General features: G+C 71.4%; 54 protein-coding genes and 2 pseudogenes (2 of these 56 only partly in view). 28 read left to right on the forward strand and 28 right to left on the reverse strand.

The features are described 5' to 3' along the window. The 6 genes from ACZ6I3_RS12010 to ACZ6I3_RS12035 all read right to left on the reverse strand — a co-directional run. Window positions 1-221, reverse strand: the 5' portion of a protein-coding gene (locus ACZ6I3_RS12010) for a hypothetical protein (protein WP_469413918.1). It extends 4 nt beyond the left edge of the window; only the first 221 of its 225 coding nucleotides appear in the window; it begins with the start codon at window positions 219-221; the stop codon falls past the left edge of the window. 73 nt (window positions 222-294) lie between these two features. After that, window positions 295-2688 (reverse strand): ATP-binding cassette domain-containing protein, encoded by a 2394-nt coding sequence (locus tag ACZ6I3_RS12015; protein ID WP_469413920.1) that lies wholly within the window; start codon window positions 2686-2688, stop codon window positions 295-297. A gap of 87 nt (window positions 2689-2775) precedes the next feature. Continuing rightward, window positions 2776-3189, reverse strand: a complete 414-nt coding sequence (locus tag ACZ6I3_RS12020) for a VOC family protein (protein WP_469413921.1) — start codon at window positions 3187-3189, stop codon at window positions 2776-2778. 10 nt (window positions 3190-3199) lie between these two features. Beyond that, window positions 3200-3673, reverse strand: a complete 474-nt coding sequence (locus ACZ6I3_RS12025) for a helix-turn-helix transcriptional regulator (RefSeq protein ID WP_469413923.1) — start codon at window positions 3671-3673, stop codon at window positions 3200-3202. 62 nt (window positions 3674-3735) lie between these two features. Further along, window positions 3736-4191, reverse strand: a complete 456-nt coding sequence (locus ACZ6I3_RS12030; protein ID WP_469413924.1) for a hypothetical protein — start codon at window positions 4189-4191, stop codon at window positions 3736-3738. 113 nt (window positions 4192-4304) lie between these two features. Continuing rightward, on the reverse strand, window positions 4305-5258 hold the full coding sequence (locus ACZ6I3_RS12035) for an ROK family protein (protein WP_469413926.1): 954 nt from the start codon (window positions 5256-5258) through the stop codon (window positions 4305-4307). A 171-nt stretch (window positions 5259-5429) separates the two neighbouring features. On the opposite strand from ACZ6I3_RS12035, the gene ACZ6I3_RS12040 reads away from it, so the two are divergent. Beyond that, entirely contained in the window at window positions 5430-6494 is a 1065-nt protein-coding gene (locus ACZ6I3_RS12040) for a LacI family DNA-binding transcriptional regulator (protein WP_469413927.1), read from the forward strand. 7 nt (window positions 6495-6501) lie between these two features. Beyond that, window positions 6502-7320: a hypothetical protein gene (locus ACZ6I3_RS12045; protein ID WP_469413928.1), complete on the forward strand. Its 819-nt coding sequence runs from the start codon at window positions 6502-6504 to the stop codon at window positions 7318-7320. Here the strand turns inward: ACZ6I3_RS12045 and ACZ6I3_RS12050 are convergent. Both ACZ6I3_RS12050 and ACZ6I3_RS12055 read right to left on the reverse strand, forming a co-directional pair. Further along, window positions 7266-9128 carry a serine/threonine-protein kinase gene (locus tag ACZ6I3_RS12050; RefSeq protein WP_469413929.1) on the reverse strand — a complete coding sequence of 621 codons (1863 nt, stop codon included), beginning with the start codon at window positions 9126-9128 and terminating at the stop codon, window positions 7266-7268. The two genes, ACZ6I3_RS12045 and ACZ6I3_RS12050, sit on opposite strands and share 55 nt — an antisense overlap. 95 nt (window positions 9129-9223) lie before the next feature. After that, complete coding sequence (locus ACZ6I3_RS12055) at window positions 9224-10525, reverse strand: DUF6986 family protein (protein ID WP_469413931.1); 1302 nt, start codon at window positions 10523-10525, stop codon at window positions 9224-9226. 192 nt (window positions 10526-10717) lie between these two features. Here ACZ6I3_RS12055 and ACZ6I3_RS12060 point away from each other — a divergent pair, with 192 nt between their 5' ends. Next, window positions 10718-11623, forward strand: a complete 906-nt coding sequence (locus ACZ6I3_RS12060; protein WP_469413933.1) for an endonuclease/exonuclease/phosphatase family protein — start codon at window positions 10718-10720, stop codon at window positions 11621-11623. Between the two features lie 58 nt (window positions 11624-11681). On the opposite strand, the gene ACZ6I3_RS12065 is transcribed toward ACZ6I3_RS12060, so the two are convergent. The 4 genes from ACZ6I3_RS12065 to ACZ6I3_RS12080 all read right to left on the reverse strand — a co-directional run bounded on the left by ACZ6I3_RS12065 (window position 11682) and on the right by ACZ6I3_RS12080 (window position 14718). Next, entirely contained in the window at window positions 11682-12644 is a 963-nt protein-coding gene (locus tag ACZ6I3_RS12065) for an electron transfer flavoprotein subunit alpha/FixB family protein (RefSeq protein ID WP_184595139.1), read from the reverse strand. A gap of 55 nt (window positions 12645-12699) precedes the next feature. Next, window positions 12700-13497 (reverse strand): electron transfer flavoprotein subunit beta/FixA family protein, encoded by a 798-nt coding sequence (locus ACZ6I3_RS12070; RefSeq protein ID WP_382839789.1) that lies wholly within the window; start codon window positions 13495-13497, stop codon window positions 12700-12702. 220 nt (window positions 13498-13717) lie between these two features. Then, a complete protein-coding gene (locus ACZ6I3_RS12075; RefSeq protein WP_469413935.1) occupies window positions 13718-14209 on the reverse strand; it encodes a flavin reductase family protein in 492 nt (163 codons plus the stop codon). A gap of 95 nt (window positions 14210-14304) precedes the next feature. Next, window positions 14305-14718 carry a thioredoxin family protein gene (locus ACZ6I3_RS12080; protein ID WP_469414086.1) on the reverse strand — a complete coding sequence of 138 codons (414 nt, stop codon included), beginning with the start codon at window positions 14716-14718 and terminating at the stop codon, window positions 14305-14307. Window positions 14719-14795: 77 nt separating this feature from the next. On the opposite strand from ACZ6I3_RS12080, the gene ACZ6I3_RS12085 reads away from it, so the two are divergent. The 3 genes from ACZ6I3_RS12085 to ACZ6I3_RS12095 all read left to right on the forward strand — a co-directional run bounded on the left by ACZ6I3_RS12085 (window position 14796) and on the right by ACZ6I3_RS12095 (window position 17692). Next, a complete protein-coding gene (locus ACZ6I3_RS12085; RefSeq protein ID WP_469413938.1) occupies window positions 14796-15212 on the forward strand; it encodes a DUF4395 domain-containing protein in 417 nt (138 codons plus the stop codon). Window positions 15213-15399: 187 nt separating this feature from the next. Continuing rightward, complete coding sequence (locus ACZ6I3_RS12090; protein ID WP_469413939.1) at window positions 15400-16128, forward strand: lysophospholipid acyltransferase family protein; 729 nt, start codon at window positions 15400-15402, stop codon at window positions 16126-16128. Window positions 16129-16309: 181 nt separating this feature from the next. Further along, entirely contained in the window at window positions 16310-17692 is a 1383-nt protein-coding gene (locus ACZ6I3_RS12095; RefSeq protein ID WP_469413940.1) for a hypothetical protein, read from the forward strand. Between the two features lie 10 nt (window positions 17693-17702). Here ACZ6I3_RS12095 and ACZ6I3_RS12100 read toward each other — a convergent pair whose 3' ends face one another. From ACZ6I3_RS12100 to ACZ6I3_RS12110, 3 genes are read right to left on the reverse strand one after another with little or no spacing between them, the layout of a single operon-like run. Beyond that, window positions 17703-18773 (reverse strand): threonine aldolase family protein, encoded by a 1071-nt coding sequence (locus ACZ6I3_RS12100; protein ID WP_469413942.1) that lies wholly within the window; start codon window positions 18771-18773, stop codon window positions 17703-17705. Next, complete coding sequence (locus ACZ6I3_RS12105; RefSeq protein ID WP_469413944.1) at window positions 18770-19519, reverse strand: SDR family NAD(P)-dependent oxidoreductase; 750 nt, start codon at window positions 19517-19519, stop codon at window positions 18770-18772. The genes ACZ6I3_RS12100 and ACZ6I3_RS12105 overlap by 4 nt, the downstream gene beginning before the upstream one ends. Window positions 19520-19569: 50 nt before the next feature. Beyond that, on the reverse strand, window positions 19570-20967 hold the full coding sequence (locus ACZ6I3_RS12110; protein WP_469413946.1) for a DUF6421 family protein: 1398 nt from the start codon (window positions 20965-20967) through the stop codon (window positions 19570-19572). 250 nt (window positions 20968-21217) lie between these two features. On the opposite strand from ACZ6I3_RS12110, the gene ACZ6I3_RS12115 reads away from it, so the two are divergent. Continuing rightward, window positions 21218-21901 carry a glycerophosphodiester phosphodiesterase gene (locus ACZ6I3_RS12115; protein ID WP_469413948.1) on the forward strand — a complete coding sequence of 228 codons (684 nt, stop codon included), beginning with the start codon at window positions 21218-21220 and terminating at the stop codon, window positions 21899-21901. On the opposite strand, the gene ACZ6I3_RS12120 is transcribed toward ACZ6I3_RS12115, so the two are convergent. Further along, window positions 21898-22446 (reverse strand): GNAT family N-acetyltransferase, encoded by a 549-nt coding sequence (locus ACZ6I3_RS12120; RefSeq protein WP_469413949.1) that lies wholly within the window; start codon window positions 22444-22446, stop codon window positions 21898-21900. The two genes, ACZ6I3_RS12115 and ACZ6I3_RS12120, sit on opposite strands and share 4 nt — an antisense overlap. A 71-nt stretch (window positions 22447-22517) precedes the next feature. Here ACZ6I3_RS12120 and ACZ6I3_RS12125 point away from each other — a divergent pair, with 71 nt between their 5' ends. Beyond that, window positions 22518-22910 (forward strand): VOC family protein, encoded by a 393-nt coding sequence (locus ACZ6I3_RS12125; RefSeq protein ID WP_469413951.1) that lies wholly within the window; start codon window positions 22518-22520, stop codon window positions 22908-22910. 2 nt (window positions 22911-22912) lie between these two features. Here ACZ6I3_RS12125 and ACZ6I3_RS12130 read toward each other — a convergent pair whose 3' ends face one another. The 3 genes from ACZ6I3_RS12130 to ACZ6I3_RS12140 form a co-directional block, all read right to left on the reverse strand. After that, the gene (locus ACZ6I3_RS12130; RefSeq protein ID WP_469413952.1) at window positions 22913-23272 is read right to left on the reverse strand and encodes a hypothetical protein; all 360 of its coding nucleotides are present in this window, start codon (window positions 23270-23272) and stop codon (window positions 22913-22915) included. After that, window positions 23202-23837 (reverse strand): MarR family winged helix-turn-helix transcriptional regulator, encoded by a 636-nt coding sequence (locus ACZ6I3_RS12135; RefSeq protein WP_469413953.1) that lies wholly within the window; start codon window positions 23835-23837, stop codon window positions 23202-23204. The genes ACZ6I3_RS12130 and ACZ6I3_RS12135 overlap by 71 nt, the downstream gene beginning before the upstream one ends. A 239-nt stretch (window positions 23838-24076) precedes the next feature. Continuing rightward, complete coding sequence (locus tag ACZ6I3_RS12140; protein ID WP_469413955.1) at window positions 24077-25741, reverse strand: FUSC family protein; 1665 nt, start codon at window positions 25739-25741, stop codon at window positions 24077-24079. 161 nt (window positions 25742-25902) lie between these two features. On the opposite strand from ACZ6I3_RS12140, the gene ACZ6I3_RS12145 reads away from it, so the two are divergent. The 5 genes from ACZ6I3_RS12145 to ACZ6I3_RS12165 all read left to right on the forward strand — a co-directional run bounded on the left by ACZ6I3_RS12145 (window position 25903) and on the right by ACZ6I3_RS12165 (window position 29807). Beyond that, complete coding sequence (locus ACZ6I3_RS12145) at window positions 25903-26424, forward strand: DUF5134 domain-containing protein (protein ID WP_469413957.1); 522 nt, start codon at window positions 25903-25905, stop codon at window positions 26422-26424. 71 nt (window positions 26425-26495) lie between these two features. Then, on the forward strand, window positions 26496-27431 hold the full coding sequence (locus ACZ6I3_RS12150) for a M56 family metallopeptidase (protein ID WP_469413959.1): 936 nt from the start codon (window positions 26496-26498) through the stop codon (window positions 27429-27431). 115 nt (window positions 27432-27546) lie between these two features. Next, the gene (locus ACZ6I3_RS12155; protein WP_469413961.1) at window positions 27547-28215 is read left to right on the forward strand and encodes a phosphatase PAP2 family protein; all 669 of its coding nucleotides are present in this window, start codon (window positions 27547-27549) and stop codon (window positions 28213-28215) included. A 40-nt stretch (window positions 28216-28255) separates the two neighbouring features. Beyond that, window positions 28256-28945, forward strand: a complete 690-nt coding sequence (locus ACZ6I3_RS12160) for an HAD family hydrolase (RefSeq protein WP_469413962.1) — start codon at window positions 28256-28258, stop codon at window positions 28943-28945. A 175-nt stretch (window positions 28946-29120) separates the two neighbouring features. Further along, window positions 29121-29807, forward strand: coding sequence for a TetR/AcrR family transcriptional regulator (locus ACZ6I3_RS12165; RefSeq protein ID WP_469413964.1), 687 nt, complete (start codon window positions 29121-29123; stop codon window positions 29805-29807). On the opposite strand, the gene ACZ6I3_RS12170 is transcribed toward ACZ6I3_RS12165, so the two are convergent. Further along, window positions 29795-31297, reverse strand: a complete 1503-nt coding sequence (locus ACZ6I3_RS12170) for an LVIVD repeat-containing protein (protein ID WP_469413966.1) — start codon at window positions 31295-31297, stop codon at window positions 29795-29797. The genes ACZ6I3_RS12165 and ACZ6I3_RS12170 overlap by 13 nt on opposite strands. Window positions 31298-31487: 190 nt before the next feature. Here ACZ6I3_RS12170 and ACZ6I3_RS12175 point away from each other — a divergent pair, with 190 nt between their 5' ends. After that, window positions 31488-32141: a DUF305 domain-containing protein gene (locus tag ACZ6I3_RS12175; RefSeq protein ID WP_469413968.1), complete on the forward strand. Its 654-nt coding sequence runs from the start codon at window positions 31488-31490 to the stop codon at window positions 32139-32141. Between the two features lie 37 nt (window positions 32142-32178). Here the strand turns inward: ACZ6I3_RS12175 and ACZ6I3_RS12180 are convergent, their stop codons facing one another. Further along, entirely contained in the window at window positions 32179-32643 is a 465-nt protein-coding gene (locus tag ACZ6I3_RS12180; protein ID WP_469414087.1) for a DUF6214 family protein, read from the reverse strand. Window positions 32644-32853: 210 nt separating this feature from the next. Here ACZ6I3_RS12180 and ACZ6I3_RS12185 point away from each other — a divergent pair, with 210 nt between their 5' ends. Then, window positions 32854-34197: an FAD-dependent oxidoreductase gene (locus tag ACZ6I3_RS12185; protein WP_469413969.1), complete on the forward strand. Its 1344-nt coding sequence runs from the start codon at window positions 32854-32856 to the stop codon at window positions 34195-34197. Between the two features lie 38 nt (window positions 34198-34235). Here ACZ6I3_RS12185 and ACZ6I3_RS12190 read toward each other — a convergent pair whose 3' ends face one another. Continuing rightward, window positions 34236-35471 carry a glycosyltransferase gene (locus ACZ6I3_RS12190; protein ID WP_469413971.1) on the reverse strand — a complete coding sequence of 412 codons (1236 nt, stop codon included), beginning with the start codon at window positions 35469-35471 and terminating at the stop codon, window positions 34236-34238. 349 nt (window positions 35472-35820) lie between these two features. Between ACZ6I3_RS12190 and ACZ6I3_RS12195 the strand changes: the two are divergent. The 3 genes and pseudogenes from ACZ6I3_RS12195 to ACZ6I3_RS12205 all read left to right on the forward strand — a co-directional run. Further along, a pseudogene (locus tag ACZ6I3_RS12195) lies at window positions 35821-36054 on the forward strand (IS5 family transposase); the annotation flags it as partial. 126 nt (window positions 36055-36180) lie between these two features. Beyond that, window positions 36181-37136, forward strand: a pseudogene (locus tag ACZ6I3_RS12200) (IS481 family transposase). Between the two features lie 148 nt (window positions 37137-37284). After that, the gene (locus tag ACZ6I3_RS12205) at window positions 37285-37797 is read left to right on the forward strand and encodes a hypothetical protein (RefSeq protein ID WP_469413973.1); all 513 of its coding nucleotides are present in this window, start codon (window positions 37285-37287) and stop codon (window positions 37795-37797) included. Here the strand turns inward: ACZ6I3_RS12205 and ACZ6I3_RS12210 are convergent. Continuing rightward, window positions 37769-38584: an IS5 family transposase gene (locus ACZ6I3_RS12210; RefSeq protein ID WP_469413975.1), complete on the reverse strand. Its 816-nt coding sequence runs from the start codon at window positions 38582-38584 to the stop codon at window positions 37769-37771. The genes ACZ6I3_RS12205 and ACZ6I3_RS12210 overlap by 29 nt on opposite strands. 598 nt (window positions 38585-39182) lie before the next feature. Here ACZ6I3_RS12210 and ACZ6I3_RS12215 point away from each other — a divergent pair. The 3 genes from ACZ6I3_RS12215 to ACZ6I3_RS12225 all read left to right on the forward strand — a co-directional run bounded on the left by ACZ6I3_RS12215 (window position 39183) and on the right by ACZ6I3_RS12225 (window position 42299). After that, the gene (locus tag ACZ6I3_RS12215) at window positions 39183-41162 is read left to right on the forward strand and encodes a polymorphic toxin-type HINT domain-containing protein (RefSeq protein ID WP_469413976.1); all 1980 of its coding nucleotides are present in this window, start codon (window positions 39183-39185) and stop codon (window positions 41160-41162) included. After that, window positions 41163-41669 carry a hypothetical protein gene (locus ACZ6I3_RS12220; RefSeq protein WP_399015267.1) on the forward strand — a complete coding sequence of 169 codons (507 nt, stop codon included), beginning with the start codon at window positions 41163-41165 and terminating at the stop codon, window positions 41667-41669. Window positions 41670-41801: 132 nt separating this feature from the next. Then, the gene (locus tag ACZ6I3_RS12225) at window positions 41802-42299 is read left to right on the forward strand and encodes a hypothetical protein (RefSeq protein ID WP_469413977.1); all 498 of its coding nucleotides are present in this window, start codon (window positions 41802-41804) and stop codon (window positions 42297-42299) included. Here ACZ6I3_RS12225 and ACZ6I3_RS12230 read toward each other — a convergent pair. Beyond that, window positions 42296-42646, reverse strand: a complete 351-nt coding sequence (locus ACZ6I3_RS12230; protein WP_469413978.1) for an ArsR/SmtB family transcription factor — start codon at window positions 42644-42646, stop codon at window positions 42296-42298. The two genes, ACZ6I3_RS12225 and ACZ6I3_RS12230, sit on opposite strands and share 4 nt — an antisense overlap. Before the next feature lie 118 nt (window positions 42647-42764). Here ACZ6I3_RS12230 and ACZ6I3_RS12235 point away from each other — a divergent pair, with 118 nt between their 5' ends. Continuing rightward, window positions 42765-43844: an NADH:flavin oxidoreductase/NADH oxidase gene (locus ACZ6I3_RS12235; protein WP_469413980.1), complete on the forward strand. Its 1080-nt coding sequence runs from the start codon at window positions 42765-42767 to the stop codon at window positions 43842-43844. A gap of 31 nt (window positions 43845-43875) precedes the next feature. Here ACZ6I3_RS12235 and ACZ6I3_RS12240 read toward each other — a convergent pair whose 3' ends face one another. Beyond that, window positions 43876-45171, reverse strand: coding sequence for an extracellular catalytic domain type 1 short-chain-length polyhydroxyalkanoate depolymerase (locus ACZ6I3_RS12240; protein ID WP_469414089.1), 1296 nt, complete (start codon window positions 45169-45171; stop codon window positions 43876-43878). A gap of 446 nt (window positions 45172-45617) precedes the next feature. Between ACZ6I3_RS12240 and ACZ6I3_RS12245 the strand changes: the two genes are divergently transcribed. Continuing rightward, complete coding sequence (locus ACZ6I3_RS12245) at window positions 45618-46595, forward strand: pectate lyase family protein (RefSeq protein WP_469413981.1); 978 nt, start codon at window positions 45618-45620, stop codon at window positions 46593-46595. A 64-nt stretch (window positions 46596-46659) separates the two neighbouring features. Further along, window positions 46660-47448: a pectate lyase gene (locus ACZ6I3_RS12250; RefSeq protein WP_469413982.1), complete on the forward strand. Its 789-nt coding sequence runs from the start codon at window positions 46660-46662 to the stop codon at window positions 47446-47448. A 63-nt stretch (window positions 47449-47511) separates the two neighbouring features. Here ACZ6I3_RS12250 and ACZ6I3_RS12255 read toward each other — a convergent pair whose 3' ends face one another. Next, window positions 47512-48270 (reverse strand): PaaX family transcriptional regulator C-terminal domain-containing protein, encoded by a 759-nt coding sequence (locus tag ACZ6I3_RS12255; RefSeq protein ID WP_469413984.1) that lies wholly within the window; start codon window positions 48268-48270, stop codon window positions 47512-47514. 75 nt (window positions 48271-48345) lie between these two features. On the opposite strand from ACZ6I3_RS12255, the gene ACZ6I3_RS12260 reads away from it, so the two are divergent. Both ACZ6I3_RS12260 and ACZ6I3_RS12265 read left to right on the forward strand, forming a co-directional pair. After that, entirely contained in the window at window positions 48346-50022 is a 1677-nt protein-coding gene (locus tag ACZ6I3_RS12260; RefSeq protein ID WP_469413986.1) for an acyl-CoA dehydrogenase family protein, read from the forward strand. A 116-nt stretch (window positions 50023-50138) separates the two neighbouring features. After that, a complete protein-coding gene (locus ACZ6I3_RS12265; protein ID WP_469413988.1) occupies window positions 50139-52166 on the forward strand; it encodes a HEAT repeat domain-containing protein in 2028 nt (675 codons plus the stop codon). A 29-nt stretch (window positions 52167-52195) separates the two neighbouring features. Here the strand turns inward: ACZ6I3_RS12265 and ACZ6I3_RS12270 are convergent, their stop codons facing one another. Then, the gene (locus tag ACZ6I3_RS12270) at window positions 52196-52780 is read right to left on the reverse strand and encodes an Rv1733c family protein (RefSeq protein ID WP_469413990.1); all 585 of its coding nucleotides are present in this window, start codon (window positions 52778-52780) and stop codon (window positions 52196-52198) included. Between the two features lie 211 nt (window positions 52781-52991). Between ACZ6I3_RS12270 and ACZ6I3_RS12275 the strand changes: the two genes are divergently transcribed. After that, complete coding sequence (locus tag ACZ6I3_RS12275) at window positions 52992-54149, forward strand: WD40/YVTN/BNR-like repeat-containing protein (protein WP_469413992.1); 1158 nt, start codon at window positions 52992-52994, stop codon at window positions 54147-54149. An 89-nt stretch (window positions 54150-54238) separates the two neighbouring features. On the opposite strand, the gene ACZ6I3_RS12280 is transcribed toward ACZ6I3_RS12275, so the two are convergent. Continuing rightward, on the reverse strand, window positions 54239-54844 hold the full coding sequence (locus ACZ6I3_RS12280) for a TetR/AcrR family transcriptional regulator (RefSeq protein ID WP_469413994.1): 606 nt from the start codon (window positions 54842-54844) through the stop codon (window positions 54239-54241). A 157-nt stretch (window positions 54845-55001) separates the two neighbouring features. Between ACZ6I3_RS12280 and ACZ6I3_RS12285 the strand changes: the two genes are divergently transcribed. Further along, window positions 55002-55056, forward strand: partial view of an FAD-dependent monooxygenase gene (locus ACZ6I3_RS12285; RefSeq protein ID WP_469413996.1) — the start only. It continues 1112 nt past the right edge of the window; the window shows 55 of its 1167 coding nt (coding positions 1-55); it begins with the start codon at window positions 55002-55004; the stop codon falls past the right edge of the window.

Below are 55056 nucleotides of genomic sequence, written 5' to 3' on the forward strand. Positions count from 1 at the left end.
CCGGGACCGCTGTCCCAGGTCCCCGGCCCGCCACCGCGCCATTCGATCAGCCCCGACGACGCCGCGTACGCCTCGTCCGCGTCCTCGATACCCGCCCGGCGCAGGAACTCGGCGACGTCCAGCAGCCCGTACGCGATCCCGAGGAACTGGTCGTCCACACGGACCCGCCGGCCACCGTCCACGGCAGGCGGGTAGACCACGACGGGCTTCACGGACGCCATGGCACCAGGGTGCGCGGGGACGGCGCCGGGCGCGCGCCGGGATGGGCCGTTCAGCCTGCCCTTCGCCTCCGCGTCAGGCGCCCACGTAGGCCGCGAGGTGCTCCCCGGTCAGGGTGGAGCGGGCCTCGACGAGTTCGGCCGGGGTGCCCTCGAAGACGATCCGGCCGCCGTCGTGTCCGGCGCCCGGGCCGAGGTCGATGATCCAGTCGGCGTGCGCCATGACCGCCTGGTGGTGCTCGATGACGATGACCGACTTCCCGGAGTCGACGAGCCGGTCCAGCAGCCCGAGCAGCTGCTCCACGTCGGCGAGGTGGAGGCCGGTGGTCGGCTCGTCGAGTACGTAGACACCGCCCTTGTCGCCCATGTGCGTGGCCAGCTTGAGCCGCTGCCGCTCGCCACCGGAGAGGGTGGTGAGCGGCTGGCCGAGGGTGAGGTAACCGAGTCCGACGTCCGCCATCCGTTCGATGATCCGGTGGGCCGCCGGGGTGCGTGCCTCACCGGCGCCGAAGAACTTCTCGGCCTCGGCCACCGACATCGCCAGCACCTCGCTGATGTCGCGGCCGCCGAAGCGGTACTCCAGCACCGACGCCTCGAACCGCTTGCCCTCGCACACCTCACAGGGGGTGGCGACGCTCTGCATGATCGCCAGGTCGGTGTAGATGACACCGGCGCCGTTGCAGGTGGGGCAGGCGCCCTCGGAGTTGGCGCTGAAGAGCGCCGGCTTCACACCGTTGGCTTTGGCGAAGGCCTTGCGGATCGGGTCGGCAAGACCGGTGTACGTCGCGGGGTTGCTGCGCCGCGAGCCGCGGATCGCGGTCTGGTCGATCGACACCACGCCCTCGGTGGTGGGGATCGAACCGTGCACGAGCGAACTCTTGCCGGAGCCCGCGACGCCGGTGACGACGGTGAGCACGCCGAGCGGGATGTCGACGTCGACGTCGTGCAGGTTGTTCGCGGTCGCGCCGCGGATCGCGAGGGTGCCGGTGGGCTTGCGGACCGTCTCCTTCAGCGCTGCCCGGTCGCCGAGATGACGGCCGGTGACGGTGCCGCTCTTGTGCAGCCCCTCCAGGGTGCCCTCGAAGCAGACGGTGCCGCCCGCCGCGCCGGCGCCGGGGCCGAGGTCCACGACATGGTCGGCGATGGCGATCGTCTCCGGCTTGTGCTCCACCACCAGCACGGTGTTGCCCTTGTCGCGCAGCCGCAGCAGCAGGTTGTTCATCCGCTGGATGTCATGGGGGTGCAGTCCGATGGTCGGCTCGTCGAAGACGTAGGTGACGTCGGTGAGCGAGGAGCCGAGGTGCCGGATCATCTTGGTGCGCTGCGCCTCGCCGCCGGAGAGCGTGCCCGAGGCCCGGTCCAGCGAGAGATAGCCGAGCCCGATCTCCACGAACGAGTCCAGGGTGTGCCGGAGCTTGGCGAGCAGCGGCGCCACCGACGGATCCTCGATCCCGCGGGCCCATTCGGCCAGGTCGCGGATCTCCATCGCGCAGGCGTCGGCGATGTTGACCTTGCCGATCCTGGAGGAGCGGACCAGCTCGCTGAGCCGGGTGCCGTCGCACTCGGGGCACTCGGTGAAGGTGACCGCCCGGTCCACGAAGGCCCGGATGTGCGGCTGCATCGACTCGCGGTCCTTGGCGAGGAAGGTCTTCTGGATCTTCGGGATCAGTCCCTCGTAGGTGAGGTTGACGCCGTTGATCTTCACCTTGGTCGGCTCGCGGTACAGGAAGTCGTGCCGCTCCTTCTTGGTGTACTTGCGGATCGGCTTCTCCTTGTCGAAGAAGCCCGACTCGGCGATGACCCGCACCACCCAGCCGTCACCGGTGTAGGTGGGGATGGTGAACGGGTCCTCGGAGAGCGACTTGGAGTCGTCGAACAGCTGGGTGAGGTCGATGTCCGAGACCTTGCCCCGGCCCTCGCAGTGCGTGCACATGCCGCCGGTACGGCTGAAGGTCACCTTCTGCGTCTTGGTCTTGTCGGCACCCCGGTCGACGGTGATCCCGCCGCTCGCCGAGACCGAGGCGACATTGAAGGAGAACGCGCCGGGCGGGCCGATGTACGGCGCGCCGAGCCGGCTGAAGAGGATGCGCAGCATCGCGTTGGCGTCGGTGGCGGTGCCGACGGTGGAGCGCGGGTCGGATCCCATGCGCTGCTGGTCGACGGTGATCGCGGTGGTCAGCCCGTCCAGCACATCGACCTCGGGCCGGGCCAGGTTCGGCATGAAGCCCTGGAGGAAGGCGCTGTACGTCTCGTTGATCAGCCGCTGTGACTCCGCGGCGATCGTGTCGAACACCAGCGAGCTCTTGCCCGAGCCGGAGACGCCCGTGAACACCGTGAGCCTGCGCTTCGGAATCTCGATGCTGACGTCCTTGAGGTTGTTCTCGCGCGCACCGTGCACGCGGATCACGTCATGGCTGTCGGCAGCGTGCGGCCCGGGCGACCGTCTGTCCGTCGTCGTGGCCTTGCTCATCGTGTCTCCATCTGTCGCTCGGACGTTCCGTCCCCCGCACCGAACCGGGGGTGCGGGGGATGTGGTCTGTGAGGCGCCGCTACGGCGTCACGGCTTCAGCTGCTGGATGCGGATCATGTTGCCCGCGGGGTCGCGGAAGGCACAGTCGCGGACGCCGTACGGCTGGTCCACCGGCTCCTGGACCACCTCGGCGTCGCCCGCCTGCAGCCGCTCGAAAGTGCCGTCGACATCGGTGGTGGCCAGGACGATGCTCGCGTAGGTGCCCTTGGCCATCATCTCGGCGATGGTGCGGCCCTCGTCCTCGGTGATGCCCGGGTCGGCGGCCGGCGGATGCAGGACGATGTTGGTGCCGGGCTGGCCCACGGGGCCGACCGTGATCCAGCGCATGCCCTCGTACCCGACGTCGTTGCGGACTTCGAAGCCGAGGGTGTCGCGGTAGAACGCCAGGGCGGCGTCCGGGTCGTCGTGCGGCAGGAAACTGGCGTGAATGTTGAGGTCCATGGCCACCACGCTAGTTTCGGCTCGAGGCGGGCGCTTCTCGATTCCTGACCGGTCTGGTGACCTGCTTCGCCACGCACGACGGGATCCCCGCGGTCGCGCGCGCCGCCTCGCGCCGGTAGGCGCTGGGCGGCATGCCGACCAGCTCGGTGAAGCGGGTGCTGAAGGTGCCCAGCGACGAGCAGCCGACCTCGAAACACACCTCGGTGACACTGCGGTCGCCCCGGCGCAGCAGGGCCATCGCGCGCTCGATGCGCCGCGTCATGAGGTAGCTGTACGGCGACTCGCCATAGGCCTGCCGGAACTCCCGGCTGAGATGCCCGGCCGACATGTGCACGCCGCGGGCCAGCGCCTCCACGTCCAGCGGCTGTGCGTACTCCCGGTCGATCCGGTCCTTGACCCGGCGCAGGCGCGCGAGGTCACGCAGGCGCTGCGCCGAGGTGGGTCTGCTGGTCACATGCCGGATCGTGCCACATGGCACGGACATTTGGTCGATTTCGGAGGGAGAAGCTGGTATCCCGGGCCGGGCCTGTCAGGTGCCGGGGCCTGTCAGGTGAAGTACGTGTCGAACGTTCCGATCCACCAGGCCGCGAGCGGCAGGAGGCACAGCTGCACACCCGCTGTGATCCAGCAGCGACCGAGCACCGCGATCCCGAAGGTCCACCACGCGATGGAGCGCAGCGCGCTCACGACTGCGGCCTGGTATCCCCGCCCGGTGGAGTCGACCATGCCGGGGTAGCCCATCCAGTCCTCGGTGAAGATGCCGTCCGCGCCGAACACGATGACCACCGACACGAGCCACAGGTCGGCCAGGAGGGCCGTCACGGCGAGCGCCACGTCGAAGCGCAGGAACGCGGGCGCCGGCAGCAGCAGCCGAACCGCGGGGTGTCCTCGGCGGCGCACCCATTCCCGCTGCCGGACACGCACCAGCGTGACGACGGCGAACACCAGCGCCCCGAGGGCCGCCGCCCACCCGCCCATGAAGACCAGCCCGAAGAACGTCATCCCGGCACTCATGCCGGGCCAGATACCGCGACGGGCGGAGTGGTTCCCTCCGGCTCAGGGACGGGTGGGGCCCGGGCGCCCCGACCCCGCCGCCTGAACGTTCCTGCCCGTGCTCACACCCCCGCCGCGGCCGCGTCCGGCCGCTTCGCGAGCGCCGCCGCGGCGGCACCCACCAGGCCCGCGTCGGTGCCCATCTGGGCCGGTGCCACGGTCAGCCCCCGGACGAAGGACAGGGTCGCGTAGGCGCTCAGAGCCTTGCGCAGGGGGGCGAAGAGGACGTCGCCCGCCTTGCCCACTCCCCCGCCGATCACCGCTATGTCGATCTCGACGAGGGTCGCGGTGGCGGCGATCCCGGCGGCCAGGGCCTGGGCGGCCCGCTCGAAGGAGGCGACGGCGACCGGGTCGCCGGACCGGGCCGCGGCGGCCACCGCGGCGGCGGTGGTGTCTCCGTCGGGGCCCGGCTGCCAGCCGTTCTCCAGGGCGCGCCGGGCGATGTTGGGACCGCTCGCGATGCGCTCGACGCAGCCGTGCGAGCCGCACGGGCACAGATCGCCGTCGAGGTCCACGCTGATGTGGCCGATATGGCCGGCGTTGCCGGTGGGCCCGGGGTGCAGCCGCCCGCCGAGCACCAGGCCGCCGCCGACACCGGTGGAGACGACCATGCACAGCGCGTTGTCGTGGCCGCGGGCGGCGCCCTGCCAGTGTTCGGCCGCCGTGATCGCCACACCGTCGCCGATCAGCTCCACGGGCAGGTCGCCGGCCACGGCCCGGACGCGTCCGACGAGCGGGTAGCCGCGCCAGCCGGGCACGTTCACCGGGCTCACCGTGCCCGCCGAGGCGTCCACGGGCCCGGCACTGCCGATGCCCACGGCCGTGGCGCGCTCCCACAGCGGCGACACGGTGAGCTCGCCGAGCACCTCCTCCACGGCCCGCATCACGGTGTCGCCGTCCTCCCGGGCGGGCGTCGGCCGCTGGGCGCGGACCAGGATCCGGCCGTGGCCGTCCACCAGAGCGCCGGCGATCTTGGTGCCGCCGATGTCGAGCGCGGCCACGAGGTCGGTGTGCATCAGTGTCGGATCTCCCCGTCAACCATGAGAAAGAACGCCGAGCGGCACCGGTCCCGCACGGGTGCGCGGGCCGGAGATTGCGGTGGACAGTCTCCCCCGAGCCTGACAACGTTGTCCAGGCTCTATGCTCGACGCCACATCCTCATACAAACCCAGGACCGACGCACTCCCGTGGACGACAGGACAGGACACCGCACCGTGCCCCAGACCCCCCTCCGATCCGCAACGCGCTACGGCACCCGGCCGACCATGAAGGACGTCGCGGCACGCGCCGGAGTCGGGCTCAAGACGGTCTCCCGGGTGGTGAACGGGGAGCCGGGGGTCACCCCGGAGACGGAGCGGCGGGTCCAGGAGGCGATCGACGCCCTCGGTTTCCGCCGCAACGACAGCGCGCGGGTACTGCGCAAGGGCCGTACGGCCAGCATCGGCCTGGTCCTGGAGGACCTCGCGGACCCGTTCTACGGGCCGCTGAGCCGCTCCGTCGAGGAGGTGGCCCGCGCGCACGGCGCCCTGCTGATCAACGGCTCCAGCGCGGAGGACCCGGAGCGCGAGCAGGAGCTGGTGCTGGCCCTGTGCGCGCGGCGGGTGGACGGTCTTGTGGTCATCCCGGCCGGTGACGACCACCGGTATCTGGAGCCGGAGCTCAAGGCGGGTGTCGCCACGGTGTTCGTGGACCGGCCGGCCGGGTACATCGACGCCGACGTGGTCCTGTCGGACAACTTCGGCGGAGCCCGCGGCGGCGTCGCCCATCTCATCGCGCACGGGCACCGCCGGATCGGCTTCATCGGCGACATGCCCCGCATCCACACCGCCGCCGAGCGGCTGCGCGGCTACCGCGCCGCGATGGAGGACGCCGGCATACCGGTGGCGGACTCCTGGATGTCCCTCGGCGTCACCGACCCCGAGCGGGTGCGCAGGGCGGCCGAGGAGATGCTGTCCGGCCCTGACCCGGTCACCGCGATCTTCACGGCCAACAACCGGGTGACGGTCACCGTGGTCCGCGTGCTCGCCGAGCACGCCCGCGGCGTCGCCCTGGTCGGCTTCGACGACATCGAGCTGGCCGACCTGCTCCAGCCGGGCGTCACGGTCGTCGCCCAGGACGCGGCGGACATCGGCCGCACCGCGGCGGAACGTCTCTTCCGGCAGCTCGACGGCACCCAGATCACCCCCGAGCGCATCGAGCTGCCGACCCGGCTGATCACCCGCGGCTCCGGCGAACTGCCCCCGGCGGACTGAGCGGCCCATGGACCACCTCCGCGATCGCACGCTGCGGGCACTCGGCCTGGCCGAGGCGCCGCGCGAGCATCCGCTGCTGTATCCGGGCGCGTGGCCGGCCGGCTCCGGGCTCCTCGACGGGGACTGCTTCCTGCCGCTGGAGCAGCTGGTGCACGAGGACCGCACCCCGGTCCTCGCCATCGGCTCCAACGCCTGCCCGGGACAACTGCGGCACAAGATGGCCGAGTTCGGGATCAGGTCCCCGCTCCCGATGGTGAAGACCCGGGTGCGGGGCGTCGACGCGGGCGTCTCGGCGCATGTGAGCCGCATGGGATACATGTCCGCCTCGCCCGTCAGCGCCCCGGACACCGTGCGGGAGCTGTTCGTCCTCTGGCTCGACGACGAGCAACTCGCGGTGATCGACGCGAGCGAGGGCGCGCCCTTGCCGAACGGCAACTTCAACCGTGCCTGGCTGCCCGCGCCCGATGTGCGGATCGACCTCGCGGACGGCACCCGGCTGCCCGGCGCGTACGCGTACGTCAACCGGCACGGGGTCCTGCACGACGGCAGCGGCGCGCCGCGCACCCACCCGGGCCAGCGGGCGCTGCTCACCGAGCTGCTCTCCGGCCTGCCGCGGTTCAGGGAGCTGTTCGGCGTGGTGCCCGAGGAGTTCAGCGCGCGGGCCCGCGGTGACCGGCGGTTGTGCGAGCGGGGCACACGGCTGTTCATCGAGGAGAAGCTGGTGACCGCCTCCGGCCTGGAGCGGTACGTCGGCTCCCGGCCGACGGGGTTTCAGCAGACCGGGAGCCCGGGGACCGGGCCGTCGTTGTCCCCGCCCTTGACGTAGACGTCGCTGACCCAGACGTTCGTGTTGCCGCTGTCGTCGTCGGTCTTCGCCCACCAGACGTTGGTCCACCGGCCGTCCGTCTCGCGGCGGCCCAGGTTCTGCTGGCAGTAGAAGTAGTTGGTGCCCGCGTTGAGGACACCGACCTCGGTGCCGGAGGCGGTGTAGGAGTCGGCGGTCTTCCAGACCTGGCAGTTGTACTTGCCGCCGCCGATGGCGTGGCAGGCCGGTTCGGGGGCCGGGGTGGTCGGAGTGCCGCCCGTCCCGCCGTCGCCGGAACCGTCTCCGGTGTCGCCGCCGCCGGAGGACTCGGCGGGGGCCGGGGTGTCCTCCCCGCCGGTGGGCTCCGGGGCCTTCTTGCCGCCGGGCTTCTTGGAGGGGGCCTTGCCCTTCTCGTCGCCCTGCTGGGTGGGCCGGGGAGCGTTCGAGCCGTCGTCGGTGCGACCGGGCTCGGAGGAGGCTGCGGCATCCGCACGCGCGGCGTCGGTCCGGGTGCCCCTTTCCTTGTCGCCGGAGTCGCTGAGCACGGCGGCCGTGACACCGGCTGCGGCGAGAGCGACGGTGGCGGCCGCGGCGGCGAGCAGGGCGCGGGACCTACGACGGGGCGGGCGGCCGGAGTCCACCGGGCCCGTGGGAGCGGAGACGCCGGGGGCGGTGCTGCCCGGGTCGGACGGCCCGAAGCCGTGCGGACCGGGTCCCGAGCCGCGCGGGCCGGACCCTGAGGCGGCCGCCACGGCCGCCCCGGCCGCTCCAGAGGCTCCGGAGGCCGCAGACGTCCCGGAGACCGATGACCCCGGGGCCTCGAGAGGGCCGGGGGTGCCCGGCTGTACGTGCGGCGGCGGCCCGAACCCCGGCGGCACCGCCGGAACACTGCGCTCCGTCTCCGCACGCGAAGGCGACGACGAGGGCGATGCCGCAGGCTCTCGCAGCGGAGCTGTCGGCGTGTCCGTACCGCCCGAGTCCGCCACGGACCGCAGCAGCTCTCGGGCCTGGTCGGCCTCCGGGCGGGACTCGGGGCGCTTGTCCAGCAACCGCTGGAGGACGGGGCCGAGCGGGCCGGCCCGCAGGGGCTCCGGCAGCGGCTCGGTGACGATCGCCGTGAGGGTCGAGAACGTGGACGTACGGCGGAAGGGCGAGGCTCCCTCGACGGCCGCGTACAGCGTGGCGCCCAGCGCCCAGATGTCGGAGGCGGGGCCCGGGTCGGCGCCCTGGGCCCGCTCGGGGGCCAGGTAGTCGAGGGAGCCGACGAGTTCGCCGCTGCGGGTGAGGTGGGTGGCCGAACCGTCGCCCGGGTCGTCCATGGTGGCGATGCCGAAGTCGGTGAGGACGACCCGGCCCGAGCGGTCGAGCAGGATGTTGCCGGGCTTCACGTCTCGGTGCAGGACGCCTGCCCGGTGGGCGGCGGACAGCGCGTCCATGACCTCGGCGCCGATCCCGGCCGCCTCGCACGGGTCCAGCGTGCCGCGTTCGCGCAGGACGTCGTCGAGGGACGGCCCGTCGACCAGTTCCATGACGATGAGCGGCCGGCCGTCGACCTCCGCGATGTCGTGCACGGCGATGACGCCGGGGTGGCGCACCCGGGCCGCCGCACGCGCCTCGCGCTGCATCCGCAGTCGCAGAGCGGCCAGTTCGGGGCCGGCCACGTCGGTGTAGGTGCGCAGCTCCTTGACGGCGACCTCGCGGCCGAGGACCTCGTCGACGGCCTTCCAGACGATGCCCATGCCGCCGCGTCCCAGCCGGCCCGCGACGCGATAGCGGCCTGCCAGCAGCCGACCGGCCTCCTCGGTCTGCCCGTACTCCCCCGTTGACACCGCTGCCCCGTTCCTGTGACACCGCTGGATCCATCGACACGTCAGTACGTGGCGTACAGAGTACGGGGCGGCGATGACAACGAAAGCCGACGGTGTCAGGCGGACGCCGTCAGATCCGCCCGCCTGGGCGTCGCGAAGCTCTCCAGGTCGGCGCGGGTCAGGCCGGTCAGCCGGGCGACCTCACCGATGTCGAGGGCGCCGCAGTCCAGGCCCCGGAGCAGGTAGCCGCTGAGGGCCTTGGCGGTGGCGGGCTCGTCCATGACGTCGCCGCCGGTGCGGTTGGCGTAGCGGGCGAGCCGGGCGGCGGCCTGCTCGTAGCCCTCGCGGTAGAAGGCGAAGACGGCCGCGTACCGGGTCGGGATGTGGCCGGGGTGCATGTCCCAGCCCTGGTAGTAGGCACGGGCCAGGGCGCGGCGGGTGAGTCCGTAGTGCAGCCGCCAGGCGGCGTGCACCTTCTCGGTGGGGCCGACGGGCAGCACGTTGGTGGAGCCGTCCGAGACGCGGACGCCGGTGCCGGCCGCCGCGACCTGCATGACGGCCTTGGCGTGGTCGGCTGCGGGGTGGTCGCTGGCCTGGTGGGCGGCGGAGACGCCGAGGCAGGCGCTGTAGTCGAAGGTGCCGTAGTGCAGGCCGGTGGCGCGGCCCTCGGCGGCCTGGATCATGCGGGCGACGGTGGCGGTGCCGTCGGCGGCGAGGATGGACTGGCTGGTCTCGATCTGGATCTCGAAGCCGATCCGGCCGGGCTCCAGGCCGTGGGTCTTCTCGAAGGCGTCCAGCAGCCGCGCCATGGCGGTGACCTGCTCGGCGTAGGTCACCTTGGGCAGGGTGAGCACCAGCCCGCGGGGCAGGCCGCCGGCCTCCATCAGACCGGTGAGGAAGATGTCGAGTGTGCGGATGCCCCGGTCGCGTACGGGCGCCTCCATGCACTTCATCCGGATGCCCATGTAGGGGGCCGCGGTGCGGTCCTCGTACGCCTCCGCGATCAGCCGGGCGGCGCGGGCCGCGGCCTCGTCCTCCTCGGCGTCGGGGCGGTTGCCGTAGCCGTCCTCGAAGTCGACGCGCAGGTCCTCGATCGGCTCGTGCTCCAGCTTGGCACGCACGCGCGCGTGGACGGGCTCGGCGAGTTCCTCGGCGAGGCCGAGGACGGCGGCGAAGGACGCGGCGTCCGGGGCGTGTTCGTCGAGGGCCGCCAGGGCACGGTCGCCCCAGGAGCGAACGGTGTCGGCGGCGAAGACGTCGCCGGGGACATAGACGGTGTGGACGGGCTGACGGGTGCCGGGGTCTCCGGGGTAGCGGCGCTCCAGTTCGGCGTCGACCGCCGCGAGGGAGGCGCTGATCTCCTCGCTGACGGCGCCCGCGAGGCTCGTCGCCACGTTCTCCTGTCGGCCCTGCCCCATTCCAAGCCCTCCATTTTCCGTACAGCGGAATCAATAATCCGTATGACGAAGCTAACTGTCGACCTTCACCCAGGTCAACACCCTCTTGAAGTGGGATTACCCATCCTTCACCCTTGATCGCCGCCGACTCGCCCTCATCTTCCGTATTCAGAAGGCAAGCTTCATCCTGACGTGCAAGGGGAGGGAGACCACGTGCCGAACGAGGTCGGAGTGACGCGCCGCCACGGGCTCAAGGCCGCGGCGGCCGCCGCCGTCGCGGGACCGCTGCTCACCACCGCGGGCCCCACACAGCCCGCTTCCGCCGGCGAGCACCCGGGCGCCCTGGACGTCATGACGTTCAACGTGCGCTTCGGGACCGTCGTCGACAAGACACCGCGCTGGGAAGTGCGCCGACCGGTGATGCGAGAACTGCTGCGTCGCGAGCGACCGCACCTCATCGGCATCCAGGAAGGGCTCTACCGGCAAGTGCGCGCGATCGAGAAGGATCTCGGCGGGCACCACGACTGGATCGGCACCGGACGCGGAGGCGGCAGCAAGGACGAGTTCATGGCGGTCTTCTACGACACGCGCAGACTCGAGCCGATCGAGTTCGATCACTTCTGGCTGTCCGACACCCCGTACACCATCGCCTCGAACACCTGGGGCGCGGACTGGCTGCGCATGGTGACGTGGGTCCGGTTCGCCGATCTGGCCCACGGGCGACGGGAGTTCTACGTCCTCAACACCCACCTGGACAGCGTCAGCCAGTACGCCCGGGAACGCTCGGCGGGGCTCATCGGCGAGACGATCGCCGGGTGGGACCGGTCGTTACCGGTCATCGTCACCGGCGACTTCAACGCGGCCGCACACGACAACCGGGTGTACGACCTCATGCTGGACATCGGGCTGGTGGACGCCTGGGACGCGGCGGCCTCGCGGGGTCCGGCGTACGGGACGCACCACGGCTACAGGGCGCTCAGGCCCGGCGGGCGGCGCATCGACTGGATCCTCACCACGCCCGGGGTGACCACGCACCGGGCCGGGATGAACACCCACTCCGCGGACGGGACGTACCCGAGCGACCATCTGCCGGTGCAGGCCTCGATGACCCTGGGGTGAGAAAAAGGCTCCCGTGACCGTTCGCGCGGTCACGGGAGCCTTCTGCGGCCGGAGCCGATCAGCCCTTGCGGGTCTTGATCTCCTCGGTGAGGGCCGGGACGACGTCGAAGAGGTCGCCGACGATGCCGTAGTCGACGAGGTCGAAGATCGGGGCCTCGGCGTCCTTGTTGATCGCGACGATGGTCTTCGAGGTCTGCATACCGGCGCGGTGCTGGATCGCGCCGGAGATGCCCGAGGCGATGTACAGCTGCGGCGAGACGCTCTTGCCGGTCTGGCCGACCTGGTTGGTGTGCGGGTACCAGCCGGCGTCCACGGCGGCGCGGGAGGCGCCGACAGCGGCACCGAGGGAGTCGGCGAGCGCCTCGATGATCGCGAAGTTCTCCGCGCCGTTGACGCCACGGCCGCCGGAGACCACGATCGCGGCCTCGGTCAGGTCCGGACGGCCCGTCGACTCACGCGGCGTGCGGCCGGTGACCTTGGTGCCGGTGGCCTGGGCGGAGAAGGACACGGACAGCGCCTCGACCGCACCGGCGGCCGGGGCGGCCTCCACGGCCGCGCTGTTGGGCTTGACCGTGATGACCGGGGTGCCCTTGGAGACACGGGACTTGGTGGTGAAGGACGCGGCGAACACCGACTGCGTGGCCACCGGGCCCTCGTCGCCGGCCTCCAGGTCGACGGCGTCGGTGATGATGCCGGAGCCCAGACGCAGCGCCAGACGCGCGGCGATCTCCTTGCCCTCGGCGGAGGACGGGACCAGCACGGCGGCCGGGGACACGGCCTCGTGCGCGGCCTGCAGGGCGTCCACCTTCGGTACGACCAGGTAGTCGGCGTACTCGGCGGCCTCGTGGGTGAGGACCTTGACCGCGCCGTGCTCGGCGAGCGTGGCGGCGGTGTCGGCGGCGCCGTTGCCCAGCGCGACGGCGACCGGCTCGCCGATGCGGCGGGCCAGGGTCAGCAGCTCCAGGGTGGGCTTGCGGACGGCGCCGTCCACGTGGTCGACGTAGACGAGAACTTCAGCCATGGGACTTCTTCTCTCCTGCTTGCGAAAGATGAGGGGCGGTCAGCGAATGCCGGGCTCAGATGAACTTCTGGCCCGCGAGGAACTCAGCGAGCTGCTTGCCGCCCTCGCCCTCGTCCTTGACGATCGTGCCCGCGGTACGGGCCGGGCGCTCGGCCGCGTTGTCGACCGTGGTGTAGGCACCCTCCAGGCCGACCTCCTCGGCCTCCAGGTCCAAGTCGGACAGGTCCCAGGACTCCACCGGCTTCTTCTTGGCCGCCATGATGCCCTTGAAGGAGGGGTAACGCGCCTCGCCCGACTGGTCGGTCACCGACACGACCGCCGGCAGGGAGGCCTCCAGGCTCTCCGTGGCGGCGTCGCCGTCGCGGCGGCCCTTGACGGTTCCGTTGGCGCCACCCTCGACCGACACCTCGGACAGCAGGGTGACCTGCGGGACGCCCAGGCGCTCGGCGAGCAGCGCGGGGACGACGCCCATGGTGCCGTCGGTGGAGGCCATACCGGAGATGACCAGGTCGTAGCCGGCCTTCTCGACGGCCTTGGCCAGGACCAGGGAGGTGCCGATGGCGTCGGTGCCGTGGATGTCGTCGTCCTCGACGTGGATCGCCTTGTCGGCACCCATGGACAGCGCCTTGCGCAGGGCGTCCTTGGCGTCCTCGGGGCCCACCGTCAGAACGGTGATCTCCACGTCGTCGTCGGAGTTCTCGGAGATCTGCAGCGCCTGCTCGACCGCGTACTCGTCGAGCTCGGAGAGCAGACCGTCCACGTCGTCCCGGTCGACGGTCAGGTCATCGGCGAAGTGCCGGTCGCCAGTGGCGTCGGGCACGTACTTCACAGTGACAACGATCCTCAAGCTCACGCCGGCTCTCCTACTGCAATCGTCATTTCTCGGCTGCCTACTTGCACGCAGCATAGGCGCCTCAAGCGGCCGATTCCGGTCGGGGCGACCCACGCTCCGAGCGAAATATTACTCGTCAGTACACCTAGTTCGTTCCCGCTAAGCAAGCGCTTTGAACTGTGACCTTCGCAACGCAGCGTAACCGGAACTCGACGGTCCCGCAGCCCGGGGGGTGCGTCCCTCAGTCGGGCAGTCTCCGGAAACGCCCCTGGTGGTAGAGGAGCGGACGACCGGCGCCCGTGGGGTCCCCGTGCAGGACCTCGGCGAGCACGAGCCGGTGGTCCCCGGCGGGCACGCGGGCGACGACCCGGGCCACCAGCCAGGCCAGCGCCCCGTCGAGCAGGGGCACACCCTCGGGTCCCTCACGCCAGACGGTGGGCGGAGCGAAGCGGTCGGCTCCGTTGCGGGCGAAGGTGGCGGCCAGCTCCTGCTGGTGCTCGCCGAGGATGTGGACGCCGACATGCTCGGCCGTCGCCATCGCGGGCCAGCTGGAGGAGCCGGTGCCGACACCGAAGGACAGCAGGGGCGGTTCGGCGGAGACGGAGGCGAGGGAGGTGGCGGTGAAGCCCACCGGACCGGTGTCGCCCTGAGCCGTGATCACGGCGACCCCCGCCGCGTGTCGCCGGAAGACCGAGCGCAGGAGATCGGGCGTGGCGAGGAGGTCCGAAGGCATGGGGTCAGGCTGACGATAATTGGTGCGCACAGTCAAGTTCGTTTCGTGATGTGGGAGATGACTCACTGGACGCGCTCACCGGCCGCGCCGGGACCTCACACCGCCTCCCCCAGCGCGGCGATCACATCGGCCTTGCGCGGCTGTCCGGTGGCCCGCCGCACCACCCGGCCGTCGGCGTCGAGGACCAGCACGGTCGGGGTCTTGAGGATGTCCAGCCGTCGTACGAGGTCCAGCTGGGCCTCGGCGTCGATCTCGACGTGGGTCACGCCCGGGACCACGCCGGCGACCTCTCCGAGAACCCGCCGGGTCGCCCGGCAGGGTGCGCAGAACGCACTGGAGAACTGGACGAGCGTGGCCCGCTCGCCGAGTTCCGTGCCCAGCTCCGCCGCACCGAGCCGCTTGCCGTCGTCCCGCCCGCGCACTCGCACTCTCCCGCTCCGCCGCCGTTGCAGCACTCCGTAGGCGCTCGCCGCCGCGAGCACCAGGACACACACCACCAGTCCGGTCATCACCTGCTTCAAGCGTTCACGAGACCGCAAAGATTCCCGCCCTCTCCACGCGGCCGCGTTGCGGAATGCTTGGTTCCATGGACATCGATGCGAGAGGGCCGCGTTTCGGCGCGGCCGTGACGGCCGTCGTCCTGGCGGTCGTTCTGGTCACGGGGAGCGCGTGGCTGCTGGCCTGGCAGACGCTGGCGTTCCTGCTCGGCGCGGCGGGCGGGGTGGGCCGGTCGCCGTACGGCCTGCTGTTCCGGAAGGCCGTACAGCCGCGGCTCGGACCGCCGGCCGACTTCGAGGCGCCCGAACCGCCGCGTTTCGCCCAGGCGGTGGGGCTGCTCTTCGCCGGACTCGGGCTCGTCGGCTACACCCTGGGGCCCGACTGGCTGGGACTCGCGGCGACCGGCGCGGCGCTCGCGGCGGCCTTCCTGAACGCGGCATTCGGGTACTGCCTGGGCTGCGAGTTGTACCTGCTCGTGCGGCGGGTGGCGGTGCGCGCGGAGTAATACGGGCGTAAAAGCACGAGGTGGGATCACACGGGCGACGTGACGAGAATCTCCTCCCCGGCGGGCACGAGGACTGGCTACCCGGCCGTTCTTCGGGCACGATCTGCGACAAGCCGTAAACCTACGGCTCCGTAACTTTCCGCTGGGAATCCCTTCCCAGGCAGAGCAGGAAGGGTCCGACCCGCCCATGGCAGAGTTCGTCTACCGTCCCGTCGTCGGTTTCGCCCGCACGCTGTTCAAGGCGTGGGACCTCAAGATCGACCTCCAGGGTTCGGAGAACATCCCGCGCTCGGGCGGCGCCGTGCTGGTGAGCAATCACATCAGCTACCTGGACTTCGTCTTCGACGGCCTGGCGGCCCTGCCGCAGAAACGTCTCGTGCGCTTCATGGCGAAGGAGTCCGTCTTCCGGCACCGGGTCTCCGGCCCGCTGATGCGCGGCATGAAGCACATCCCCGTGGACCGCAAGCAGGGCGAGACGGCCTACGCGCACGCCCTTGACTCGCTGCGGTCGGGCGAGATCGTCGGGGTCTTCCCGGAGGCCACCATCTCGCAGTCGTTCACGCTGAAGAGCTTCAAGTCGGGCGCCGCGCGCATGGCGCAGGAGGCCGGCGTCCCGCTGATCCCGATGGCGGTGTGGGGCACGCAGCGGCTGTGGACGAAGGGCCACCCCCGCAACTTCAAGCGCAGCCACATCCCCATCACGATCCGGGTCGGCGAGGCGATCGAGGCCTCCCGCGACAAGTACGCGGGCGCGATCACGCGTCAGCTGCGCGAGCGCGTCCAGGAGCTCCTCGAGGCCGCCCAGCGCGCCTACCCCGTACGCCCGAAGGGCCCGGAGGACACCTGGTGGATGCCCGCCCACCTCGGCGGCACGGCACCGACGCCCGAGCAGGTGCGGGCGGCGGAGGCGCACTGACCGGCACGACCGGGTGAGGCGCGGTGTGGCGCAGCAGCTGCCCGTGCGCTGTTCCAGGACGTCCGAAGCCGCCAGGTGACGTGAAGATCGGCTGAACTACGCCGCAACCATCCGCGCCACCACAACCCTTCCCCCGCGTCACATGTCTCGGCCTCCGCAGATCTGCGACGAGGGAGAAGACATGAAGGACTCATACCGCCTGCTCGGCGCCGCGGTCGCCTGCTGTGCCCTGGCGGCGGCCGGAGTCGGAGCCGGGCCCGCGCACGCCGCGCAGAACGACCTGTGGATCAACGCCCCGTACGAGACGGTGCTGCCCGGCGCGGACGCGAGCGGTGACGCGCGTGCGCGCACCCTGGCCGTGCAGGTCAGCCGCGATGTCGCCGACGACCGCCTGCCGGCCGGGCAACTGACGGTCGACGTGAGCGAGATCGCCTCGTTCGCGCGGGTGTCGTGGCCCGCGAACTGCGCGCCGGAGTCGGAGGTCAAGGCGGTCTGTGCCGTCCCGGAGATGCCGGCGGGGACGGACAGCGTGCCGGCCGCCACATTCGAACTGCGCGCGCTGCCGGGGGCGGACGTCAGCGCTTCGGGGTACGTACGCTACTCGGCCGCCGCCGGAGAGGCGACGTCCCACCCGGGCGAGACTCGGGTGGGCGTGGGCAACGGGCCGGACCTCGGGCTCAGCCAGGCCGACTGGCAGCGAGACCTCAGGCCGGGCTCACGGACGAGTGTGCGGGCGACGCTGTCCAACAGCGGCAACCGCACCCCGGAGCGCACGCTGCTGTGGATCAGCGCCTCGTACGGGCTGCGCTTCAAGGAGCGGCACGCGAACTGCGAGTACCGGGAGCACGAAACCGGCACGTCCGCGCTGTGCGTGCTGGACGAGGCGGTGGCGCCCGGGCAGCAGTACACGCTGAAGACCGCACTGGGCGTCGGGCGCAAGGCGATGTACGAGCGGTTCGACCACTCCGTCCATCCCTACTCGGACGAGGCGCTCGCGGAGATGCGCGGCGAGTGGACGTGGACCCAGGGCACGGGGCCCGAGCTCGACCTGCGTCCGGTGGCCGCCGCCGGGGCCACGGCGACGGATCCCGACATCGACCTTCAGGACAACTACCGGACCGTCATCCTCGACGCCCGGAACACGGCCGATCTGAAGCTCACCGGCAGCAGGGTGAGCGGTGGCGCCGGTGAGACCGTGACCGCCCGTGTCACCGTGCACAACCGCGGCCCGGCCTGGGTGGCGTCGCTGGGCGCGGGCGCGTCCGTGGCCACGGTGAGGTTCCGGGCGCCGGAGGGCACCACGGCCGTGAACCTGTCGGAGGAGCGCTGCTGGTCGCTGCCGGAGGAGCCGGAGGGGGCGGCCGGCACGACCTACTTCTGCCGGACGCCGATCTACCTGCACGACAAGGCGTCGTACACCTTCGAGGTCCCCTTGCGGATCGACCGGGTGGTGCGCGGGGCGCGCACCACCGTCGAGACCCTCAACGACGACCCGGAGCTGTCCATCAGCGAGTTCGACCCGAACCTGCGCAACAACAGGGCGGAGATCGTCGTCAACCGGTGAACTGCACGGGTCAGCGCGCCATCTCCTCCTTCAGCGCGGCCAGGAACAGGTCCACGTCCTCCTCGGTCGTGTCGAAGGCGCACATCCAGCGGACGTCGCCCGCGGCCTCGTCCCAGAAGTAGAAGCGGAACCGCTTCTGCAGACGTTCGCTCACCTCGTGCGGAAGGCGGGCGAACACCGCGTTGGACTGCACGGGGTAGAGGATCTCCACCCCGTGCACGGCGCGTACGCCCTCGGCGAGGCGCTGGGCCATCTCGTTGGAGTGCCGGGCGTTGCGCAGCCACAGGTCCCGGGCGAGCAGGGCCTCCAGCTGCACCGACACGAAGCGCATCTTGGAGGCGAGCTGCATGGACAGCTTGCGCAGGTGCTTCATGTGGCGGACGGCGTCCTGGTTCAGGACCACCACGGCCTCGCCGAACAGGGCGCCGTTCTTGGTGCCGCCCAGGGAGAGGAGGTCGACGCCGGCGGCGTCGGTGAACGTCCGCATCGGGACGTTCAGGGTGGCGGCGGCGTTGGCCAGCCGGGAGCCGTCCATGTGCACCTTCATGCCGTGCGCGTGGGCGTGCTCGCAGATGGCGCGTATCTCGTCCGGCGTGTAGACCGTGCCCAGTTCGGTGGTCTGGGCGAGGGAGACGACCTGGGGCATCGCGCGGTGCTCGTCGTCCCAGCCGAACGCCTGCCGGTCGATCAGCTCGGGCGTGAGCTTGCCGTCGGGTGTCGCAACGGTGAGCAGCTTCAGGCCGCCGACCCGTTCGGGAGCCCCGCACTCGTCGACGTTGATGTGCGCGCTCTCGGCGCAGATCACCGCGCCCCAGCGGTCGGTGACCGCCTGGAGGGCGACGACGTTCGCGCCGGTGCCGTTGAAGACCGGGAACGCCTCGGCCGTGGCGCCGAAGTGGCTGCGGACGACGCTCTGCAGGTTCTCGGTGTACGCGTCCTCCCCGTAGGCGACCTGGTGCCCGCCGTTGGCCAGGGCCAGGGCGGCGAGCACCTCCGGGTGGGCGCCGGCGTAGTTGTCGCTGGCGAAACCGCGGACTTCCGGGTCGTGATGGCGGCGCGCGTCGGTCTTCGGCGGGTTCACGGCTTCTCGGTGAGCCACAGACGGTTTCCGTTCACTTCGGCGGCGGGCTTGTCCCAGACGCCCACGACGGCCTCGGCCAGGTCCTTGACGTCGGTGAAGCCCGCGAACTTCGCGTTGGGTCGCTCGGCGCGCATCGCGTCGTGCACCAGCGCCTTCACCACCAGGATGGCAGCGGCCGACGTCGGGCCCTCGGTGCCCCCTGCCTTGCGGAAGGCGTCGGCCAGCGCGAGCGTCCACGCCTCGGCGGCGGCCTTGGCCGCGGCGTACGAGGCGTTGCCCGCGGTCGGCTTCGTGGCACCGGCCGCGCTGATCAGCAGATACCGGCCGCGCTCGCTGCGCTGCAGGGCCTCGAAGAAGGCCAGCGAGGTGTGCTGCACGGTGCGGATCAGCAGCAGCTCCAGGAAGTCCCAGTCGTCGAGACTCGTCTTGATGAAGGTCTCGCTGCCGCGCCAGCCGCCCACGAGGTGGACCACGCCGTCCACGCGGCCGAAGTCCTTCTCGATGTGCGCGGCCCAGTCACGCGTGGACTGCAGGTCCAGCAGGTCGACGGGCTCGCCGATGACGCTGGCGCCGCCCGAGGCGTAGCGGGCCGCGTCCACGGCCTCCGCGAGCCGCTCGGGATCGTTGTCGGCTGCGGCGACGGTCGCCCCCGCCTCGGCCAGTCGCAGCAGCGCCGCCCGGCCGGCGGGCCCGCCCGCGCCGGCCACCGCGATCACCGCACCGCTGAGAGCTCCGTTCCCCGCCATCTTCTTCGCCTCCTGAGCAGTGTTCCCGGTTCCGCGGAGGTTTCCGCCGCTCACGCGGCGATCCGCTCGGCGCCGTCCGCCGTGATGCCCTTGGTGGAGGCGATCACGTTCTTCAGCTTCTTGGACAGTGCCTCATAGAACATGCTCAGCGGAAACTCGTCCGGAAGCACGTCATCGACGAGTTTCCGCGGCGGCTGTGTCACGTCCAGGGCCTCGGGGCCCTTGGCCCACTTCGAACCCGGGTGCGGCGAGAGGTACGTGGAGACCAGCTCGTATCCGGCGAACCAGTGGACGAGCTTGGGACGGTCGATGCCGTCGCGGTACAGCTGCTCGATGTCGGCGCACAGCTGGTTGGTGACCTGCGGGGCACGCTCCCAGTCGATGGTCAGCTTGTTGTCGGTCCAGCGGACGACGTCATGCTTGTGCAGGTAGGCGAAGAGGAGCTGGCCGCCGAGGCCGTCGTAGTTGCGCACGCGCTCGCCGGTGACCGGGAAGCGGAACATCCGGTCGAGGAGCACCGCGACCTGCACGTCACGGGCCTGCGGGACGCCCTCGGCCGACAGCTTCACGGCCTCCTTGAAGGCGGTGAGGTCGCAGCGCAGCTCCTCCAGGCCGTACATCCAGAACGGCTGCCGCTGCTTGATCATGAAGGGGTCGAAGGGCAGGTCGCCGTGGCTGTGGGTGCGGTCGTGGACCATGTCCCACAGGACGAACGCCTCCTCGCAGCGCTTCTGGTCGTGGACCATCGCGGCGACGTCCTCGGGCAGCTCGAGGCCCAGGATGTCGACCGCGGCGTCGGTAACCCGGCGGAAGCGGGCGGCCTCGCGGTCGCAGAAGATGCCGCCCCAGCTGAACCGCTCGGGTGCCTCGCGCACGGCGATGGTCTCGGGGAACAGGACGGCGGAGTTGGTGTCGTAGCCGGCCGTGAAGTCCTCGAAGGTGATGCCGCAGAACAGCGGGTTGTCGTAGCGCGTGCGCTCCAGTTCGGACAGCCAGTCCGGCCAGACCATGCGCAGGACGACCGCTTCGAGATTGCGGTCCGGGTTGCCGTTCTGCGTGTACATCGGGAAGACGACCAGGTGCTGGAGGCCGTCCGCGCGGCTCGCGGCGGGCTGGAAGGCCAGCAGGGAGTCGAGGAAGTCGGGCACCTCGAAGCCGCTGTCGCCCCATCGGCGCAGGTCCTTGACCAGGGCCTCGTGATAGGCGGCGTCGTGCGGGAGCAGCGGGGAGAGCTCCAGTACCGCGTCGGCGGCCCGGCGGAGGGCCAGCTCGGCGTCTGCGGGCTCGGGCGCGCCCTCGGCGGCGAAGTCGATCGACCCGTCCTTGGACTGCCATGGCCGGATCCGCTCCACGGCATCCTTGAGCACGGGCCATGCCGGGTGCTCCACCACCCTGGCCACGGGAGGAACCAGGTCCTCCGAACCCACCTGCACAAGAATTTCCGTCATGTCCCACCTTCCACGGGAGAATCTCGCGTACCTCGACCGTATACACACGAGGTTCCTCCCAGCAAGGAAAGCTTCCGAAAATTATCCTGCCGCACCCTGTGTTTCGCCGCACTATTTCCTGTCGACCATGCTTGTGCCCGGATGTGCGCCGACCATGCCCTCGGCCTCTGCAGAGGGCGGGTACAGGCGATACGGTCCAGGTGGGCCGTAAGGCCCCCAGTGCCGCCTGTCGACGGAAGAGAGTCGCGTCTTGAACTTCCTCACCATCGGTCACCGCGGAGTCATGGGTGTGGAACCCGAGAACACCCTCCGATCCTTCGTCGCCGCCCAGGAGGCGGGTCTCGACGCCATAGAACTCGACCTGCATCTGAGCAAGGACGGCGCGCTCGTCGTCATGCACGACACGGACGTGGACCGCACGACCGACGGCAGCGGGCCCATCGCCGAGAAGACCCTCGCCGAGCTGCGCGCCCTGGACGCGGGCCGGGGCGAGCGGGTGCCGGTCTTCGAGGAGGTCCTGGAGGCCGTCCAGACGCCGATCCAGGCGGAGATCAAGGACGCGCAGGCGGCGCGGGCGCTCGCCGAGGTGATGAACCGGCGCGGGCTGGCCGGCCGGGTGGAGGTGTCCTCGTTCCACGACGAGGCGATCGCCGAGATCAAGCCACTGGTGCCGGGGGTGCGGACCGCGCTGATCGCCAGCCGCTACGGGACCGACATCGTGGACCGCGCCGTGGCGGTCGGCGCCGAGACGGTCTGCCTGAACATCCGCCGCCTCACCCTGGAGACCGTCGAGCGTGCGCACAAGGCGGATCTCCGGATCATCGGCTGGGTGGTGAACACGCAGGACCATCTGCGGCTCGTCCGGGCGTTCGGTCTGGACGGCGCGACCACCGACCACCCGGACATCAAGCGCACCGGCCGTTTCACGGCCTAGCCGAGTTCCTTGATCAGCAGCTCGAAGGCCAGGTCCTCGCGCTGCGGGATGCCGAAGCGCTCGTCGCCGTACGGGAAGGGCGTCATCCGACCCGTACGGCGGTAGCCGCGCCGCTCGTACCAGGCGATGAGGTCGTCGCGTACGGATATCACGGTCATGTGCATCTCCGTCACGCCCCACGTCGCGCGGGCCAGCGCTTCCGCCTCCGCGATGATCACCTTGCCGAGGCCCTCGCCCTGGAGGCGGGGGCTGACCGCGAACATCCCGAAGTAGGCGTGGTCACCACGGTGCTCGAGCTGGCAGCACGCGACGACCCGGCCCTCCCGCTCCACGGTCAGCAACCGGCTGTCGGGCGACTTGATGACGGCCAGCACGCCCTCCGGGTCGGTCCGCTGTCCCTCGAGGATGTCCGCCTCGGTGGTCCACCCGGTACGGCTGTCGTCGCCCCGGTACGCCGACTCGATCAGCGCGACCAGCTCGTCCACGTCGGCGTCGGTGGCATCGCGGAAGGTCAGTCCGCTGGCGGCGTTCTCTGCGGTGTCCATGGGCGTGCGTCTCCGTTTCCGGGCGTGGCTGGGGCATGGACGAGAGTAGCGCCGCCACTAGGCTCTCGTGCATGGTGCATGTACTCAGCAGCCGAATCCTGCTCCGCCCTTCCGACCCTGAGCGCTCCCGTGCCTTCTACGGCGAACAGCTCGGCCTCGCCGTCTACCGGGAGTTCGGCACGGGTCCCGAGCGCGGCACGGTCTACTTCACGGGCGGTGGCTTCCTCGAGGTCGCGGGCCGGTCCGAGACCTCCCCGTCGCCGGACGTACGGCTGTGGCTCCAGGTCGACGACGTGGCCGCGGCGGAGGAGGAGCTTCGGGCGAAGGGCGTCGAGATCGTGCGGCCGGCGGTGAAGGAGCCGTGGGGCCTGGTCGAGATGTGGATCGCGGATCCGGACGGCACGCCGATCGTCCTGGTCGAGGTCCCCGCGGACCACCCGATGCGGTACCGGCCCGGCATCTGAGGTCACCCGGGGCGGTGCTCCCACCCCCGGTCGGTACGGGTCGGCTCGCGGAAGCCCGCGCCCGCCAGGAGGCCGAGCCTGGTGCAGTCGGCGGCCGGTTCATGGGCGACGAGCCGGTCGACGCCGCACAGGCGGAGCCAGTCGGCGGCCTGGGCCAGGAGCCAGTGCTCCAGGCGTACCTCCGGGCAGATGAAGGAGCTGGAGGCCGCCAGGTGCGGTACGGGGTGAGGGTACGTCGGGGCCGGTGCGGCACAACAGTGGGCGCGGACGTCCCCGCGAGGCAGGTCCGGTTCAACCCCGCAGCGCGCCCAGGCGCCCCTCCAGCTGGCCGAGCAACTCTCCGAGAAGAGCAGCGAGTTCACCCTGTTCAGGGGCGTCCAGGCCGGACAGGACGGCTGTCTCGTAGGCGAGCTGGGCCGGCAGGACGCCGTCGACGAGTTCGCGTCCGGCGTCGGTGAGGCGGAGGTGGGCGACGCGACGGTCGCGGCTGTCGCTTCGGCGTTCCACCAGGCCTCGTTCGGACAGCTGCTTGAGGCGCTTGGTGACGGCGGCGCCCGAGGAGAAGGTCTCCCGGGCCAGCTCCCCGGGGGTCAGTTCGTGCCCGGTACGGCGCAGCGCGCCCAGCAGATCGAACTCCGGGCGGCTCAGACCCGCCCGGCGCAGCGGCGCGTCCTCGGCCTGTTGAAGGAGCGCGGCACAGCGGTTGATCCGGCCGATGACCTCCATCGGCCCGGTGTCGAGCCCGGGGTGCACGGCCCGCCACTGCCGAACGACACCGGCAACGGTGTCGCCGCGACGGCCACCGGCCGGGGCGGGTTCGACGGCAGGGGTCTCGTCGGCCGGCCCCGTTCCGGCCGTACCGGTCCCGTCGGCCGCATGTTCCCTGTGGGTCGCGCCGGCCTGTCCCTCTCCGGCCGCGGGAGCCATGCCGCCCGCCGTCCCGCCGACGGGGCCGTCCTCGGCCCCATGGTGCCCACCGGCCGATTCCCCTCCGGTCGCGCGCGCCCCGTCGGATGCCCTCCCGTGAGTCAGATCCGCTCCGGCCGTCCGCGCCCGGTCGGCCGCACGCCCTTCGGCGAGGTCACCCCCCGCCCGCCCGGCCCCGGCCGCCGGTTGCGGTCCGAATCCCGACTCGTCCCCCGTGGGCGATGGTCCTTCCGTCGCCGTCATGGCCGTGCGTCCTCCGTCTCCGTGCCCGTGCCCCGGTCCGGGAGCAGTCCCTGGCGTCGTGCCGTAGCGGCGAGCGTACGGTGTCCGGTCTGCTCGGCGAGCACGACCCGCTCCTGGGGCAGGGCACGCTGCCACCATTCGCCGGCCGCGGCGTCGGCGGTGGCCCGCAGGTCGACCAGGGCGACGGCTAGGCCCCGGCGGGCCGACTCCAGGTCGGCCGCGTCGGGGCCCGGCTCGGCCAGGAGACGGGCGGCGTGCTCGCGGGCCCGGTCGGCGGTGGTCAGGGCCCGTTCGACACGGTCGCCCGCGCGCCGGTTGGTGACGGCCACGGCGGCGACGAAGCCGACCAGGGCGCCGACGACGGTGTCCACGACGCGCTCCGTCATCAGCTCGCCGGGCTCCTGGAATCCGGCGAACTCGGTGATGAGCAGGGCCATGGGGGTCACGCAGACACTGCCGAGCCAGTAGTTGCGGCTGATCAGCACCTCGGCGCCGAAGCTGAACGCGAGGCAGCACAGCACGAGCACCGCCTGGTCCAGGTGCGCGAGCGGTGCGACGGCCGCGAAGACGAGCACGCCGACGACGTTGCCGACGACCCGCTGGACGGCCCGGCTCCAGGTCAGGGCGATGTTGGCCTGGTAGAGCGAGGCGGCGGTGACCAGGGCCCAGTAGGGGCGGCCGATACCGAGGGCGAGGGAGGCGTAGCCGGCGAGCGCGCAGCCGAGCGCGGTGCGCACCGCGAGCGGGGTGAGGGGGCCGAGCCGGGTCCAGAGGGAGCGGGCCGCGTCCACTCCGAGCAGTTCGTCGGCGGCCGCCCGCGGCAGACCGGCCTGCGGGACGGGCCCGGTACCGCGCAGCGCGCGGGCCCACGCACGCAGCCGGCCGGCATCCGCCTCCGCCGGCGCCGCGAGGGCGACCTCGGCCCGTACGACGAGCCGTTCGAGGGCGCGCCGGGTCCGGGAAGGCGCGCCGGTGGACAGCAGTGACTGCCAGGCGGCCTGGACGGCGGCGTGGCCCGCGGCCCGGGCCCGGGCCTGGCCCTCGCCCGTGCCGCCCGTGTCGGCGTACGCGGCCGCGGCCTTCAGCGCACCGGCGGTGGCACGCCGCTCCGGGCCGTGCGGCCGGACCAACGCGGGCGCCATGCAGACCAGCCAGGCCCAGACGCCCGTCGCGGCGGCCAGCGCCAGATGGCCGGGCACCCGGTCGAGGGTCTGGGGCGCGAACAGCGAGGCGGAGCTGACGAACGTGAGGACGACGTTGCCCGGCGGGCCGACACGGGTGGCGTCGCACAGCACCTTCTGCGCGGCGGCCAGCAGGGCGCCGACCGTGACCAGCACGACGGCGCTGCCGGTGAGCGAGGCGGCGACCAAGGCGACGGCGAGCCCGCCTAGCATGCCGAGCACCACCCACACCAGGGTCCCGGCCCGGGCGGCGTAGGGGCGGTTGTGGGCGTAGAGCGCGCACAGGGACCCGGCCATGGTGTACATCGCCAGGTCGAGCCGGCCGAGCGCCAGGAGGGTGAGGTTGGGCGGGGCGATCGACGCGACCACGCTCAGCGCGGGCTTGAACCAGATCTCGGAGGGCCGGCCGACGCGCAGCACGCCCGCCAGCGGAAGACGCCGGGCGGGCGGGGAGGCGGGTGCGGGGTTCGCGCTGCTCATTCCCACAACATTAGCAGGTGTTTTACTCGTGAAATATAGCGTGAGACCGAGCCGCTCACCTGCCGTGCTCCGTCGAATGCTCCCCGTGTACACCCTTGCGCTCGCGTGCGCGCCGCACGGCCGGGGCATCGAATGACCGACTGTCGAGCGGGGAGGTGCGCGTGCACGGACCGGCTTCGTCCGGCTGGCTGCTGGTGGCGCTCTGCGCGGCGACCGGCGGCTACTGCCTGCTACGGATGCGCAGCGGCGGCGAGGCGCTGATGGGCTTCGGGATGGCCGCGATGGCGATTCCGGCTGCGGTGTTCACTCCGCCCTCGTGGGCCTGGCTCGCGTACGCGTCCGTGTTCGGGGCGGCAGCGGTACACGCGCTGTGGGCGACTCGGGCCGGGGCGCGCCATCTGCATCATCTGGCGGGCGCCGCGGCGATGGTCTACATGTCCGTCGTCATGGCGGGCTCCCCCGCCCACGCGCACGGTCGGGGCGGATCGGGAGTCCCGCTCCTGACGGGGGCGCTGCTGCTCTACTTCGCCGGCTACGTGCTGCTGGCCGGCGTCCGGCTGGTACCGGTGCCCGCCGTGGCCGGGGGCGGGGGGTCCGCCGGGTGGGGCGACCGGCCGGAGCTGGCGCGGGCGTGCCGGCTGTCCATGGGGATCGCGATGGTGACGATGCTGCTGACGCTGTGATCCGTTGCCTGCGTCACTTTGGCGGCCCAACTCGTACCCGTGGGCGGCGCCGCGCTCATAGGCTGCGTCCCATGATGCTCCCCGCGGCACTGTTGCTGCTCGGCGCCCTGACCGCCGTGGTGGCTCCCCGGCTGCTCGCCCGGGCGGACTGGCCGGATCGTGAGCCGGTGGTGGCGCTGTGGGCATGGCAGTGCGCGGTGGCGGCCGTACTCGTGTGCTGTGCGCTGTCGATGACGCTCAGCGCGGCGGCGGCCTGGCACGCGGTCGGCGGGCACGTCTTCGCCACGGCGCCGAGCGCGGCCGTAGAGGCCTATGCCCTCGGTACGGCGGGCCCTTGGGCGGCGACCACGGCGGTGGCGCTGGCCTGCGGGGGTCTGTGGAGCGCGGCGATGCTGGTCCGCGAGGTCGGCCGGGCGCGCGCCCGGCGCCGCGGCCGGCGCGCCGACCTGCTGGTCCGGGCCCCGCTGCTGCCGGGCGAGGTGGCCGTGTCCGGCCGGCTCGTCGTCCTGGAGAGCGAGCGGCCCGACGCCTGGTGGCTGCCCGGCACCTCGCCGCAACTGGTCGTCACCACGGCCGCGTTGCGCCGGCTGAAGGGACGGCAGCTGGATGCCGTGCTCGCCCATGAGCAGGGGCACGCCCGGGCCCGGCACGACTGGCTGCTGAACTGTTCCTCCGCCCTGGCGGGCGGCTTTCCGCAGGTGCCGGTGTTCGCCGCGTTCCGCGACGAGATGCACCGCCTGGTCGAACTCGCCGCCGACGACACGGCCTCACGCCGCTTCGGCCGTCTGACCACGGCGCTGGCTCTGGTCGAACTGAACGAGCACCGTGGGGTGTTCGGCCCCTGCCCGACACCGCAGGCCCATGTCCCGGCGCGGGTGCGCCGCTTGCTCACTCCCCCGGACCGGCTGACCGCGGCACGCCGCCTGCGGCTGACGGCGGCGGCCTCGCTGGTGCCCGTGGTGCCGGTGCTGCTGGCGTTCGTTCCGGGACTGCGGGCGCTGGGCTAGCCGCCGGACGTGACCCGGGCGCCGAGGCCCCGGAGTGGCCGAAGCATGCGGTCCCCGGGCCGGAAGATCGCCGCCGCACTGGATCCGGACCCCCCGGTTCGGCGAGGATCGCATCATGCACTCCCCGTCCGTCGACTCCCCGCCCCGTCCCGAGCACCGCACAGCCGCCGGTTCCGCCGGTGTCCTGGCCCTGTGCTCGGCTCTGCTGCTGACCCTCGTAGCGGTCAGATGGAGCCCGTTGATCACCACGGACGGAGACATCTCCGGCACCACCCACCGCTGGGCGGTCGACGAACCCGGCGTCACCCAGACGTTCCGCGTCCTCACGGACTGGGTGTGGGATCCGTGGACGATGCGTCTGCTGTGCGCGGCCGTCGTCGTCTGGCTCGTCGTGCGGGTCGCCGCGCGCTGGACGGCGGTGTGGCTGGCGCTGGCCGTCACGCTGGGCACGCTGCTGCAGCAGGCCCTCAAGGCGGCAGTGGACCGTCCCCGCCCGGTCTGGCCCGACCCCGTCGACTCGGCCCACTATTCGGCCTATCCGTCGGGCCACGCCATGACCGCCACGGTCGTGTGCGGCCTCCTGCTGTGGCTCCTGCACCGCCACGGTGTGAGCCGTGCCGTGTGGCGTACGGCCTTGACCGTGGCCGTCGTCTCGGTGATCGGGGTCGGACTGACCCGTGTCTGGCTGGGTGTCCACTGGCCGTCGGACGTGCTGGGCGGCTGGCTGCTGGGCGCGCTGGTGGTGGCGCTGGCGGTGTGGGTGCACCAGCGCCGGCATCCCTGAACAGCCGTCGCAGCCGGGCGCGTCCTCGTAGGATCACCCCATGACCGCCGTGCTGTTCGACTTCTCCGGGACCCTCTTCCGTGTCGAGTCCACCGACTCCTGGCTGCGCGGCACGCTGGCCGGGACCGCGATCCGGCTCGCCGAGGCGGAGATGGCCGCCGCAGCGCGGGCACTGGAGGCCGCGGGGGCGCTGCCGGGCGGTGGCGATCCCGCCCGGGTACCGGAGGAACTGGCCGAGGCCTGGCAGATCCGGGACCAGAGCGCCGAGCTGCACCGGGCCGCGTACACCGGTGTCTCCCGTCAAGTCACGCTGCCCGACCCGACGTTGCACGACGCGCTGTACGACCGCCACATGCACCCGGACGCGTGGGCCCCGTACCCGGACGCCGTCGAGGTGCTCCGCACCCTGCGCGAGCGGGGCATCCCGGTCGGGGTGGTCAGCAACATCGGCTGGGACCTGCGCCCGGTCTTCCGCGCGCACGGCCTGGATCCCTACATCGACGAGTACGTCCTGTCGTACGAGCACGGCATCCAGAAGCCCGACCCGCGGCTGTTCGCCACCGCCTGCGAGGCGCTGGGCGCCGATCCGCGCCGGACGCTCATGGTCGGCGACGACCGCAGGGCGGACGGCGGCGCCACGGCCCTGGGCTGCGGGGTGCACTTCGTGGACCATCTGCCGGTGACCGACCGGCCGGACGGGCTACGGCCGGTCCTGGAGCTGGTGAGCTGAGGGTCGCACCGCCGGAACAAGCAGCCCGAGGCGACCATCCGGTCCTCTGCTCGCCCGCCTCGGACGATCCCCCGTGTCGCCCGAGGCAGACGGCATCCCCGGCTGGGACCGCGCGGCCCCGGCCGGACGCTCCGAGTATAGTTGGCTGGCAGCCAGTCAACGCAGGAGTTTCAACATGTCCCCGCGCAGCGCCTCGGTCAACGAAGAGTTGCGGAGACGTTCGAAGGAGCGGCTTCTGCAGGCGGCGGTCGAGCTGGTCGACGAGCGCGGGTTCGAGGCGACGACGCTCGGCGACATCGCCGACCGGGCGGGTTCGGCGCGCGGTCTGGTCTCGTACTACTTCCCCGGCAAGCGCCAGCTCGTGCAGTCCGCCGTGCACCGGCTGATGCACCGCACGCTGGAGGAGGCGCTGGAGCGCGAGCCGCGCACCGAGGACGGCCCGGAGCGGATGGCGCGGGCCATCGACGCGATCCTGGGTCTGGCCGGGGACCGGCCCGTGCTGATGCGCCAGCACATGGCCGGGCTGCTGCAGGCCGAGGGCTTCGTGCCCTGCCCGGAGCAGCGGCGGCTGGCCGAACTGCTGCGGGACACCGTCGCCCGGCTCGGGTCGCGGGACGTCGACGGCGACTACCCGATGCTGCGCGCCCTGCTGATGGGCGCCGTGTACGCGGCGCTGGTGCCGGGGGTGCCGATGCCGGTCCCGGTGCTGCGGGCCGAGTTGTTCACGCGCTACGGGCTCGACCGGGAGCTGGGTGTCCCGCCGGAGACCGGAGCCTCCGACGGGATTGGCGACCGGGATCTGTCGCGGTTCTTCGCGACCGGGGCCGCACCGGGATGCGGCTCGGAGGGTCAGTCGAAGTAGTCCGGCTGCGTCTGGACGTTGAGTTCGCGCAGGTGGATCCGGCGGGCCGGGTCCGTGCGCCGGTCGTCGATCTTCAGGACGTCGAAGCCCCTGGCGTACTCGTTCGACCAGATGTAGCCGTTGTAGTAGTACGCCGACCACGAGCCGCCCGACTTGATCGTGTCCGTGGTCAGCGGGCCGCGGTCGAAGTAGGCGATCTCCTTGGGCTCGGCCGAGTCGGTGAAGTCCCAGACGGAGACACCGCCCTGGTACCAGGCCTGGACCATCAGGTCCTTGCCCTTCACCGGGATCAGCGAGCCGTTGTGGGCCACGCAGTTCTCGGTGTCCGCCTGGTGGCGGGGGATCTTGAAGTAGCTGCGGAAGACGAGCTTGCGCTTGTCCCCCTTGCCGACGATGTCGTAGATGCCGTCGGCGCCGCGGTTCGGTCCGATCTCCGCGTTGCAGGTGGCCGCGCCGCCGCCGCCCAGTTCATCGGCGAAGACGACCTTGTCGGCTCTCTGGTTGAAGGTCGCCGAGTGCCAGAACGCGAAGTTGACGTTGTCCTGGACGCGGTCGATGACCTTCGGGCGCTCCGGGTCCTTGACGGAGAACAGGATGCCGTCGCCCATGCAGGAGCCCGCGGCCAGGTCCTTCGACGGCAGCACGGTGATGTCGTGGCAGCCGGTGGTCTTGGAGACACCCGGGTTGGTGGGTCCGCCCGGGTTGCCGCCGCCGTCCGGCCCCTCACCGGGGAACAGCACGGGGAAGCCCACGACCTTCGCCTTCTCGGGAGCGCTGCGCGGCACCTTGATGACGGAGATGCCGTCGTGCGGCGGCCGGCAGTCGGGGTAGGCGGCGTTCGGCGCGTACGAGGAGACGTAGACGTAGACGTTCCGGCGCTCGGGCACCAGCGTGTGGGTGTGTGAGCCGCAGGCGGTCTCGACGGCGGCGACGTACCTCGGGTTGCGCTTGTCGCTGATGTCGAAGACCTTCATGCCCTCCCACGAGGACTTCTCGGTCGCCGGCTGGGTGGTGCTGGTGCAACTGCTGTCGCTGCGCGAGGAGTCGGTGGACAGGAACAGCAGGTCGCCGGAGACGGAGATGTCGTTCTGCGAGCCGGGGCACAGCACCTGGGAGACGGTCTTCGGTGCCTTGGGGTTGCTGATGTCGAAGATGCGGAAGCCGTCGTAGTTGCCCGCGAACGCGTACCTGCCCTGGAAGGCGAGGTCCGAGTTCGTGCCCTGGAGCACGTCCTTGGGGACGAATGCCAGGTGCTGGATGTTGTCGGAGTGGACGATCTCGTCCTGGGCGGGTATCTCACCGCTTTCGATGGCCTCACGGACCTCGGCCTGGGCGCTCTTGGAGACCTTCTTCGGCGCGGGCGGCGCGTCCCCGGGGTCGGGGGTGGCCCCTGCCGGTGCCGCGGTGAGGAGCGCGGCCAGCAGTCCACCGGCGGCCGCGACGACGCCCAGGCGTCTACTGCGTGTTCTGCGGTCGTTCAACAGGATCACTGTTTTCCTCCCTGGTTCCGTTCGCTGCGGAACGGTTCACGCACCACGCAGTATCGTCTTCGTCATGCACATACCAACAGAGGGCAACGGAGTCGCGATGAAGTTTCGCGGTCGATGAGCCGCGGAAGCGTGCCAGTACGCCGTCCGCAACACGAGGCGCGTCCCAACTCGCCCGTCACAGGAGGTCGTTGTGCTCTTCCGCCGCGTGTCTCGTGCGTCCGTCGTCGCGACGGGGCTGGTCGCCCTGGCCGTGCTCGCGGCCGGGGGCTGTGACTCCGGTCCGGACCGGAAGCCGGCCGCCGCCGACGGGCCCGCCGTGATCGCGCCGGGTGAGCCCGGCGAGGCGAACCGCACCCTGTCCGCCGAAGAGGCCGCCGACCAGAACCCGGAGAACGACTCCCCCAACGCGGCGGACGTCTCCTACGCCCGGATGATGATCGAGCACCACGCCCAGGCCCTGGTGATGACCGAACTCGCCCCGAAGCGTGCCGAGTCGAGCAAGGTGAAGCGCATCGCCGAGCGCGTCGCGGCCGGCCAGAAGCCCGAGATCGAGGCCATGAAGGGCTGGCTGAAGTCGTACGGCAAGCCGCTGAAGGCCGAGCGGCACGAACACGCCACGATGCCCGGCATGGCGACCGAGGCCCAGCTGAGGAAGCTCCGCGCGGCCGACGGCAAGGCCTTCGACCACCTGTTCCTGACCCTGATGACGACCCATCACCAGGGCGCGATCACCATGGCCACGGATGTGAAGGGGCAGGGCAACAACATCCGCGTCGAGGAGATGGCCGACGAGGTGATCGCCCAGCAGACCAGCGAGATCACACGGATGCGGGACATGCTCTGAGCGGACCCCGGGGCACGGCCGCCCCGGGCCGGTCCACTCAGCGCCGTGCGCGGCGGGGCGCGAGCAGGCCCGCGTCCCTGGCCTGGCCGATCAGCCTCAGCGACTTGCGGCGGCTGTGCCCGGTCGCGCACATCACGGCGAGGACCGGATCGGCACCGTCCTGCTGGGCCGCGCGGTACTCCTGCGCCACCAGCCACCGCCCCTCGGCTCCGCCCGGCCAGACCGGCCGGGCCCGGCGCCCCGGGTTCGCGCAGCCCTCGGGAACCGGGCCCGCACCGGCTCCGCACGCCTCGGCCAGCGATTCCTCGAACCAGTCGGCGAGCACCGCCAGGTCGTCGAGGGACAGCGCCGGCCGGGCGCGTACGTCCTCGACACCGACGCATCCGCCGGCCACGACCGCCAGCGCGTCGACGTGGGCGCCGTCCGTGAAGGCGATCCGGACGTCGAACCACCGCGTGGCGTCCTCGTTCTCCCGCACTTCCCACGCGGGCCGCACGGACACCGCGCTGTCCACCGGAGAGCGATCAGAAAGATTAAGAAAGGATGCTTCCAGCACACACGGAACGTAACCGCATGATCACATTCGCTATAGATCCGACACGCGCCCCGGTCGGAGCACAGCACCCTGTCAGCGGAGCCCGCCCGGTGCGATGCTGGAGACATCAGCGCTCTCCGGAGATCCCCCGGGATCCCACGGGTAAGGAGTTCCGCCGTGCTGCGAGTCGCCGTCGTAGGCTCCGGGCCGAGCGGGTGCTACACCGCCCAGAGCCTCGTCCAGCTGGACCCCGGGGTGTGCGTCGACGTCCTGGACCGGCTGCCGTGCCCGTACGGCCTGGTCCGCTACGGCGTGGCACCCGACCACGAGAAGATCAAGTCGCTGCAGAACAATCTGCGCGCGGTCCTGGAGCACGACCGGGTCCGGTTCCTCGGAGGTGTGCAGGTGGGGCCCGGCGGGGTGCCGGCCGCCCGGCTGCGGGAGCTGTACCACGCGGTGGTGTACTGCGTGGGCGCCGCCACTGACCGGCATCTGGGCATTCCCGGGGAGGACCTGCCGGGGAGCTGGTCGGCAACGCAGTTCGTGTCCTGGTACAGCGCCCACCCGGACGCCGTGGACGGCGGCTTTCTGCGGGACGCGCGGTCGGCCGTGGTCATCGGCGTGGGGAACGTCGCCGTGGACGTCACCCGGATGCTGGCCCGGGGGCTGGCCGAGCTCAGCCCGACCGACATGCCGCAGGCGGCCCTGACCGCGCTGGCGGCGAGCCGGGTGACCGAGATCCACATGGTGGGCCGCCGCGGCCCGTCCCAGGCCCGCTTCACCACCAAGGAGCTGCGCGAGCTGGGCACCCTGCCGGGGACCGACGTCGTCGCGGACCCGGCGGAGCTGGCGCCGGACCCGGGGTACACGGACCCGTCCGCACTGCCCGCCCCGCAGCGGCGCAACGTGGAGGTCGTGCGCGGCTGGGCCGAGTCACCGCCGGCGGACGCCCCGCACCGGATCCACCTGCGCTTCTTCCTCCGCCCGGTCGAACTGCTCGCCGAGCGGGGCCATGTGGGCGCGGTGCGGTTCGAGCGGACGGCCCCCGACGGGCACGGCGGCGTGACGGGCACGGGCCGGTACGAGGACATCGAGGCACAGCTGGTGCTGCGCTCGGTGGGCTACCTCGGAGTACCGATGGAGGGGCTGCCGTTCGACGCGAAGACCGGCACCGTGCCGAACCTGGCCGGACGGGTCCTGCGCGAGGGCGTCGTCACCCCGGGCGAGTACGTGGCCGGCTGGATCAAGCGCGGCCCGACGGGCGTGATCGGCACGAACCGGCCCTGCGCGAAGGAAACGGCGATGTCCCTCCTGGAGGACGCCCCGCTCCTCGCCGCCCGGGACGTCCCCCAGGACACACTCACGGCCCTGCGCGCGGCGGGCGCCGACCCGGTCGAGTGGACGGGCTGGCAGTCGATCGAACGAGCGGAGGCGGAGCTGGGAGCGTCACTCGGACGCGGAGTGGTCAAGCTCCCGGACTGGGAGTCCCTGCTGAACGCCGCGCACAGCAAGGTTCCTTAAGGGGTCCTTTCACTACGCGCGTCCGATCAGGGCGTCGTTCAGACAGACTTGGGCGGCGTTTCCCCGCCGACCGCATCGAGCAACAGCCTCGCAGCCACCGTCGTCCCGTCGGTGCGGATCGTGTCGGCCACGGCCGTCGCCCGCGCGCGGGTCTCAGGGGCCAGGGCCGTCCTGAGCGCAGCCGACAGGGAAGCGAAGGTCGGCGTCGGACCGTCATGTGCCGCGCCGATGCCCAGGTCGGCCACCCGGCCGGCCCAGTACGGCTGATCCGTCGCCTGAGGCACCACCACTTGGGGCGCGCCGGCCCGGGCGGCCGTGGTCGTGGTGCCCGCGCCGCCGTGGTGCACAACGGCGGCCACCCGGCCGAACAGCGCCTGGTGATTGGCCTCACCGACGACGAAGCAGTCGTCGGCGTCGTCGATCAGGGCGAGGCCGGCCCAGCCGCGGGAGACGAGGGCGCGGTGGCCCTGTGCGCGGATCGCCTCGATGACCACCTCGGGGAGGTCCTCGGAGGTGTGCATGGGCATGCTGCCGAAGCCCACGTACACCGGCGGTGTGCCCGCTTCCAGGAACGCCACCAACTCGGCCGGGAGCGGACGGACATCGGGCAGGATCCACGCACCGGTCTGGACGACATCCAGGTCCGGCGTCTCCTGCCACGGGTCCAGGACCGGGTCCGTGGCCAGCCACGGTCGGTTGCCGATGACGTGGTCGCGGACGTGGGCCACCGGTGGCAGGCCGAGCGACGCCCGGTTGGAGTTGAGCGCCTCACCGAACAGTGCGTCCACGCTCTGCGCGTCCAGGTCCCACAGCACCCGGTTGTCCGTCACCTCCGGCGGGAACGGCCGACCCGGATACGCCAGCGGCGCGTGGTGCGGAGACGGCAGGACCATCTTCTGGAAGCTCGCGTACACGGCCCGGATGCCTAATTTCTCGGCCACCGACAGCGCGCCGGCCGCGGCGGGAAGCATGCCGGTTGCCAGCAGCACGTCACATCCCTCGGCCGCCGCGGTGACCGTGTGGAACTGCGCGGCGATCAACTCGGCCGCGTGCTCGGGCAGGGACGAGGGCGGCGGCGCTGCGGTCGTCAGCGCCCGCGCCGACCGACCGACCGGCACCAGGGGCACGCCCACACCGGCCAGCAGCCGGGCGAAGTCCTCGTCCGGCGGCGCGCACACCCGCACCTCCGCGCCGAGTTCCCGCAACTGCACCGCCAGTCCCGCCATCGGCTCGACGTCCCCGCGCGACCCATACGTCGACAACAACACACGCACCGTGCGACTCCCGTTCCTCAACTTCCGGCTTCGGACGGTGATTCTGCGGCACCACCAGGGCCTTGCCGCAAGCCCCCCGGTGCGCTATAAGTTGAGCATGGAAAGGAGCGGGGAACTCCTTTCCTCTTTCTTTTTGCCGCCTGGCACGGCGGACCGGCCCTCGCGAACCGACAGCGCGCTGCGTACCGGCCCTGCCCTATGCGCAGTGGGACCGCCTGGAGCCGCTGTTGCCCAGGGGCAACAAGCCCGGCCGTCCGCCGATATGGACCAGGCGGCAGCTGATCTTCGCCGCCTTGCAGGCCCAGGCCGCCGCCAAGCGCCGGGGCGCGGAAAAAGGGGATCTGCAGGCGGTATCCGCTGCACGATCCCGGACAAGGCCGACCAGGCTCGCAACCGCAAGAAGCTCGGCTCTCGCGGCGGCCGGCCGCCCAAGTTCGACGCCGAGGACTACAAGGCTCGACACGCGGTCGAGTGCGGCATCAATCGCGTTGAAAGGCACCGTGCGGTGGCAACTCGCTACGACAAGCTCGCGGTCCGCTACGAGGCGACGGTCCTCGTCGCAGCCATCAACGAGTGGCTGTGACCAGCATATTCGATACACGCCCTAGGTGTATTGATCACGAGCGTTGTTAACGCTGGCCGGGCTTGATCATGGCGAAGGCCTCCGTGTGTGGTGGAGGTGTCGAATCTTCACCGCACGGAGGCCTTCATGTCCCACCGTAATGCCCGGCTGACCATTCACGGCAGGCGACTGCTAGTCGACCGTGTCCGTTCCGGCCGTCCCGTCGCGCACGTCGCCTCGGAAATGGGCATCTCCCGGCCCACGGCCCACAAGTGGATCCGGCGCTGGCGGTCCAAGGGCGAAAGCGGGCTCCACGACCGCTCCAGCCGCCCACGCACGACACCACACCGAACCACTGCCGCAACCGAAGCCCGCGTCTGCCGACTGCGGCAGCGCCGCAAGCTCGGGCCCGCACGCCTCGGGCCAATCCTCGGTCTGCCCGCATCTACCGTGCACCGCGTGCTGGTCCGCCACGGCCTGAACCGCCTGGCCCACCTGGACCGGCCCACCGGCCAGGTCATCCGCCGCTACGAACGCAGCCAGCCCGGCGAACTCATCCACGTCGACGTCAAGAAACTCGGCCGGATCCCCGACGGCGGCGGCCACAAGGTCCTGGGCCGCCAGGCCGGCCGCGCCCGACGCAACAATTCGGCTTCGACTACGTCCACTCAGCCGTCGACGACCACAGCCGCCTCGCCTACAGCGAGATCCACCCGGACGAGAAGGCCGCCACCTGCGCAGGCTTCCTACGCCGGGCCGCCGCCTTCTTCGCCACCAGTGGCATCACTCGCATCGAGCGCGTACTGACGGACAACGCCTGGCCCTACCGCAAGAGCTTCGCCTGGCGCCAAGCCCTGACCGACCTCGGCGCGACCGGCAAACTCACCCGCGCCTACCGGCCCCAGACCAACGGCAAGGTCGAACGCTTCAACCGCACCCTGCTCGACGAATGGGCCTACCAGCGGCCCTACACCAGCAACACCGAACGCAGCCAAGCCCTGGCCGACTTCCTCCACGCCTACAACCACCACCGCTGCCACACCGCACTCGGAGGTCAGCCACCCATCAACCGCGTGAACAACCCTGCGAGTCAATACACCTAGGGCTCTTCGGCAACGCGGCGAGGTGCGGTGCCAGGCCGCGCGCCCCTGGCGCGCATAGTGAAAGGACTCCTAAGACGTCATCCGCTTTCCGAACGTGATCGTTTAGTTCGGGTTGGGTGGGCATGAACTCCGACTGGCGGCGGGAGAGATGGGTGTGTTCGTCCGCTCGTCTTGCTCGTGGATGTGGCTGGTGGCGTCGGTGCTCGGTCTGCTGGAGGCTCGGGAGAAGAGGGTCCGGGAAGAGATCGCCCGGTTGCGGGAGGAGGCCGAGCGGGTGCAGGCCGCGCTCGGTGCCGCGGAAGGTGTGCTTGAGCGGCTGGTGGATGCTCGTGCAACGGTCGCCGAGGTACTGGCCGAGCCGGCTTCCGAAGTTGCGGAGCCGGTGTCTGGAGCGGTGGCGGGGGCGGTGGTGCCGCGGCGGACCGGGGACATGGCTGTGTCGGTCCTCGCCCCGGACTACCAGCAGATCTTGTCGGTGCTGGAGTCGGAAGCGGGCCGGGAGGGCATGCGCTGCCAGCAGTTGGCCGTCGCTCTGGGGCTGGATGCGGTGCCGGCGAAGGTGGAGGGGCTGCGGTCGAAGGCGAAACGCCTGGTGGAACGGGGGTGGGCTCTGCAGGTGCGGCCGGGAGTGTTCACCGCTCTCGCGGTGCCGGCCGTCTGAATCCGGCCGGGCGGCGTCCGGCCAGGCGGCCGCTCATGAGCATGGTCATCGACCACAGCACCATGGCTTCGTGCATGGCGGGCAGGGTTTCGTAGTCGCGCACCAGGCGACGCGAGCGCATCAGCCAGCTCAGCGTCCTCTCCACCACCCACCTGCGCGGCAGCACCACGAACCGCGCTGTGTCGTCGGCGCGTTTGACGATCTGAAGGGTGAGCCTGAGCTTCTCGCGGACCCAGTCGACGAGCCGGCCGGCATAGCCTCCGTCCGCCCACACCAGCCGGATGGAGAAATACTGCCCTCGCAGCTGCTGAAGCAGCGGGACGGCGGCGTCGCGGTCCTGCACGCTCGCCGCGGTCACCGCGACGGCCAGGACCAGGCCGAGGCAGTCCACCACCAGGTGCCGCTTACGGCCGCACACCTTCTTCCCGCCGTCCCAGCCGGACGTCGGGCGGGGGATGTTCGCCGCCGCCCGCACCGACTGCGAGTCCACGATCGCGGCCGTCGAGTCCACCGCACGGCCCTCCTTCCGGCGGACCAGATCGCGCAGCCGGTCGTGGAGATCGGCGAGCAGCCCCGTGACCTGCCAGCGGCGGGCGAAGGCGTGCACGCGCCGATACGGCGGGAAGTCCGCGGGCAGGTTGACCCACTTCACACCGTTGTCTACGACATAGCGCACCGCGTCCAACATCACGCGGTGGCAATAGCCCTCCGGCCGCTCGCCCCGACCCTCCAGCCAGGCCGGAACCGGCAGCAGTGGTCGCACCACCCGCCACTCCGCCTCCGTCATGTCGGAGCCATAACTCGAAGTACGCTCCGGCCCATCCGCCGCGTTGCCGAACCTGTGCGCGAGGCAGTCACACGACGGTGGCAGCGAGTTGGACTCCGCACACGCGGACGCGAAAGACTGCGGCAACAGGGCCTCCTGGTACTCGGTTGGGATCGCACCCCCGAACTACCAAGAGGCCCTGCTGTCATGCGCCGACCCTCGCGTGATCACCCGATCAGGAACCCTGTTCGACCAGACCAGCCCCGACATCGATAAGCGGATGACGTCTCAGACGGTGAAGCGCTCAGTCACGCACCCGGCCCCAGTCGTTGTTGACTGCCACGGGGCGCCATTCGCGTTGCCGTCCGGCCTGGTGTGGTGAGGTGGCCGGGGCTCAGGACGGACAGGGTGGCCGTACCGTCGCCCACCGCTGCCCGTTCGTCCGATCGCCGCCCACAGAGTCCTCGATGCTTGGGATGCGGGGGAGTTCGCCGCACCCAGTAAGCTACCGATCGGTAATTTTTAGGGGGAGTTCTCGTCCGGGAACTCTGGGCTCGCGCGACGGTCGACCAGCCGTGTATCCGCGGGCCCTTGACGTAGGACGTATATGCATCACCGTATGACGCGGCACGCTGTCGCGTTTCTGATGGCCTTGGCGGTCTTCTTCTGTCCGGGGCTGGGGGAGAAGACCGCTGCGGCGGCCCAGGGAATCGAGAATCGTAAGGCGGCCGTGGGCGCCGCCGAAGAACTCACAGAAATCGTCACGGCCGCAGCCAAGTACTCCGGCTGCAGCGGCAAGCCGCTGCTCGAAAAGCCCGCTTGCTACCGCGAGTTCGCCGACAAGGCGATCCGGGTCGGCGTCGGCGTGGGTGTGGCGGGGTATGTCATCCACCAAGTGCACAAGGACAGCACCCAGCACTTCGCCAACCTCCGCAAGGAACTTGCCGGGTTTGAGGAGCTGAAGAAGGCGGTCGTGCAGGACCCTGCCGCCATCAGCGACCCGGCACTGCGGGCCAAGGCGGAGAAGCAGATCCGCGCCGCCTTCGCCGCTGCGCAGGCGGATGTAGACCACCGGCGGGCGAAGATCAACGAGGCCATCCAGACCGTGGTGGTCCTGGCCGAGGTCACCGTCGCATTCCTGCAAATGATCTTCGCGTTGGCCGCGCTCGTCGGCGATCCGGAGTTCCAGGAGGCGGCGCGCAGCATCAAGACTGGCCTCAAAGGCATGGGTAAGGACCTCGACCGGATCAACGCCGGCCTCGAACAGACGAGTCGCGGCCTCGACACCATGAATGAGGCCATGGCCGAGGTGAACGGCGCGCTGGCCCAGATGAACCGGGGGGTCGACCGCGCCAACAAGGGCATGAAGGAGATGTACCGGGGCATCGCCCAGGCCAACAAGGGCATGGACGAGCTCAACAAGCACGTGCCCGGCATCAAGAAGGGTGCCGAGAAGCTCAAGGAAGTGCCCGGCATTGAGTTCGACTTCTCGCACCTCAAGGACACTTGGGGCTCGGGGACTTCCGGGCTCGACACCGATAAGCAGCAGCGCCGCATGGGACTGCTCATGGACCTGCTGCCCGGCATCGGTGATGGCAAGGGCATCGTCGAGGCGGTCATGGGCAAGGACCTCGCCACCGACGAGGAGTTGAGTGGATTCGAACGGGCCACGGGCGCACTGGTCGTGCTGCGCTGGCTCAAGACGGGAAAGAAGGCCCTCGACGGCGACGACGTGCGGGCCGCCCGCAAGGGCGCGTGTACCTCCGCGAGCGTCACTGACAACAGCTTCCCGGCCGGGACCACGGTCCTCATGGGCGACGGCGGCAGCACGCCGATCGAGCGCGTACACGACGGCGACAAGGTGCTAGCCACCGATCCCGCAACCGGCCTCACCCGGGCGGAGCCTGTGACCGACCTGATTACGGGATCGGGGGAGAAGCGGCTGATCACGCTCGTCGTGGACACCGACGGAGAGGCAGGGGACCGCACCGACACGATCACAGCGACGGACCGCCACCCGTTCTGGACGCCTGGCCCGGGAGTGTGGACCGATGCCGTCGACCTCGCTGCGGGGATGCGACTGCGTACCAGCACGGGCGCGGACGTGGAGGTCACCGCAGTCGGGACGCGCACCGTCGAGCAGACAGTCCACAACCTCACCGTCGCCGGCACCCACACGTACTACGTGCTCGCCGGAAGCACGCCCCTCCTGGTCCACAATGCCAAGAAGAACAAGTGCAGCCTCGAGATTGACCACGTAGGCCAGGTGGACCAGGACTGGGTCACCAAGGGCGCTCACGTCAACATGAAGGACGGCATGGAAGTGGCACTGCGCCCGGACGGCAAGGGCGGCATCCGGGGCGAGGCGATCCGATTGAAGAACGGCACCGCCACGCAGAAGCAGGTCGACGCCGTCATCGCGACGATCAAGTCCGACCCCAAGGTGCGCGCTGACATGATCAGGGTGACGAAGGCCGCCAAGGAGGTCTTCGAGTCCAGCGCCAAGGCTATGAAGGAGGGCCGCAACCCTCAATGGCGCTTCAGTAACGACCGCACAGCCGAACTGCAGGCCCTGATCGAGGCGATGGAGAAGATGTAGATGTCGGACCTGGACTTCTACGCCCACGTCGCCACCCGCGGCGACGTGTTGGGCGTGGGCATCGGCGCGCAGCCCGCCGAGTGGGAGACCAAGCTCGGCGCCGACTTCCTCGACACCGAGGACGGGGACCTGCTGCGCCGGGACTACGGGCTCGTGGAGCTGTCGTTCCAGGAAGAGGGCAGCGCCTGGCCCTGCTTCGGGGTGAGCGTGCAGGTGCATCGTCTGCGGTCGGACACCGAGTCGTCCGTACCGGCAGCCCTGCGCGGCGCGTACGGCGAATTCGCTCCCTCGACGCGCTTCGAAGACCTGGCCGCGGCGATCGTCGGCCTCGGCTCCTCGGTCGAACCCGAACCGGACGACGGCGGCACAACCGGGGACTTTCACCGCTACCGGGTCCGCGAGTCCGGCGTGAGAATCTTCGTCCGCGCGGACGAAGGCGCCCAGGGGCAGGCGGGTGTGGTCTGGAGCCTTAGCGTGTCTCCCTCGTGGTGGCGTGAGGCGGGCTGATCTGGTCCTCGGGGTCGGCGATACCACCAGATGGGCCGACCACCCTGCCAGGTGGTCGGTTCCAAGGATTGCCCGACCCCGGAACGGGCTGCCCCCCTGATCCGTAGCGACGCATGCCGACAGCGATGGCCTGTGAGCCTCAAAGGTTCACCGCTCACCGACCTCATCGCCGTCGCCGAGCGGCACCCGCAGATCGCGGCCATGACCGTGATCCGCCGTGACGGCCACGCCCTGGCGCGCCACGAGGCTGGCGGCGCCGGGCGGGCTTCGTGGGCACTGACCGCGGAACGGCTCCGCCCGTACACCGAGCAGGAGGCTGGCGCGTTCCTCCGCCTCCACCAGGTGCTGCGCCGGGCGCTGCCCCGGCACCGGACCGAGCTGGACGAGATCGCCGCGCTCGCCCGGCCCTTGATGCCGCCTCGGGTGCAGTCGGCCCGGATCGACCGGCCGCACACGCCCATCTGGCCCCTGGTGCTGAGGAGTTCGGGCTACAACTCCCTGAGCGCGTTCAGCCGGAGCCGCGTAGAGGGCGGCGATCCGGTCGGCCTCCTCCGGGTCGGCAGTCGCCAGCTGCGCCTGGTCGGCGAGCGCGGCCTAAACGATCACGTTCGGAAAGCGGATGACGTCTAAGGGGCGAGCCGCCCGGCCTGCCTCCTCGCCGCATCGAGCAGCGCGTCCAGCAGCCCCGGAAACAGCCCCTCCAGATCGTCCCGCCGCAGCCCGTTCATCTTCGCCGTCCCCCGGTAGACCTGCCGGATCACCCCGCTCTCCCGCAGCACCCGGAAGTGATGCGTGGTCGTGGACTTCGTCACCGGCAGGTCGAAACGCGAACAGGACAACTCCCCGCTCTCCGCGGCGAGCTCCCGCACGATCCGCAACCGCATCGGATCGGAGAGCGCGTGCAGCACACCCTCCAGCCGGATCTCGTCGCGCTCGGGATGCGGCAGGGCGCGGCTGCTCACGGCGGGGGACGTCACGGCGACTCCACTTCCTCGGGAACCTCCATAGTACGAGAACCTTCGTAGTTTGACATCCACCGTACTACGATGCCTATCGTACGAGTCGACATCGGCCCCGCGACGAATGGAGTCCGCCGTGACCGCGCTCTTCGAGCCCTACACCCTGCGCGATGTGACCATCCCGAACCGCGTGTGGATGCCCCCCATGTGCCAGTACTCGGCGGCACCGCAGGGCCCGGAGGCGGGCGTCCCGAACGACTGGCACTTCGCGCACTACGCCGCCCGCGCGGCCGGTGGCACGGGCCTGATCATCGTCGAGGCGACCGCGGTGTCCCCGGAGGGCCGCATCTCCCCCTACGACCTCGGCATCTGGAACGACACGCAGGTGGAGGCGTTCCGCCGCATCACCCGCTTCCTGGCCGCACAGGGCACGGTGCCCGCGATCCAGCTCGCACACGCCGGCCGCAAGGCCTCGACGGACCAGCCCTGGAAGGGCGGCGCCCCGGTCGGCCCGGACGCGTACGGGTGGGACTCCGTGGCGCCGAGCCCCCTCGCGTTCGACGAGCGGCATCCGGCCCCGGCGGAGCTGACGGTCGACCAGATCAAGGACACCGTCGGACAGTTCGCGGCCGCGGCCCGCCGCGCCCTCGCCGCCGGTTTCGAGATCGCCGAGATCCACGGCGCCCACGGCTACCTGATCAACGAGTTCCTCTCCCCGTACTCCAACCACCGCACCGACGCCTACGGCGGTTCGTACGAGAACCGCGTCCGCTTCGCCCACGAAGTGGTGGACGCCGTACGGGAGGTGTGGCCCGAGGACAAGCCGCTGTTCTTCCGTATCTCGGCGACCGACTGGCTCGAGGACGACGGCTGGACCGCGGACGACACCGTCCGTTTCGCCGCCGAGCTGCGGGCCCACGGTGTCGACCTGCTGGACGTCTCCAGCGGTGGCAACGCCTCCGGCGCCCGGATCCCCACCGGCCCCGGCTACCAGGTGCCCTTCGCCGCCCGGGTGAAGGCCGAGACGCCCCTGCCGGTCGCCGCGGTGGGGCTGATCACCGACGCCGAGCAGGCCGAGAAGATCCTGGCCAACGGCGAGGCGGACGCGGTCCTGCTGGGCCGGGAGCTGCTGCGCAACCCCTCGTGGGCCCGGCACGCCGCGCGGGAACTCGGCGGTGAGGTCCGGGTGCCGGACCAGTACCACCGGTCGGTCTGACCGGCACCCGGAGCTCGGAGCAGCTGGTGCGTCAACCGGCCGCGCACGCCGTCCCGTTGAGCGTGAACCCGGCCGGAGCGGCGCTGTTGCCGCCATGGCTCGCCTGGTAGCCGATGCTCACACTCGCGCCCGGCGCGATCGTGCCGTTGTACGTCACGTTGGTGGCGGTGACCGTGCCGGACGACGGCGCGTAGGTGGCGCCCCAGCCGCCCGTGACGGTCTGGCCGGCGGGGAGGGTGAAGCCGAGTTTCCAGCCGTTGACGTTCGTCGTACCGGTGTTGGTGAGGGTCAGGGAAGCGGTCAGGCCGGTGTTCCAGGCGTTGACCGTGGACGTCACCTTGCAGGCGCCGGGCTGGGGCTGCGGCGCCGGGCCCGAGCTGTCCAGGCCGAAGAAGGTGAGCACCCGGGACGCCATGCCGTGGGCGTACAGGTTGTGTCCGATGCCCTGGAGGCTGATGGCTTCCACGGGGGCCCGGTCACCGGTGCCGCCGTAGCGGGTGCGGGTCCAGCCGGACTGGGGTGTGTCCGTGGCGGTCGGCGTCTGGCTCACCCCGTGCACGTTCGTCCACTGCTTGATCTGCTCCCCGAAGTTGGGGTAGCGCAGGACGTCGTCCTGGGTGCCGTGCCAGATCTGCATCCGCGGGCGGGGGCCGGTGTAGCCGGGGTACGCGCCCCGGACCAGGTCGCCCCACTCCTTGGGGGTGCGGGTGAGCGTGCCGCCCGAGCAGTCGCTGTTCCACTCGGAGCCGTCGGTGGTGGCGAAGCAGGCGAACGGGACGCCCGAGAAGGCGGCGCCCGCCGCGAACACGTCGGGGTAGTCGCCGAGCAGGACGTTCGTCATCATCGCGCCGGAGGAGATGCCGGTGGCGAACACCCGGCCGGTGTCGGCGTCGTAGGTGCGGGTGACCCAGTCGATCATCGACTTGATGCCGACGGGGTCGCTGCCGCCGCCGCGGCGCAGCGCCTGGGGCGAGGAGACGTCGAAGCACTTGCTGCTGCGGGTGACGGACGGGTAGAGCACGATGAACCCGTACTGGTCGGCCAGCGTGTCGTACTCGGTGCCGTTGTACATGTCCGGTCCCGAGCCGGTGCACCAGTGCACGGCGACCACGACCGCCGGGTTCGGCGTGACGCTCTCCGGCACATACACGTACATCCGCAGATTGCTGGGGTTCGTGCCGAAGTTCGTGACCTCGGTGAGGGCCGCGGCGGGTACGGCCTCCTCGCGTGCCGACCCGCCGGCCGGCTCGCGGGCGGCGGCGGAGGGTGCGGTGAGCACCGTGGCCGCGAGCATCGGCAGCAGCGCGGCGACGAGCGCGAGGAAGATCGACCGCAGCGGTCTCCTCGCCGTGGGGCGGGGGGTGGCAGGCACGTCCGTGTCCTTCCGTTGTGGGGTGCGGCTCGCAGGACGTCGTGCGGCGGTTCAGCAGGTCGGGTTCGTCTGGGTCAGCAGGGCGAGCCGCCAGGGCAGCCGGTAGTACTCGCCCTCGTGAAGGGAAGCAAGCATCCGTCGGCATGGTGACATGCACATGGCTTTCATGGAAGCGCTCCCACAGCGCCCCCGCGACACCCCCCGCCCTGACCAGGAGCGGCCGAATGTGTTCTGCGCGAGGCGTTGACTAGAAAGCGCTTGCCCCCTACGTTCCGTTCAGCAGTGTGACCGCGACCTCCGGGCCGGTCGTACACGGCACGCGCGGTGAACACCATGGCGAACGTCATTCATGTACATGACCGACCTGCACCATGACGGCACCACGAAGGGACGCACCCCACATGCGTACTCCCCCACGCACACGCGTACACAGATCCACCCTGGCTGTCGCCGCCGCGTCCGCGTTGGCGACCGTGGCGGTCCTGGCCGTTCCCCAGCCGGCCGGGGCCGCCGAGACCTCGCCGATCGGGTTCGGCGCGGGGACGACCGGCGGCGGGAGCGCCTCGGCGGTCACCGTCTCCACGCTGAGCGCCTTCAAGTCGGCGGTGACCGGCAACTCGGCCAAGGTCGTGAGGGTCAACGGGCTGATCTCGCTGAGCGGTCAGGTCGACATCGGCTCCAACACGACGGTCCTGGGCGTGGGTTCCGCGTCCGGGTTCACCGGCGGCGGACTGCGGCTGAAGAAGGTCTCGAACGTCGTCGTCCGCAACCTGAACATCAGCAAGCCGGTCGCGCCCGCCGACGGCATCACCGTCGAGGCGTCCACCAAGGTCTGGATCGACCACAACTCCTTCTCGGCCGACCGCGATCACGACAAGGACCACTACGACGGTCTGCTGGACGTCAACCACGGCGCGGACAACGTCACGGTGTCCTGGAACACCTTCAAGAACCACTTCAAGGGCTCGCTCGTCGGCCACAGCGACAACAACGCGAGCGAGGACACCGGCAAGCTGAGGGTGACGTACCACCACAACCACTTCGCCAACGTGTACTCGCGCATCCCCAGCCTGCGCTTCGGCACCGGGCACTTCTACAACAACTACGTCGAGGGCGCCGACACCGCCTGCCACTCGCGCATGGGCGCCCAGATGCTGGTCGAGAACAACGTCTTCCGCTCGACGAAGATCGCGGTCACCACGAACCGCAGCAGCGACGTCGACGGATACGCCAACCTGCGCGGCAACGACCTCGGCGGAGCCGCGACCGAGGTCTCGCGCGTCGGCAGCTTCACCAGCCCGCCGTACGGCTACTCGGCGGAGCCGGCCTCGTCCGTCGTCACCTCGGTGACGTCGGGTGCGGGCGCAGGAAGGCTCTGACACCCCGTCCACCCGGACACGCCCCACCTCCCTCCCCCACTCACTCGACAGAAGGAATCGGGACATGACTTCTGCGACACGTCCGCGCGCCCGCAGGCGCGCGCTGACCGGTGCGCTGGCCACCCTCGGCCTCTCGGTTGGCATGATCATGACTACCAACGCGCCCACGGCGAGCGCCGCGACCTGGCCGACCCCCAACGGCAGCCAGGGCACCTCCACCACCATCCCCGTCTCCGGCACCAAGGACTACGGGATGAAGCGGTACTACGGGACCGGAGCACTGGCCGGTGACGGCCAGGAGGAGGGCCAGGACCCGATCTTCAAGCTCGCGGACGGCGCGGTGCTGAAGAACGTCATCCTCGGCGCCCCCGCGGCCGACGGCGTCCACTGCGAGGGCAGCTGCACGCTGCAGAACGTCTGGTGGGAGGACGTCGGCGAGGACGCCGCCACCTTCCGCGGCGGCAACGGCGCCACCTACCAGGTGATCGGCGGCGGTGCGAAGAAGGCGGCGGACAAGGTCTTCCAGCACAACGGCGGCGGCACGCTGAACATCTCCAACTTCGCGGTGCAGGAGTTCAAGACGCTCTACCGCTCCTGCGGCGACTGCTCCACGCAGTACACGCGCAAGGTCAACCTCAGCAACATCGACGTGACCGGCACGGGCTCCACCGCGCGCATCGTCGGCATCAACGTCAACCGCAACGACGCGGCGACGCTGCGGGGCATCACGATCCGCAACGACTCCGGCCGCAAGGTCGTCCCCTGCCAGAAGTACAACAACAACACCGCTGTGGGGTCGGGACCCGACAGCAAGAACTGCCTGTACTCCACCTCGGACGTCACCTACAGGTAGACCCCCCACGGTGAAGGCGGCCGTGCGCGGCGTCCCGGCGGGCGCCACGCACGGCCGTCCGCGTCATGCGCCCCGCACGCGCGCGCGGACCTCCCCGGTCAGCTCCCGCTGGTAGTCGGTGTAGGTCAGGCGCAGTTCGGCGCCGGGCCAGTCAGGGGGCAGGAGTCCGGGCGGCAGGACCGGATCGGCCAGCAGGTGCCGTACGACGGCGGCGAAGGCGGCCAGGCGATCGGCCGGGCGGTGTGCGTCGGCGATGTGGGCGAGCAGCGCGCGGGCCGTGGCCGGCCAGGTGTCCAGCGGCCACAGGGACGCGGCCAGGTCGCGCGGGGGCCGGCCGGGGCGGGCCGTGTAGTGCTGGGCCACCTGGTCCAGATCGCCGGGGAGGGCACGGTCCAGGTTGGCGGGCCGGAGCCAGACCCCCTCGCGGAGTTCGGCGAGACGGAGGGCCGTCAGCCGGGCCCGCAGGTCCGCGCGTTCGGCGGGTCCGCGCCCCGTCGCGGTGATCACGACCATCTCCCAGTCGCCGTCCCACGCGCGCGTACGCGGGTGCACGGCGTCGTCCTGGCGGCGCTGGCGTTCCAGCAGCCGGTCGCTGAGCCGGTAGCCGGTGTCCGTGCGCCGCAGGTCACCGGCGGCCACCATCCGGCTGAGCGCCGCCCGCAGCGTGGAGCCGCCGACGTCGAAGCCCTCCACGAGCCGCACGAGTTCCCTGACCGGTACTTCGGGGGGATGCGTCCCGAGCAGCAGGCTCAGTACGACCGACCGCGCGGACAGGGGGCGCAGGTCGAGCGCGAAGGGCCGCGCCGGGACGTTCATCGGCATGGTCACGTACTGTACGCGGCGGCATGCGGTGTTGCAGTATTGCTGCGACCGCAGACAGAGTGCAACACTCGATGCATGGTCTCGACACTCGACGAACAGCACGCGTACGGCGGACCCGCCACGCACGACGTCACCAACCAGGCCCCGCCCCTCACCCCGTACGACGCCGCCGACGACACGGCCCTGCTGGAAGGGCTGCGGCGCGAGGGCGCCGGATGGGCCGAGGAGGAACTGCGCCGGCTCGGCAGGCGGGCCGGCAGCGCCCAGGCGCAGGAGTGGGCCGATCTGGCCAATCGTCACGAGCCGGAGCTGCGCACGCACGACCGGTACGGCAACCGCGTGGACGAGGTCGAGTTCCACCCGAGCTGGCACCATCTGATGCGCACCGCCATCACGGAGGGACTGGCCGCGTCACCCTGGGCGGACGACAGGCCCGGCGCGCATGTCGCCCGGTCCGCCGGCGGACTGGTCTGGGGGCACACCGAGGCCGGCCACGGCTGTCCGACGTCGATGACCTACGCGGCGGTCCCCGCGCTGCGCAGGCAGCCGGAGCTGGCGAAGGTCTACGAGCCGCTGCTGACGAGCCGGGAGTACGAGCCCGGGCTCCGGGTGCCCACGGAGAAGCGGGGCCTGCTGGCGGGCATGGGGATGACCGAGAAGCAGGGCGGCTCGGACGTCCGGACGAACACCACGACGGCCACGCCCACGGCCGAGCCCGGGGTGTACACCCTGCGCGGGCACAAGTGGTTCACCTCGGCGCCGATGTGCGACGTGTTCCTCGTGCTGGCGCAGGCCCCGGGCGGCCTGTCCTGCTTCCTGGTGCCTCGCGTGCTGCCCGACGGCACCCGCAACACCTTCCGCATCCAGCGGCTGAAGGACAAGCTGGGCAACCGCTCCAACGCCTCCTCGGAGCCCGAGTTCGACGGGACCGTGGCCTGGCTGGTCGGGCCCGAGGGCCACGGCGTCAAGACCATCATCGAGATGGTCAACTGCACGCGTCTCGACTGCGTGACGATGTCGGCCGCGCTGATGCGCAAGTCCCTCGTCGAGGCGGGGCACCACGCGCGGCACCGCAGCGCGTTCGGCGCCCGGCTGCTGGACCAGCCGCTGATGCGCAATGTGCTGGCCGATCTGGCGCTGGAGTCAGAGGCCGCCACCACGCTCACCCTGCGGCTCGCCGGGGCGGCCGACCGGGCGGTCCGCGGAGACGACGCGGACGGGGCGGAGGCCGCGTTCCGCCGGATCGCCACCGCCGTCGGCAAGTACTGGGTGACCAAGCGGGGCCCGGCCTTCACCGCGGAGGCCCTGGAGTGCCTCGGCGGCAACGGCTACGTAGAGGACTCGGGCATGCCCCGGCACTACCGTGAGGCTCCCCTGCTGTCGATCTGGGAGGGCTCGGGGAACGTCAACGCCCTCGACGTGCTGCGGGCGCTGAGCCGCGAACCGGGCACCGCCGAGGCGCTGTTCGGCGAGCTGGACCTCGCCCGGGGCGGGGACGCCCGGCTGGACGCGGCCGTGACCCGGCTCAGGAACGGGCTGCCCGAGGCGTCGCAGACGACGGCCCGCCGGTTCGTGGAGCAGATGGCCCTGACGCTCCAGGCCTCCCTCCTAGTCCGGCACGCCCCGCCGGCGGTCGCCGACGCGTTCTGCGCGACCCGGCTCGGGGGCGACTGGGGGCAGGCGTTCGGGACTCTGCCGGAGACGGCGGGCCTCGACGCGATCCTGGAGCGGGCGTTGCCCGACGGCGACTGACCCGTCGTCGGCCAACCGGCGCACAGTTCGCGCACAGTCATCTCCCGATTCCGCTTGGTTGTCAGTGCCGTGGTGCAGACTCCCCGTCAGTTGGTACTTCGCCTGGGGAGGACAACGTGTTCAGGGGGATCGACGAGGTCGACTGGGCCTCGCTGCGGCATGCGTACGGCAGCGCGGAGGACGTGCCCGGACTACTGCGGGGACTGGCCTCCGCCGACCCGGCCGAGCGGGAGAGCGCGCTCGACGGGATGTACCGCGCCGTGCACCACCAGGGAGGCGTGTACGACGCGACCCTCGCCTGTGTTCCGTTTCTCCTCGCGCTCGCCGTCCGCGAGGAGGTGCGGGACCGGGCGGGGGTCGTGGAACTCCTCGTCAGCATCGGCGACATCGCAGGTCACGGGGGCGCCTCGGAGGAAGACGCCGCGAGAGCCGTTGCCGCCCTGCACGCGGGTGCCGATGTCTTCGTCCGGCTCGCACGGGACGCGGACGCCGGGGTTCGCCGGGCGGCTCCGGGCGCGTTCGTGCGGTTCCTCGGCCCACCGGACCGTGTGCTCGCCCTGTTGCGGGAGCGGATCACCGTGGAGCGGGACGACCGGGTGCTGCTCGCCCTGGCCGCGAGCCTGGGCCTGTTCGTGGAGCGGCACCAGGGGCATGCCTCGGAGGCGGTGGACCTGCTGGCGGAGTTGAGCCGGCCGCCGTACGGGCCTGGGCTGCGGCTCGCCGCGCTCGGCCAGCTGGCGGGATGCGCGCCGGAGCTGCTTCCCGCCAATCTCGTACCGGCCGTCGTCCGGCTGCTCAGGGACAGATCCGGGGAGCACACCCGCACCTGGCGCGCGGGCGACCGTCCCGGCCCGGACACGCTCGCCGACCGGCTGCGGCGCCTGCGCCCCTCCGACGAGGAGGGTTCCCAGCTGATGCGGACGCTGCACTCCGCGCTCGGCAGCCGGGTCACCGACCGGGTCGCCCTGCTGTGCGGGCAGTTGACCAGCCCGGATCCCCTCGACCGGTGCAACGCCGTGTGGATGTCGGCCGGGCTGTTCCGCGAGTGGCGTACGAGCGGCGCGGAGCCGGTCGCCCTCATCGGTGGCCAACTGGGCGCCGATGAGGGCAGGTTGCATGATGCGGCGGTCGCCGTCCTGGTGGAGCTCTTCGAGCTGGCCGCTCCGGCGGCGGACCATCTCCACGCGCTGGTGACCTGCCGTCCCGAGTTTCGCGTCCGGCACGGGGAGCGGGGTGCGCCGACGCTGGGCGGTCCGCTCAGGGCCCTGGCCGGGACGGGGGATCCTCGGGCCACGCCGGTGCTGTCCGAGGTGCTGGCCGGTCCGGTCGTGCCGGACGACCTGGGCTACGCGATACCCCACCTGGGGCCGGCCGCCTTGCCGCTCGCCCCCGCTCTGCGGCGCCGGCTCGCCCGCGTTCCGCTCGACGGCCCCGGCACATACGACCGGGCCGCTCCCCTGCTGTCGGCACTCACCGCGCTGGGCGACGCCGAGTCCCTACCGGCGGTGGTACGCCTGCTGCGCGGCATGCCGGACGGGCCGCGGCCGCGCGACGCCGTCACGCGGGCGGCGGTCCGTGCCCTCGGCGCGTTCGGCGGCGCCGCCTACGAGGCGATACCGGATCTGCGCGGACTGCTGGAGACGGACCACGCCGTCGCGGCAGCGGAAGCGCTGTGGTCGATCACGGGCGGGCCGGATGCCGTGGTGCCCGTGCTGCTCCGGGAGTTGACGGACACCGGCGGCGACCTGCGGCGCCGCGCGGCCGCCGCGGACGCGCTCGCACGACTGGGGCCGGCGGCCCGTCCGGCCCTGGCCGGGCTGCGGCGGCTGGCCGGCTCCGGCGGCGTACGGGAGCGGGCCACGGCCGCGTGCGCGGTGTGGCGGATCGCCGGTGAGCCCGAGCGGTTCCTTCCCGTACTCCGCTCCGCGTGGGCGGAGGACCCGCGCACCCGCACGACGGTCGCCGGGTGCGTGGCGGCCCTGGGGCCCGCGGGAGCACCCCTGCACGACCTGCTCCGGGCGGAGCTCGCGTCCCCGCGGCGGCACCGGGCCGACGTCCGCGGCTACGGCGGCAGCGACATCCACGAGGACGAGGGGTTGCTGCGGGTGTGCCGGGAGGCGCTGACCGGGGTGGGGCACCGATAGGTGAGATCCTTCAGCGGCCTCCGAGGGCCTCACCCCGTCGTCCGTCCCCACATCGGCCCGAAGCGGGACCACTCGGCGTCCCACTGGTCCATGCGGAGGCGTTCCAGCCGACGGCGCAGGGCACGGCCGCCGACCAGCGGCAGGGTCGCGGCGCCGATGCCCGCCACGCTGCCGATCAGGAAGGCCCTTGCCTCGGCCTGGGACTCGTTGACGGGGCGGGTCACCTGGCGGCCCTCGGGGTCCGTCCACACCGTGACCGGTGTCCCGGCGGCGCTGCCCGCCGCGACCCGGAGCTGTCCGGAGTGCGCGGAGCCGTCCTCAGCGGTCCATGTCGCCTTCGCCCACACCTGCTCGGTACGGGACACGCCGCCGCTCTCGGAGGCCCTCCCGGGAGCCCGCTCGTCGAGCCGGGCCACGAGCGGCCGCCACTCGACGCGCTCCCGGGCCAGCCCGTCCTCGACGGACCGGCTCACCGTCGTGCCGGCCAGCATCCCGACGAACGCGGTGAGCGTCCACACGCCCAGCACGACCCAGGCCTCGACCCTGTCGGCGCGGCGCTTGAGCGGATTGCGCCGCCAGCGCCACAGCCACACCTTCGGACCTCGTAACGCCATCGAAGGCATCCTCCTCATGAGCGCATGACCATCCCGCTGCCCTCTGCATACGGAAGACGGCCCCTGGATGCTCACTGCACGTACTCCGACGTGACGGCCCCCACGTCGCCCGGTCCCTGCGGGGGCCCTGAGGATCGTGGTCCGCCGAACCCCGCGGCAGCCCCCGACACCCGCCTGACCTGCACCGGAGCGGTTCCGGAGGTGACTGTCAGTGGTGGGGTGCAGACTGGCCGGTGTCAGAGACGAGGGCGTCAAAGGCGACGCCGCGGAGGTGATCGGCATGGCCGAGGTACTGCTGGCCGTGGGCACGCGCAAAGGCCTGTTCATCGGGCGCCGGCGGGGTGCCGGCGCCTGGGAGTTCGACGAGAGCCCCTACTTCAACGCGCAGGCCGTGTACTCGGTCGCCGTCGACACCCGGGGCGCGACCCCTCGGCTGCTGGCCGGCGGCGACAGCGCGCACTGGGGCCCGTCCGTGTTCCACTCCGACGATCTCGGCCGCACCTGGACCGAACCGGCGCACCCCGCGGTCAAGTTCCCCAAGGACACCGGGGCGTCCCTGGAGCGGGTGTGGCAACTGCACCCGGCCGCCGCCGAGCCGGACGTGGTGTACGCGGGTACGGAACCGGCCGCGCTGTACCGCTCGGAGGACCGCGGGGAGACGTTCGAGCTGGTCCGGCCCCTGTGGGAGCACCCCACGCGGTCGAAGTGGGTGCCGGGCGGCGGCGGTGAGGGCCTGCACACCGTGCTCACCGACGCGCGCGACCCGAAGGCCGTGACGGTCGCCGTCTCGACCGCCGGCGTGTTCCGCACGCTGGACGGCGGCGCCAGCTGGGCTCCCTCCAACTCGGGTGTCTCGGCGGTGTTCCTGCCCGACCCGAACCCGGAGTTCGGCCAGTGCGTGCACAAGGTCGCGCGGGACGCGGCGGCCCCGGACCGGCTGTACCTGCAGAACCACTGGGGGGTGTACCGCAGCGACGACGCGGGCGCGCGCTGGACGGACATCGGCGAGGGCCTGCCGTCCACCTTCGGTTTCGCCGCGGCCGCGCACCCGCACAGAGGTGACACGGCGTATGTGTTCCCGATCAACGCCGACGCCGATCGGGTCCCGGCCGACCACCGGTGCCGCGTCTACCGGACGGCGGACGCGGGCAGGAGCTGGGAGCCGCTCTCGGCGGGACTGCCCCAGGAGGACCACTACGGCACGGTGTTGCGCGACGCGCTCTGCACGGACGACGGCGATCCGGCGGGCGTCTACTTCGGCAACCGCAACGGCGAGGTGTTCGCGTCCGCGGACGACGGCGACACCTGGCGGCAGCTCGCCTCACATCTGCCGGACGTGCTGTGCGTGCGGGCCGCGATCGTCGGATGAGGCGAGAAGGAAGACCGCGCACACCATGACGGGCGCTCAGGTATGCGCCATTCGCCTTGGACCTGGACGGTGCCTCCAGGGGCGATCGGTCAGATGTGTGGTGCTGTCGCCCGGATGCCGGCGAGCACCACGCCGACGATGCGTTCCGCGTCCGCTCTGGTGAACGGGCGCATGCCGCGGTTGACGATCAGGTGGACCGGGCCGGAAATCATCTCGCCGAGGAAGGAGCTGTCGACCGGGGGGAGTTCGCCCCGGTCGACGGCGGTGTCCACCCGTCGCTGCAGGGCGGCCACGCGCTGGTCGAGGATCTTGGTCAGCGCCTCGACGGTGGCGCTCTGGCGGGCGGGCTGCAGGGCCTGTTCGAGCGTCCGGCCGAACGGCGATTCCATGCCGCCGGCGAGGGCCAGCAGGAAGTCCGCCAGGTCCCGGTGGAGGTCGCCGGTGTCGGCGACCGAGGCGAGATCCTCGGCGTAGCGCAGCAGGGCTTCGACCACCAGTTCCTCGCGGTCGGGCCAGTTGCGGTAGACGCTGGTCTTGTGCACGCCGGCGAACTCGGCGACCTCCTCGTAGCGGAACCCCGCGATGCCGTCGCGTGCCACGAGTTCGACCGTCGCGGCGAGGATCTGCGCTCTCACCCGCGCGTTGCGGCCACCGGGGCGCCGTGCGGGCGACCGGTCAGCGGTCCCGTCGGCCATCGCCGCGCTCACCTCCTGTTTCTCTGCTCGGGTGCCGATTGTCGGCAGGTGCGGCGTTGCGGTGCAAGCCGGTCGTCAGTAAGCTCGCTAAAAGCGACAGCCTGTTTCTTTAAGAGATCGGTCACACACCCACCTCAGCGAAACCTGGAGCGCACACATGAACATCCTTGTCTCCGGAGCCGGAATCGCCGGGCTCGCCTGCGCACGTGAGC

The organism is Streptomyces sp. NPDC041940 (assembly GCF_055589465.1).

Excerpts from the sequence above, each read along its gene's own strand:
- ACZ6I3_RS12020 (WP_469413921.1), bottom strand. The coding sequence starts at position 3,189 with ATGGACCTCAACATTCACGCCAGTTTCCTGCCGCACGACGACCCGGAC.
- ACZ6I3_RS12140 (WP_469413955.1), bottom strand. The coding sequence starts at position 25,741 with ATGAGCAGCGCGAACCCCGCACCCGCCTCCCCGCCCGCCCGGCGTCTT.
- ACZ6I3_RS12250 (WP_469413982.1), top strand. The coding sequence starts at position 46,660 with ATGACTTCTGCGACACGTCCGCGCGCCCGCAGGCGCGCGCTGACCGGT.
- ACZ6I3_RS12085 (WP_469413938.1), top strand. The coding sequence starts at position 14,796 with ATGGACATCGATGCGAGAGGGCCGCGTTTCGGCGCGGCCGTGACGGCC.
- ACZ6I3_RS12245 (WP_469413981.1), top strand. The coding sequence starts at position 45,618 with ATGCGTACTCCCCCACGCACACGCGTACACAGATCCACCCTGGCTGTC.
- ACZ6I3_RS12280 (WP_469413994.1), bottom strand. The coding sequence starts at position 54,844 with ATGGCCGACGGGACCGCTGACCGGTCGCCCGCACGGCGCCCCGGTGGC.
- ACZ6I3_RS12215 (WP_469413976.1), top strand. The coding sequence starts at position 39,183 with ATGACGCGGCACGCTGTCGCGTTTCTGATGGCCTTGGCGGTCTTCTTC.
- ACZ6I3_RS12135 (WP_469413953.1), bottom strand. The coding sequence starts at position 23,837 with ATGGCTCCCGCGGCCGGAGAGGGACAGGCCGGCGCGACCCACAGGGAA.
- ACZ6I3_RS12090 (WP_469413939.1), top strand. The coding sequence starts at position 15,400 with ATGGCAGAGTTCGTCTACCGTCCCGTCGTCGGTTTCGCCCGCACGCTG.
- ACZ6I3_RS12165 (WP_469413964.1), top strand. The coding sequence starts at position 29,121 with ATGTCCCCGCGCAGCGCCTCGGTCAACGAAGAGTTGCGGAGACGTTCG.
- ACZ6I3_RS12065 (WP_184595139.1), bottom strand. The coding sequence starts at position 12,644 with ATGGCTGAAGTTCTCGTCTACGTCGACCACGTGGACGGCGCCGTCCGC.
- ACZ6I3_RS12220 (WP_399015267.1), top strand. The coding sequence starts at position 41,163 with ATGTCGGACCTGGACTTCTACGCCCACGTCGCCACCCGCGGCGACGTG.
- ACZ6I3_RS12075 (WP_469413935.1), bottom strand. The coding sequence starts at position 14,209 with ATGCCTTCGGACCTCCTCGCCACGCCCGATCTCCTGCGCTCGGTCTTC.
- ACZ6I3_RS12210 (WP_469413975.1), bottom strand. The coding sequence starts at position 38,584 with ATGACGGAGGCGGAGTGGCGGGTGGTGCGACCACTGCTGCCGGTTCCG.
- ACZ6I3_RS12080 (WP_469414086.1), bottom strand. The coding sequence starts at position 14,718 with ATGACCGGACTGGTGGTGTGTGTCCTGGTGCTCGCGGCGGCGAGCGCC.
- ACZ6I3_RS12260 (WP_469413986.1), top strand. The coding sequence starts at position 48,346 with ATGGTCTCGACACTCGACGAACAGCACGCGTACGGCGGACCCGCCACG.
- ACZ6I3_RS12270 (WP_469413990.1), bottom strand. The coding sequence starts at position 52,780 with ATGGCGTTACGAGGTCCGAAGGTGTGGCTGTGGCGCTGGCGGCGCAAT.
- ACZ6I3_RS12110 (WP_469413946.1), bottom strand. The coding sequence starts at position 20,967 with ATGACGGAAATTCTTGTGCAGGTGGGTTCGGAGGACCTGGTTCCTCCC.
- ACZ6I3_RS12155 (WP_469413961.1), top strand. The coding sequence starts at position 27,547 with ATGCACTCCCCGTCCGTCGACTCCCCGCCCCGTCCCGAGCACCGCACA.
- ACZ6I3_RS12160 (WP_469413962.1), top strand. The coding sequence starts at position 28,256 with ATGACCGCCGTGCTGTTCGACTTCTCCGGGACCCTCTTCCGTGTCGAG.
- ACZ6I3_RS12105 (WP_469413944.1), bottom strand. The coding sequence starts at position 19,519 with ATGGCGGGGAACGGAGCTCTCAGCGGTGCGGTGATCGCGGTGGCCGGC.
- ACZ6I3_RS12150 (WP_469413959.1), top strand. The coding sequence starts at position 26,496 with ATGATGCTCCCCGCGGCACTGTTGCTGCTCGGCGCCCTGACCGCCGTG.
- ACZ6I3_RS12095 (WP_469413940.1), top strand. The coding sequence starts at position 16,310 with ATGAAGGACTCATACCGCCTGCTCGGCGCCGCGGTCGCCTGCTGTGCC.
- ACZ6I3_RS12255 (WP_469413984.1), bottom strand. The coding sequence starts at position 48,270 with ATGCCGATGAACGTCCCGGCGCGGCCCTTCGCGCTCGACCTGCGCCCC.
- ACZ6I3_RS12120 (WP_469413949.1), bottom strand. The coding sequence starts at position 22,446 with ATGGACACCGCAGAGAACGCCGCCAGCGGACTGACCTTCCGCGATGCC.
- ACZ6I3_RS12055 (WP_469413931.1), bottom strand. The coding sequence starts at position 10,525 with ATGGGGCAGGGCCGACAGGAGAACGTGGCGACGAGCCTCGCGGGCGCC.
- ACZ6I3_RS12015 (WP_469413920.1), bottom strand. The coding sequence starts at position 2,688 with ATGAGCAAGGCCACGACGACGGACAGACGGTCGCCCGGGCCGCACGCT.
- ACZ6I3_RS12045 (WP_469413928.1), top strand. The coding sequence starts at position 6,502 with ATGGACCACCTCCGCGATCGCACGCTGCGGGCACTCGGCCTGGCCGAG.
- ACZ6I3_RS12125 (WP_469413951.1), top strand. The coding sequence starts at position 22,518 with ATGGTGCATGTACTCAGCAGCCGAATCCTGCTCCGCCCTTCCGACCCT.
- ACZ6I3_RS12205 (WP_469413973.1), top strand. The coding sequence starts at position 37,285 with ATGGGTGTGTTCGTCCGCTCGTCTTGCTCGTGGATGTGGCTGGTGGCG.
- ACZ6I3_RS12030 (WP_469413924.1), bottom strand. The coding sequence starts at position 4,191 with ATGACGTTCTTCGGGCTGGTCTTCATGGGCGGGTGGGCGGCGGCCCTC.
- ACZ6I3_RS12025 (WP_469413923.1), bottom strand. The coding sequence starts at position 3,673 with ATGTCCGTGCCATGTGGCACGATCCGGCATGTGACCAGCAGACCCACC.
- ACZ6I3_RS12035 (WP_469413926.1), bottom strand. The coding sequence starts at position 5,258 with ATGCACACCGACCTCGTGGCCGCGCTCGACATCGGCGGCACCAAGATC.